Annotated in this window: 41 protein-coding genes and 3 tRNA genes (2 of these 44 running past the window's edge); 30 read left to right on the forward strand and 14 right to left on the reverse strand. The window is 47.0% G+C overall.

The features are described from left to right. The 4 genes from AC6H3C_RS21830 to rimP all read right to left on the reverse strand — a co-directional run. A protein-coding gene (locus AC6H3C_RS21830; RefSeq protein WP_497517667.1) for an HYR-like domain-containing protein crosses the window boundary here: on the reverse strand, positions 1-8,741 show its 5' portion. 5,068 nt of this gene lie to the left of the window's left edge; the window shows 8,741 of its 13,809 coding nt (coding positions 1-8,741); its start codon is at positions 8,739-8,741; its stop codon lies off the left edge, out of view. A 686-nt stretch (positions 8,742-9,427) separates the two neighbouring features. Then, complete coding sequence (gene infB / locus AC6H3C_RS21835; protein ID WP_497517668.1) at positions 9,428-12,421, reverse strand: translation initiation factor IF-2; 2,994 nt, start codon at positions 12,419-12,421, stop codon at positions 9,428-9,430. Between the two features lie 111 nt (positions 12,422-12,532). Further along, a complete protein-coding gene (gene nusA, locus AC6H3C_RS21840) occupies positions 12,533-13,768 on the reverse strand; it encodes a transcription termination factor NusA (RefSeq protein ID WP_497517669.1) in 1,236 nt (411 codons plus the stop codon). Positions 13,769-13,780: 12 nt separating this feature from the next. After that, positions 13,781-14,242, reverse strand: a complete 462-nt coding sequence (rimP, locus tag AC6H3C_RS21845) for a ribosome assembly cofactor RimP (RefSeq protein WP_497517670.1) — start codon at positions 14,240-14,242, stop codon at positions 13,781-13,783. A gap of 519 nt (positions 14,243-14,761) precedes the next feature. Here rimP and AC6H3C_RS21850 point away from each other — a divergent pair. Continuing rightward, entirely contained in the window at positions 14,762-15,913 is a 1,152-nt protein-coding gene (locus AC6H3C_RS21850; RefSeq protein WP_497517671.1) for an acyloxyacyl hydrolase, read from the forward strand. Between the two features lie 91 nt (positions 15,914-16,004). Here the strand turns inward: AC6H3C_RS21850 and gcvH are convergent, their stop codons facing one another. Beyond that, entirely contained in the window at positions 16,005-16,385 is a 381-nt protein-coding gene (gene gcvH, locus AC6H3C_RS21855; protein ID WP_497517672.1) for a glycine cleavage system protein GcvH, read from the reverse strand. A 123-nt stretch (positions 16,386-16,508) separates the two neighbouring features. Here gcvH and tsaE point away from each other — a divergent pair, with 123 nt between their 5' ends. Together tsaE and AC6H3C_RS21865 are read left to right on the forward strand one after the other, a co-directional pair. Next, entirely contained in the window at positions 16,509-16,931 is a 423-nt protein-coding gene (tsaE, locus tag AC6H3C_RS21860; protein ID WP_497517673.1) for a tRNA (adenosine(37)-N6)-threonylcarbamoyltransferase complex ATPase subunit type 1 TsaE, read from the forward strand. A 55-nt stretch (positions 16,932-16,986) separates the two neighbouring features. Then, positions 16,987-18,195 (forward strand): alanine dehydrogenase, encoded by a 1,209-nt coding sequence (locus AC6H3C_RS21865; protein WP_497517674.1) that lies wholly within the window; start codon positions 16,987-16,989, stop codon positions 18,193-18,195. Between the two features lie 262 nt (positions 18,196-18,457). Here AC6H3C_RS21865 and AC6H3C_RS21870 read toward each other — a convergent pair. Next, positions 18,458-18,531, reverse strand: a tRNA-Ala gene (locus AC6H3C_RS21870). A gap of 125 nt (positions 18,532-18,656) precedes the next feature. Here AC6H3C_RS21870 and AC6H3C_RS21875 point away from each other — a divergent pair. From AC6H3C_RS21875 to hflX, 3 genes are all read left to right on the forward strand, one after another. After that, a complete protein-coding gene (locus AC6H3C_RS21875) occupies positions 18,657-19,337 on the forward strand; it encodes an energy transducer TonB (RefSeq protein WP_497517675.1) in 681 nt (226 codons plus the stop codon). Positions 19,338-19,476: 139 nt separating this feature from the next. Then, positions 19,477-20,163, forward strand: coding sequence for an energy transducer TonB (locus AC6H3C_RS21880; RefSeq protein ID WP_497517676.1), 687 nt, complete (start codon positions 19,477-19,479; stop codon positions 20,161-20,163). A 79-nt stretch (positions 20,164-20,242) separates the two neighbouring features. Further along, the gene (gene hflX, locus AC6H3C_RS21885; RefSeq protein ID WP_497517677.1) at positions 20,243-21,457 is read left to right on the forward strand and encodes a GTPase HflX; all 1,215 of its coding nucleotides are present in this window, start codon (positions 20,243-20,245) and stop codon (positions 21,455-21,457) included. Between the two features lie 109 nt (positions 21,458-21,566). Here hflX and AC6H3C_RS21890 read toward each other — a convergent pair whose 3' ends face one another. Next, positions 21,567-22,145, reverse strand: coding sequence for a 30S ribosomal protein S16 (locus AC6H3C_RS21890; RefSeq protein WP_497517678.1), 579 nt, complete (start codon positions 22,143-22,145; stop codon positions 21,567-21,569). Positions 22,146-22,513: 368 nt separating this feature from the next. Here AC6H3C_RS21890 and AC6H3C_RS21895 point away from each other — a divergent pair, with 368 nt between their 5' ends. From AC6H3C_RS21895 to ppk1, 4 genes are all read left to right on the forward strand, one after another. Continuing rightward, positions 22,514-23,224: a hypothetical protein gene (locus tag AC6H3C_RS21895; protein WP_497517679.1), complete on the forward strand. Its 711-nt coding sequence runs from the start codon at positions 22,514-22,516 to the stop codon at positions 23,222-23,224. 125 nt (positions 23,225-23,349) lie between these two features. After that, positions 23,350-24,439 (forward strand): peptide chain release factor 2 gene (prfB, locus tag AC6H3C_RS21900; RefSeq protein ID WP_497517680.1). Its coding sequence is split into 2 segments (ribosomal slippage): positions 23,350-23,403 and positions 23,405-24,439, totalling 1,089 coding nucleotides; the frame shifts between segments, so codons are not numbered across the junction. Next, on the forward strand, positions 24,432-25,040 hold the full coding sequence (locus AC6H3C_RS21905) for a GNAT family N-acetyltransferase (protein ID WP_497517681.1): 609 nt from the start codon (positions 24,432-24,434) through the stop codon (positions 25,038-25,040). The genes prfB and AC6H3C_RS21905 overlap by 8 nt, the downstream gene beginning before the upstream one ends. Before the next feature lie 58 nt (positions 25,041-25,098). After that, complete coding sequence (gene ppk1, locus AC6H3C_RS21910; protein WP_497517682.1) at positions 25,099-27,492, forward strand: polyphosphate kinase 1; 2,394 nt, start codon at positions 25,099-25,101, stop codon at positions 27,490-27,492. Here the strand turns inward: ppk1 and AC6H3C_RS21915 are convergent, their stop codons facing one another. Next, on the reverse strand, positions 27,493-28,281 hold the full coding sequence (locus AC6H3C_RS21915) for a hypothetical protein (protein ID WP_497517683.1): 789 nt from the start codon (positions 28,279-28,281) through the stop codon (positions 27,493-27,495). A 234-nt stretch (positions 28,282-28,515) separates the two neighbouring features. On the opposite strand from AC6H3C_RS21915, the gene AC6H3C_RS21920 reads away from it, so the two are divergent. The 6 genes from AC6H3C_RS21920 (at position 28,516) to upp (ending at position 33,022) form a co-directional block, all read left to right on the forward strand. Continuing rightward, a complete protein-coding gene (locus tag AC6H3C_RS21920; protein ID WP_497517684.1) occupies positions 28,516-29,457 on the forward strand; it encodes a hydrogen peroxide-inducible genes activator in 942 nt (313 codons plus the stop codon). Between the two features lie 177 nt (positions 29,458-29,634). Further along, positions 29,635-29,706, forward strand: a tRNA-Glu gene (locus AC6H3C_RS21925). 32 nt (positions 29,707-29,738) lie between these two features. Then, positions 29,739-29,990: a 30S ribosomal protein S20 gene (gene rpsT / locus AC6H3C_RS21930; RefSeq protein WP_497517685.1), complete on the forward strand. Its 252-nt coding sequence runs from the start codon at positions 29,739-29,741 to the stop codon at positions 29,988-29,990. Positions 29,991-30,100: 110 nt separating this feature from the next. Then, on the forward strand, positions 30,101-30,790 hold the full coding sequence (radC, locus tag AC6H3C_RS21935) for a RadC family protein (protein WP_497517686.1): 690 nt from the start codon (positions 30,101-30,103) through the stop codon (positions 30,788-30,790). An 11-nt stretch (positions 30,791-30,801) separates the two neighbouring features. After that, positions 30,802-32,118 (forward strand): polysaccharide deacetylase family protein, encoded by a 1,317-nt coding sequence (locus AC6H3C_RS21940; protein WP_497517687.1) that lies wholly within the window; start codon positions 30,802-30,804, stop codon positions 32,116-32,118. A 241-nt stretch (positions 32,119-32,359) separates the two neighbouring features. Next, the gene (upp, locus tag AC6H3C_RS21945; RefSeq protein WP_497517688.1) at positions 32,360-33,022 is read left to right on the forward strand and encodes a uracil phosphoribosyltransferase; all 663 of its coding nucleotides are present in this window, start codon (positions 32,360-32,362) and stop codon (positions 33,020-33,022) included. A 91-nt stretch (positions 33,023-33,113) separates the two neighbouring features. Here the strand turns inward: upp and AC6H3C_RS21950 are convergent, their stop codons facing one another. After that, complete coding sequence (locus AC6H3C_RS21950; RefSeq protein WP_497517689.1) at positions 33,114-34,397, reverse strand: MFS transporter; 1,284 nt, start codon at positions 34,395-34,397, stop codon at positions 33,114-33,116. A 187-nt stretch (positions 34,398-34,584) separates the two neighbouring features. On the opposite strand from AC6H3C_RS21950, the gene AC6H3C_RS21955 reads away from it, so the two are divergent. The 3 genes from AC6H3C_RS21955 to AC6H3C_RS21965 are packed head-to-tail and all read left to right on the forward strand — an operon-like array spanning position 34,585 to position 36,611. Then, positions 34,585-35,406, forward strand: a complete 822-nt coding sequence (locus tag AC6H3C_RS21955) for a pseudouridine synthase (RefSeq protein WP_497517690.1) — start codon at positions 34,585-34,587, stop codon at positions 35,404-35,406. A 37-nt stretch (positions 35,407-35,443) separates the two neighbouring features. After that, a complete protein-coding gene (locus tag AC6H3C_RS21960) occupies positions 35,444-35,932 on the forward strand; it encodes an RNA polymerase sigma factor (RefSeq protein WP_497517691.1) in 489 nt (162 codons plus the stop codon). A 1-nt stretch (position 35,933) separates the two neighbouring features. Continuing rightward, the gene (locus tag AC6H3C_RS21965; protein ID WP_497517692.1) at positions 35,934-36,611 is read left to right on the forward strand and encodes a DUF8845 family protein; all 678 of its coding nucleotides are present in this window, start codon (positions 35,934-35,936) and stop codon (positions 36,609-36,611) included. Between the two features lie 19 nt (positions 36,612-36,630). Here the strand turns inward: AC6H3C_RS21965 and AC6H3C_RS21970 are convergent, their stop codons facing one another. Further along, positions 36,631-37,041: an outer membrane beta-barrel protein gene (locus AC6H3C_RS21970; RefSeq protein ID WP_497517693.1), complete on the reverse strand. Its 411-nt coding sequence runs from the start codon at positions 37,039-37,041 to the stop codon at positions 36,631-36,633. A 110-nt stretch (positions 37,042-37,151) separates the two neighbouring features. Here AC6H3C_RS21970 and era point away from each other — a divergent pair, with 110 nt between their 5' ends. Beyond that, on the forward strand, positions 37,152-38,036 hold the full coding sequence (era, locus tag AC6H3C_RS21975; protein ID WP_497517694.1) for a GTPase Era: 885 nt from the start codon (positions 37,152-37,154) through the stop codon (positions 38,034-38,036). 132 nt (positions 38,037-38,168) lie between these two features. Further along, positions 38,169-39,479, forward strand: coding sequence for a ribosome biogenesis GTPase Der (gene der, locus AC6H3C_RS21980; RefSeq protein WP_497517695.1), 1,311 nt, complete (start codon positions 38,169-38,171; stop codon positions 39,477-39,479). Between the two features lie 62 nt (positions 39,480-39,541). Here der and AC6H3C_RS21985 read toward each other — a convergent pair whose 3' ends face one another. Beyond that, positions 39,542-40,837, reverse strand: a complete 1,296-nt coding sequence (locus tag AC6H3C_RS21985) for an aspartyl protease family protein (protein ID WP_497517696.1) — start codon at positions 40,835-40,837, stop codon at positions 39,542-39,544. A 74-nt stretch (positions 40,838-40,911) separates the two neighbouring features. Beyond that, entirely contained in the window at positions 40,912-41,679 is a 768-nt protein-coding gene (locus tag AC6H3C_RS21990) for a TIGR00266 family protein (RefSeq protein WP_497517697.1), read from the reverse strand. Between the two features lie 255 nt (positions 41,680-41,934). Between AC6H3C_RS21990 and AC6H3C_RS21995 the strand changes: the two genes are divergently transcribed. Further along, a complete protein-coding gene (locus AC6H3C_RS21995) occupies positions 41,935-42,717 on the forward strand; it encodes an MBL fold metallo-hydrolase (RefSeq protein ID WP_497517698.1) in 783 nt (260 codons plus the stop codon). Between the two features lie 149 nt (positions 42,718-42,866). Here the strand turns inward: AC6H3C_RS21995 and AC6H3C_RS22000 are convergent. Further along, positions 42,867-42,937: transfer RNA gene (locus tag AC6H3C_RS22000), tRNA-Cys, on the reverse strand. 63 nt (positions 42,938-43,000) lie between these two features. Beyond that, positions 43,001-43,357 (reverse strand): dihydroneopterin aldolase, encoded by a 357-nt coding sequence (folB, locus tag AC6H3C_RS22005; protein ID WP_497517699.1) that lies wholly within the window; start codon positions 43,355-43,357, stop codon positions 43,001-43,003. A 259-nt stretch (positions 43,358-43,616) separates the two neighbouring features. On the opposite strand from folB, the gene AC6H3C_RS22010 reads away from it, so the two are divergent. From AC6H3C_RS22010 to AC6H3C_RS22045, 8 genes are all read left to right on the forward strand, one after another. Beyond that, positions 43,617-45,314: a glutamine--tRNA ligase/YqeY domain fusion protein gene (locus tag AC6H3C_RS22010; protein ID WP_497517700.1), complete on the forward strand. Its 1,698-nt coding sequence runs from the start codon at positions 43,617-43,619 to the stop codon at positions 45,312-45,314. Positions 45,315-45,552: 238 nt separating this feature from the next. Beyond that, positions 45,553-45,948 carry a hypothetical protein gene (locus AC6H3C_RS22015; RefSeq protein ID WP_497517701.1) on the forward strand — a complete coding sequence of 132 codons (396 nt, stop codon included), beginning with the start codon at positions 45,553-45,555 and terminating at the stop codon, positions 45,946-45,948. An 81-nt stretch (positions 45,949-46,029) separates the two neighbouring features. Next, entirely contained in the window at positions 46,030-46,731 is a 702-nt protein-coding gene (locus AC6H3C_RS22020) for a LiaI-LiaF-like domain-containing protein (RefSeq protein ID WP_497517702.1), read from the forward strand. A 6-nt stretch (positions 46,732-46,737) separates the two neighbouring features. Further along, positions 46,738-47,802, forward strand: a complete 1,065-nt coding sequence (locus AC6H3C_RS22025; RefSeq protein ID WP_497517703.1) for a sensor histidine kinase — start codon at positions 46,738-46,740, stop codon at positions 47,800-47,802. Then, a complete protein-coding gene (locus AC6H3C_RS22030) occupies positions 47,786-48,535 on the forward strand; it encodes a LytR/AlgR family response regulator transcription factor (protein ID WP_497517704.1) in 750 nt (249 codons plus the stop codon). Before AC6H3C_RS22025 ends, AC6H3C_RS22030 begins: the two co-directional genes overlap by 17 nt. Before the next feature lie 284 nt (positions 48,536-48,819). Beyond that, on the forward strand, positions 48,820-49,362 hold the full coding sequence (locus tag AC6H3C_RS22035) for a hypothetical protein (RefSeq protein ID WP_497517705.1): 543 nt from the start codon (positions 48,820-48,822) through the stop codon (positions 49,360-49,362). Then, on the forward strand, positions 49,362-51,302 hold the full coding sequence (gene pulA / locus AC6H3C_RS22040; protein ID WP_497517706.1) for a type I pullulanase: 1,941 nt from the start codon (positions 49,362-49,364) through the stop codon (positions 51,300-51,302). Before AC6H3C_RS22035 ends, pulA begins: the two co-directional genes overlap by 1 nt. A 644-nt stretch (positions 51,303-51,946) precedes the next feature. Further along, a protein-coding gene (locus AC6H3C_RS22045; protein WP_497517707.1) for an MBG domain-containing protein crosses the window boundary here: on the forward strand, positions 51,947-57,671 show its 5' portion. The gene runs 2,315 nt beyond the window's last position; only the first 5,725 of its 8,040 coding nucleotides appear in the window; its start codon is at positions 51,947-51,949; its stop codon lies beyond the right edge, outside the window.

The raw sequence follows: 57,671 nt of genomic DNA on the forward strand, positions 1-57,671 counted from the left end.
GTGGCCGTGATGTTGGCAGGGGCTTCGGGTACTTCGCTGCACTCCACCGTGATGTCCGACGGCATGGCTACCGTCCAGACCGGGACCTGGGTATCGCGTACCGTGATGGTTTGCGTATGTACGGTCACATTCCCGCAGTTATCATCCGCTGTCCAGCTGCGGATCAGCGTGTAACTTCCTTCACAGTCGGCATCTTCATTGGTCTTTGTTTCCGAGTAGCTCACCGTCACAGTACCCTCGCAGTTGTCCGTGGCCGTGATGTTGGCAGGGGCTTCGGGTACTTCGCTGCACTCCACCGTGATGTCTGACGGCATGGCTACCGTCCAGACCGGGGCCTGGGTATCGCGTACCGTGATGGTTTGCGTATGTACGGTCACATTCCCGCAGTTATCATCCGCTGTCCAGCTGCGGATCAGCGTGTAACTTCCTTCACAGTCGGCATCTTCATTGGTCTTTGTTTCCGAGTAGCTCACCGTCACAGTACCCTCGCAGTTGTCCGTGGCCGTGATGTTGGCAGGGGCTTCGGGTACCTCGTCACACTCCACCGTGATGTCTGACGGCATGGCTACCGTCCAGACCGGGGCCTGGGTATCGCGTACCGTGATGGTTTGCGTATGTACGGTCACATTCCCGCAGTTATCATCCGCTGTCCAGCTGCGGATCAGCGTGTAACTTCCTTCACAGTCGGCATCTTCATTGGTCTTTGTTTCCGAGTAGCTCACCGTCACAGTACCCTCGCAGTTGTCCGTGGCCGTGATATCGGCAGGGGCTGTCGGTATCTCGTCGCACTCCACCGTGATGTCTGACGGCATGGCTACCGTCCAGACCGGGGCCTGGGTATCGCGTACCGTGATGGTTTGCGTATGTACGGTCACATTGCCACAGTTATCATCCGCTGTCCAGCTGCGGATCAGCGTGTAACTTCCTTCACAGTCGGCGTCCTCGTTGGTCTTTGTTTCCGAGTAACTCACCGTCACAGTACCCTCGCAGTTGTCCGTGGCCGTGATGTTGGCAGGGGCTGTCGGTATCTCGTCGCTGCACTCCACCGTGATGTCTGACGGCATGGCTACCGTCCAGACCGGGGCCTGGGTATCGCGTACCGTGATGGTTTGCGTATGTACGGTCACATTCCCGCAGTTATCATCCGCTGTCCAGCTGCGGATCAGCGTGTAACTTCCTTCACAGTCGGCATCTTCATTGGTCTTTGTTTCCGAGTAGCTCACCGTCACAGTACCCTCGCAGTTGTCCGTGGCCGTGATGTTGGCAGGGGCTTCGGGTACCTCGTCACACTCCACCGTGATGTCTGACGGCATGGCTACCGTCCAGACCGGGGCCTGGGTATCGCGTACCGTGATGGTTTGCGTATGTACGGTCACATTCCCGCAGTTATCATCCGCTGTCCAGCTGCGGATCAGCGTGTAACTTCCTTCACAGTCGGCGTCTTCATTGGTCTTTGTTTCCGAGTAGCTCACCGTCACAGTACCCTCGCAGTTGTCCGTGGCCGTGATGTTGGCAGGGGCTGCCGGTACTTCGCTGCACTCAACCGTGATGTCTGACGGCATGGCTACCGTCCAGACCGGGGCCTGGGTATCGCGTACCGTGATGGTTTGCGTATGTACGGTCACATTCCCGCAGTTATCATCCGCTGTCCAGCTGCGGATCAGCGTGTAACTTCCTTCACAGTCGGCGTCCTCGTTGGTCTTTGTTTCCGAGTAGCTCACCGTCACAGTACCCTCGCAGTTGTCCGTGGCCGTGATGTTGGCAGGGGCTTCGGGTACCTCGTCACACTCCACCGTGATGTCTGACGGCATGGCTACCGTCCAGACCGGGGCCTGGGTATCGCGTACCGTGATGGTTTGCGTATGTACGGTCACATTCCCGCAGTTATCATCCGCTGTCCAGCTGCGGATCAGCGTGTAACTTCCTTCACAGTCGGCGTCTTCATTGGTCTTTGTTTCCGAGTAACTCACCGTCACAGTACCCTCGCAGTTGTCCGTGGCCGTGATGTTGGCAGGGGCTTCGGGTACCTCGTCACACTCCACCGTGATGTCTGACGGCATGGCTACCGTCCAGACCGGGGCCTGGGTATCGCGTACCGTGATGGTTTGCGTATGTACGGTCACATTGCCACAGTTATCATCCGCTGTCCAGCTGCGGATCAGCGTGTAACTTCCTTCACAGTCGGCATCTTCATTGGTCTTTGTTTCCGAGTAACTCACCGTCACAGTACCCTCGCAGTTGTCCGTGGCCGTGATGTTGGCAGGGGCTGCAGGTACTTCGCTGCACTCAACCGTGATGTCTGACGGCATGGCTACCGTCCAGACCGGGGCCTGGGTATCGCGTACCGTGATGGTTTGCGTATGTACGGTCACATTGCCACAGTTATCATCCGCTGTCCAGCTGCGGATCAGCGTGTAACTTCCTTCACAGTCGGCGTCCTCGTTGGTCTTTGTTTCCGAGTAACTCACCGTCACAGTACCCTCGCAGTTGTCCGTGGCCGTGATGTTGGCAGGCGCTTCGGGTACCTCGTCACACTCCACCGTGATGTCTGACGGCATGGCTACCGTCCAGACCGGGGCCTGGGTATCGCGTACCGTGATGGTTTGCGTATGTACGGTCACATTGCCACAGTTATCATCCGCTGTCCAGCTGCGGATCAGCGTGTAACTTCCTTCACAGTCGGCGTCTTCATTGGTCTTTGTTTCCGAGTAGCTCACCGTCACAGTACCCTCGCAGTTGTCCGTGGCCGTGATATTGGCAGGGGCTTCGGGTACCTCGTCACACTCAACCGTGATGTCTGACGGCATGGCTACCGTCCAGACCGGGGCCTGGGTATCGCGTACCGTGATGGTTTGCGTATGTACGGTCACATTGCCACAGTTATCATCCGCTGTCCAGCTGCGGATCAGCGTGTAACTTCCTTCACAGTCGGCGTCTTCATTGGTCTTTGTTTCCGAGTAACTCACCGTCACAGTACCCTCGCAGTTGTCCGTGGCCGTGATGTTGGCAGGGGCTGCCGGTACTTCGCTGCACTCCACCGTGATGTCTGACGGCATGGCTACCGTCCAGACCGGGGCCTGGGTATCGCCACCCGAATAGGTAATAGTTACATCGGCTGCATAGTTATTACAATCATCCGATATCCGGTAGGTGTATGTTACTGACCAGGAACAATTATTTCCCGTTGGGGTTGCTGATTTAACCACATTCACATTTCCACAGTTATCCGTGTAAAGCGAGGCAATTTCTTCTGCAGTCGGCCCCTCCGGAATCGCATTGAAGCAAGTGTTTAAATTATTCTGTCCTGCAGGCCAGGTTCCGGTTAATTGAGGAGCCTGTGTATCATGTACGGTAATCGTTTGCACATGGGTAATGCTGTTGCCGTAATCATCCGTAGCCGTCCAGGTCCGCGTCAGGATATAGGTATCCGGACACGGTCCGTCCGTTCTCTTTTCATCATAACTGACATCAACCTGGATATCACAATTATCCGTGGCCGAGATATCAGCCGGAAGAAGGGGTATGTCGTCGCATTCAACATCCTCGTCTGACGGCATACTTTGCGCCCAAACCGGATCTTCATTATCGACAACGGTTACTGTTTGCTCACAATGATTTTCATTTCCGGAAGCATCTGTCACCGTCCAGACGATCGTAGTTGTACCTACCGGATAAATTCCGCTTGCATCAGCAGTTCCGGTATAACTGTTTATAATTGTATACCCTTCATTACACGGATCGTAAACCTCCGGGGCAGGAATGGAAATATACACTTCACAGACGCCGGAAGCGGCATCAACCGGTCCGATATCATCAGGACATCCGTTGGTAAATTCCGGCTTAACCAAATCTTTGATCCATACCGTAAACGAGCAGGATGTTGAGACTCCGGATGAATTGGTTACCGTGTAGATCACCGTTGTCACACCCACCGGGAAAGTCATTCCACTTACAGAACCGTTGCCGGAAGCCGTGCTGCCATCGGGGTAGGTCATCTCGTAGGTAAGGACCGGGGTTGAGCAATTATCGGTGTAAACCGGATCATCAATATAAACACTTTCCAGTTCACAATTATCGGTGGTTGTGGTTTGTTCCACATCTTCCGGGCAGAACGTAATGACCGGAGCTTCATTATCAATCACCTCCACCAGCTGTTCACAGGTGGTGATATTACCCGAAGCGTCGGTGATCGTCCAAATGACAGTTGTTTTACCCACCGGATAAGATCCGCTTGCATCGGCGGTTCCGGTATGACTGTTCGTCACGGTATAACCCTCGTCGCAGGGATCGGTTACCTGAGGCGCCGGCATATTCACAAAAACATCGCAGTCCCCGGCAGGAACAACAACACCTAAAATATCGTCCGGACAGCCGTTGGTCAGTTCAGGAGGAAGCAGGTCTTTCACCCAAACATTGAAACTACAGCTTGTTGAATTATTGGACGCATCCGTTACCGTATAGGTAACAGTTGTTACTCCTACATTAAAGGTAAATCCGCTTACTGAACCGGCGCCGCTGCCAGTCGTTGCTCCTGACATGGTATAAGTCAGGGTTGGGTTGGGGCAGTTATCGGAATAAACCGGATCGGGCATTTCAAAATTAACCAGGAAACAGTCTCCCGGCTCTGCTGTATCTTCCTGATCAGAAGGACAGGTCAGCTCCGGAGCCTGAACATCGTTAACCGTAATCGTTTGGGTACAGGTGGTTGAATTACCGGACGAGTCGGTGACTGTCCAGATAATCACGGTTACTCCAACCGGATAATCACCGCTGGCATCATTCACAGATATACCGTAGGGAGAATCGTGCGTGATGGTGATCTCCTGTCCGCAGGGATCGTACGCATCAGGTTGTGGTACAAGTATATACTGCTCACACTGGTCAGGAGCAGCATTGGCCGTTATATCGCCCGGGCAGTTTTCGATGACCGGATTCGTTTGATCTTCGACAGTTACGGTAAACGAGCAGCTTGCCCTGTTCCCTGCCTGATCAGCAACGGTATAAGTAACCACCGTGGTTCCTACATTAAATACCTGACCGTTGACATCATTGATCCCGGTACGGGGACTGATTCCCGTGGTGGCGCCGGTCATCATCCAGATTTGTAAAACAATCCCGCAATTATCGTCAGCTATTGGCGGTTCAATGGAGGTAACCGGCACATCACAATCGCCCGGCTCGGCCGTAGCCGTAACATTCGGCGGACAAACAATGGTCGGCGGTTGATTATTGTCATAAATATTGACATTCTGAAGACAGGTCGCCTTGTTACCGCAGGCATCAGAAGCAGTCCAGATAACCACCGTTTGCCCCACGGGGAATTGCGCCGGCGCATTATTGGTCCAGGTTACCGAAGAACAGAGGTCGACTGCACTTGGAGTTCCTAACACCACATTGGTCGCATAACATTCGGCATCGTCCGGTTCGCCAATTACCGGTGGAGGACAACTGGCAATAATCGGCGGTTGGGTGTCTGTCACCCTGAATGTCGCCACGGTTTGACTGGTATTCTCACAATCATCCGTTACAAAGAAGGTAACGGTAATCCGGTTATCACAAGGATTGCCGCTCCAGTTCAGGGGATCATAGTTATTCGTCCAGATCAACGACCGGTCACAGTCATCGGAAGCCGTTGCCCCTCCCCTGGAGGCCAGCCAGTTATTAAAAAATGAATTATCATTCGGATCATTTCCAAAACATTCAGCTTCATCGTCTTGCGCCTGACGTAAAATAGTGGGGGCCTGCGTATCAATCACATGAATATAGGCAACAACGCTTCCTTCATTACCACATTTATCAGTAGCCAGAAATGTTACCGGCAAACTGGTACCGCAAGCCATGTTGATACCGGAATAATCCCAATACACCGGAATGGAGCTGCCATCGTCGTCCAGAGCATAGGCGCTTTTCAGCCAGTCATTAATTTCCTGAAAGGCCGTCGAACCATTACATTCAACAGTCAGGTCGCCGTCGGGCGGGCCAAATACCGAGGCAGGAGTGGTGTCGTAAATCACGTCGAAGTTGAACACCTTCGATCCGCAGGGAACTCCTTCATCCAGGTCGGTCACCCGGATGGAATATTGTCCTTCGCCGGGCGGAGTATAACTGTTAGACCCGGTATATACCGGAGTGCCGGTTGCATCATATCCATTGAACCATTCGAACTGATACACCGCGTCAATCGGGCTGATCTGGGCAACCAACGGCGGAATATCATCTTCGCACACAATCGTGGGATCGTTATCCCAGGCCAATTCGATCAAGGGCCTTACATTAACGGTTATCGTATCGCAGTCCATCCCCAGGTCGTTACAGGAGTTGGTTCCGATATACCCGCAAACTTCATATTTAATAACAGGCGGAGAATTCACATCGGCGTAAAAGAACGGATTGGGATCCGTCAGGCTGGAGAGGTAATGGTTATACTGGCCGGGTGTACCGGGCCAAACACTATTCCACATCGCCCGGTCCTGAATTCCTTCGGTAAAAAGCTGTTGCGAACATTCCATGCGTGTGGTTATACCCTCAGCGGCGACAACGCCCGGAACCGACCTGAACGTATAATCTTCGGGGTTAGCTCCCGGCTTACAAAAGGTAAACAGGTGAAATTGTCCGGTTGGCAAACAAACAATACCATTAATAATTTTTACATCACGGCAATCAACATCCCACTCGTGAGGTTGAGGAGTTGCCCCGTTGATAGATATCTCTATACCAATAGCATCTTTATGCAGGATAATATTGAAGGCAATACAGCGGTCATTAAATTTTGCATCGCAACAGGTACCATTCCTGACGGTTGAAGGCACAGTGAATTCCGCGTAAGGGTCATTCGACATGTCTACAAAAAAGAAATTTACCCCGTCCAGACAGGGTGAACAACCACACTCGTCGGCAATATAGATTTCCTGCGCAACCTCCGTGTCATTTCCGCAGCCATCGGTCACCCGGTAATACCGGGTCAACCGGTTCGGACAATAGCCGGGTTTTTCCTCTAGCCCATGTGCTATTTCGTCAAACACGATAAAACGAACCGAGCCGCAATTATCTGAAACGATATTTCCATCCGCGATAAATGCTGCCAGGTTTGGATAAGCAGGCGGAATATCGCCGGGACATTGCACGTAAAGATCCTGCATAAAAACTTCAGGCTTTTGGGTATCTCTGGCCAGGATCGTTTGGACCGCCGTCACACGGTTACCGCTGCAATCGGTCGCAGTCCAGTTTCGTAAGATCGTTGAGTTCTGCGGACATGAGCCAGCAGTGACATCATCCGTATAGGTAACCACCACAGTCCCGCCGCAATTATCGGTGGCTGTAGCCTGACCGGTAAAGGCCGGATCGGTATTATCGCGGCAATCCACCACTCTGGTTGGCGGAATGCTCAGGATCGGCTTTGTCTGGTCGATTACAGTAATGGTCTGGTCTTGTGAAGAGCTAAGATTCGTTTCGTCGGTAACGGTCCATGTACGGACGAAACTGTAGGTTCCCGGACAGGCCCCCTGAACCGGTTCGCTGTCCTCGTACTCAACCGTTATTCCCGAAGGATCGGAACAGTTGTCGAAAACATTATAGGGGAAACCGGTAACAGCCGGACCCGTGTTTGCCGTGCAATCGGCCCTCAACGAAACAGTTGCCGGGGCCGGAACCGTGAAAGTGGGCGGCAGATCGTCTCCTCCCATCGAGATGGTAACCGGGGCTGTCGGCTCTGAATAACAAGCTTTTCCGCTAGCGGTTGTCGAAACCGTGATTCGCCGGAATTGGGTATTCTCGAAAACAACCGGCGGAACCAGATCGGGAGTTGATCCTTGGTAAACCTGGGTCCAGTTTTCGCCATCGGTCGATTTTTCCCAAATGTATGAAACCGTGGCTGAGCCCGTTCCGGCAGTCACCGATGTGATCGTAGCCGGAGTTTCACCCGCGCAAATGGCCTGGTCGCCCGTAATGGCTCCCGGGGTAGGCATGGCCAGAACATTAACAAAAACATATATCTGATCGCCATTACATCCGTTAACCGTTGGCGTGACCACGTAAACAACAGTACCGGAAGAAGCTGTGTAATTGGTAAAATTTTGCACAATGGTCGATCCGCTCCCAGTGTCGCCGCTTTTTACCTCGGTGACTCTGGTTGCCGAAAGGACCGACCAGTTAAAGGTGGTCCCCGGGACAGTTCCTGTCAGAACAATTGTAGCAGTTTCGCCTGAACAAATCGACTGAGAGCTGGGAGTGCCGGTAGCTGTTGGCTTCGGTTTCACAAAAATACTTACGTCAATGGGGGTTCCGTAGATCCCATTGTATTCAGGGGTGATGGTGTAAACGACTTCCCCGGCAATGATTCCTGTTGCGTTCAGGATTTGCAGAATGGAGTTCCCCGTTCCGGCAGAAGCCCCGGAAACCCCGTACTGGACAACTGTCCACGCAAAGTTGGTCCCGGGAATTGAACCGGAAAGAGTTATACTGGTTGCCGTGCCGGAACAAATAATATCTGAAGCCACGGTAGCTGTTACCGTAGGCACCGATTCGCCGGCGCCGGTCATCCGGGCATCGGGAAAGGTCAGGCTAATATCCGGATCATCAGCAAAAAAACTGGTTGCTTCCTGATACCATAACGGCTCTGTGAAATGAGCGACCTGATCGGCCGGGCGATCCATCGGTTCGGAAGCAGCAAACGCGCTTACCTGATTTAATATTAAACATGCCCCAATGATAGTTTTAAAAAAACTCCATCTATTTCTTGTCATACGTAGAAAATTAGCCTTGCACTTCTGTAAAAAACATGTCATTACCCCTGATTGACTCAGGACCTGACCGTTGCAATACCATCTACATGCTGATTTGATACAAGTTCTTGAAAAAAAACAACCCGACAGTTATCACGTTCAAAAAGTTATCGACAATGAACTATTGATAAGTTTTGTGTGTATTAATTCATAAGAAGTATAAGTACCACCATATCAACACATTAATGATTTATCAGTCATAAGTAAATAAAAAACAATCAGTATTAACGACGATGCCATGATCGTTAAAACCGATGAACTTTAGCTTTAAGCGAATAAAGCCATTAAACTAATTACTCTCGTAACGGATTGTTTTTCTGACGCATAGGTTCATAATTATTGTTACTAAAAAATCTTTTTCATGAACCGCATTCATCAACCAACCAGGCAAGTTTTTCCACAATCAGGATGATTATGTTGTGCCAGCTTATTACTGTCCTCGTGTATTAATCGCTAAAATACACATTTGGTAACCCAATAAACGAATTATTTCATAAAATATTTTTCAACGCCTGCTAAAATTATGTTTTAACCGACTAATTTCACGAATGGCAACCTATTCGGGCGAAAATCTGAAATAATCTATCAGGTATCATAAAAAAATCCGGCTTGCGGGCCGGATTTCTCTTGTAAGTTATTTTAAGGTTTTATAATGTTTTGGCAACTTCAATTTCGTGGAAAGCTTCGATCATATCGCCTACTTTAATATCATTGTACCCATCGATATTCAGCCCGCATTCGTAGCCTTTCACCACTTCTTTCACATCTTCTTTAAAGCGTTTAAGCGATCCGAGTACGCCGGTGTAAATGACAATGCCATCGCGAATAATCCGTATTTTATGTGAACGGACAATTTTCCCGTCGCGGACAAGACAACCGGCCACCGTACCTACTTTGGTAATTTTAAAGGCTTCGAGAACCTCGGCTGTTCCGGTAATTTCTTCTTTGATTTCCGGTGAAAGCATGCCTTCCATCGCCGACCTGATTTCGTTAATCGCATCGTAAATAATGGAGTAGAGACGAATATCCACCTCCTCTTTCTCGGCCAGCCTGCGCGCCTGGAGTGACGGTCGAACCTGGAACCCGATAACAATCGCATCGGAAGCTGTTGCCAGCATAATGTCCGATTCGGAAATCGCGCCAACCGCTTTATGGATCACATTGACCTGGATCTCTTCGGTAGAGAGTTTTATCAACGAGTCGGAAAGGGCTTCGATCGAACCGTCCACGTCGCCTTTCACAATCAGGTTCAGCTCCTGGAAGTTACCAATGGCAATACGACGGCCAATTTCATCGAGGGTGATGTGTTTCTGGGTACGAAGTCCCTGCTCGCGCGAAAGTTGTTCGCGTTTATTGGCAATCTGCCGGGCTTCGCGTTCATTTTCAAGCACATTAAACTTATCGCCGGCTTGCGGCGCCCCGTCCAGTCCAAGAATGATCACTGGTTCTGAAGGTCCTGCCTCCTGTATCCGCTGGTTACGTTCGTTGAACATCGCTTTCACGTGCCCGTAATACTGACCGGCTAACAAAATATCGCCTTGTTTTAAGGTTCCGTTTTGCACCAGTACCGTAGCCACATAACCCCGCCCGCGATCGAGCGACGATTCGACAATAGTACCGTGGGCCCGTTTATCCTTGTTGGCTTTCAGTTCAAGCATTTCGGCTTCAAGCAGGACTTTCTCCAATAATTCGGCCACGTTGGTCCCGTTTTTCGCCGAGATATCCTGACTTTGGTATTTGCCGCCCCATTCTTCCACCAGGAAGTTCATGTTGGCCAGGCCTTCTTTAATCTTCTCCGGGTTTGCCCCTGGTTTATCAATTTTATTGATGGCAAAAACAATCGGAACACCGGCAGCCTGAGCATGATTAATCGCTTCAACGGTTTGAGGCATGATGTTATCGTCGGCCGCTACAATAATAATAGCAATGTCGGTAACCTGGGCTCCCCTTGCACGCATGGCAGTAAATGCCTCGTGCCCCGGGGTATCCAAAAAGGTAATGTGACGACCGTCTTCCAGGGTGACATGGTAAGCGCCAATATGCTGGGTAATGCCCCCCGCCTCGCCGGCAATCACGTTTGCACTGCGCACGTAGTCAAGGAATGAGGTTTTACCGTGGTCGACATGCCCCATTACGGTAACGATCGGCGCTCTTGGATGAACTTCATTCGGCAAATCGTCGTGCTCTTCAATGGCTTCCAGAATTTGTGCACTTACAAATTCAACTTTATAGCCAAATTCATCAGCAACAACCGACATGGTTTCGGCATCCAGGCGCTGGTTAATCGACACAAACAAGCCTAAGCTCATACACGATGAGATGACCTGGTTTACACCCACGTCCATCATAGTGGCCAGCTCGGCAACCGATACGAATTCGGTTACTTTCAGAATATTTTTTTCCGCGGTTTGTTTTTCATGCTCAGCAGCAGCGCGTTCGCTGGCAGCATGCCGTTTGTCGCGGCGGTATTTCGATCCTTTCGATTTTCCTTTTGTTGAGGTCAGACGGGCCAGCGTATCTTTAATTTGTTTTTGTACATCCTCTTCGCTGACTTCCTTTTTAATCACCCGCTTTTTGGCTTTACCCGACACCGGACCTTGCTTTTGTTGTGCCGGAGCTCCACCTTGTGGTTTATTGGCCACATTAATCCGTTGCTCGTTTCCATCTTTATGGATACGGCGGCGTTTTTTCTTCTGAGCCGCATCATCGCGCAATATAACAATGGTCTTTTTCTCGGGCAAATCAATTTTCCCAACAACAGTTGGACCTGATAGTCTGGGCATCTTTTCTTTGCTTTCTTTGCTTTCCTGATCTGCCGGAGCGGGCGCCTGCTGGCTTTGGAAAGACTGCCTTTTCTGCTTATCGCGTTCCCTGCGCTCATCTTCACGTTGCTTTTTGGTCTTTTTTGCCGGGCGTGTTTTCTGGTTCAGGGTTGACAAGTCGATTCGTCCCACCACCTTAACCTCTTCCACTTTGGGGATGTTGGTTGGCATTTGTTCCGGTTCGGCCGGTCTCGTTTCTTCCTTTTTCACCATCTCCACCGGTTCTTCGGCCTTAGGTGCTTCTTCAACCGGCTTGGCTTCGGGTTTGGGTTCGGGTTTGGGTTCAACTGTTTTTTTGATTACCTGTATTTTTTCTTTTTTCACTTCTTCCGGTTCGGGAGCAGGCGTCTCCTTCTTTTTATTCAGTTGATCCAGGTCGATTTTACCTAATACTTTGGGCTGCTCAATCTGTTGGGCATAATGTTTCGCGGGCTGATCAGGCGGGCTTTGGGGTTTTGGCTGTTTAACCGGCGAAATATCACTTTTTGAACTGCTGTGATCCGTAATCCGGATCTCATCCGCTGAATCGTCGTCTTCATCGTCAAATGATTCAGCATCTTCATGCAGGTCATCCAGTGTAATGGTTTCTTTTTTGGTACGCTGGCTTTTCAGGTTAATCTTTTCTGATTCTTTTTTCAGGCTGATATCACTTTTATACTCCTTTTCGAGCAAGTGATAGGCATCCTCTGAGATTTTTGAATTAGGATTTGAATCAACATCGAATCCTTTTTTATGCAAAAATTCTACGATTGTTGTAATCCCAACGTTAAATTCTCTTGCTACCTTACTAAGTCGCGTATTTTTGTTGCCAATTGTCATATACCCAATCTGTTTTTGTAATCTTCTTTTTTGCTTTATTGAGAAAATTATGCAAGTTTACTCAATATTATTTAAAACCTGACCTGTGATCGGTTATTTTTAAATGAACACTTATTCAAACTCAGACCGCAAAATCCGCAATAACTCGTCGATTGTTTCTTCTTCGAGGTCGGTTCGTTTAATTAAATCATTCCGGCTTAAGCTCAACACGTTTTTCGCTGTATCGCAACCAATTGATTTCAGCTCATCCAGAATCCATCCTTCAATTTCGTCAGCAAATTCGTCCAGGTTAACATCTTCGTCATCAGCCACCATTTCACGGTACACATCGATTTCGTAACCGGTTAGCTGGCTGGCCAGGCGAATATTCAAACCTCCTTTTCCAATAGCGAGAGAGACCTCGTCGGGTTTCAGGTAAACATCGGCCCGTTTGGTATCTTCATGAATTTTAATCGACGTGATTTTTGCCGGATTGAGGGCACGTTGAATGAACAACTGCAAATTGGTTGAATAGTTGATCACATCGATGTTCTCGTTGCGCAACTCCCGCACAATTCCGTGAATACGCGATCCCTTCATGCCCACGCAGGCGCCTACCGGATCAATGCGTTCATCATACGACTCAACAGCCACCTTCGCACGTTCACCCGGAACGCGTACAATTTTTTTGATGGTGATCAGCCCGTCAAAAATTTCAGGTACTTCCAGCTCAAACAAACGTTCCAGAAATACCGATGAGGTCCGCGACAAGATGATCAGCGGGTTATTGTTCCGTAATTCTACTTTATAAACAACCGCGCGCAAGGTATCGCCCTTTCTAAAGTAATCTGAAGGAATTTGTTCCTGCTTCGGCAAAATTAACTCATTCCCTTCGTCATCCAGGATGAGGATTTCCTTTTTCCAAACCTGGTACACCTCGCCGGTGACGATATCGCCGATTTTGTTTTTATACTTATTATAAATATGGTCCTTTTCGAGTTCGAGGATTCGGCTGGCCAGATTCTGACGCAGGTTAAGGATGGCTCTCCTTCCAAATTCGTGTAATTTGACTTCATCGGTCACCTCTTCGCCTACCTCATAATCGGCGTCAATTTTTTTGGCCGCAGACAGGGTAATTTCCAGGTTTGGATCGCTTATCGCATCGTCTTCAACAACGGTCCGGTTACGCCAAATCTCAAAGTCGCCTTTGTCGATATTGATAATGATGTCAAAGTTTTCATCTGTTCCGAATGTCTTTTGCAAAACGTTTCTAAAAACGTCTTCCAGCACACTCATCATCGTGACCCGATCAATATTTTTCAGGTCTTTAAATTCGGAAAAGGTATCGATAAGATTAATATTATCCATCTTGCCCGGTTTTTAGAATTTTATAATGTTTTTAACTGTTTTTACTTCATCAAACGAAAAATGATGCAACTGAGTGACGAATTCTTTGGCTTTGCTTCCCTCTACCTTCTGCTTCGTTGTTGTTTCCAGTTCAAAGCCGGCTTCATCCACCTGCTTTAACAGGCCTGCCAGTTTTTGTCCGGTTGGAAGCACCACCTCAACTTCGTGCCCGATATTTTTCACGAACTGACGGTGTACCTTAAATGCCTGACCAAGCCCTGCAGAAGACACCTGTAGTTCAAAGTCTTCAACTTCGCGATCGAGGTTTCCTTCAATTTGTCTGCTGACCTGAACGCAGTGGTCAATGGTAATCCCTTTTTCACTGTCGAGCAGTACCGTGATTTGGTTTGCCGGACTAACCTCTACGTCAACGATAAATTGATCTTCCGTCAGCTTTTCTTCTATCCATTGAATAATTTTATTCCGGTCGATCATAGAACATGCTTAATAAAATAGGGGACTTCAGGTCCCCTATCTCGGTTTGTGTTTAATTGTCAGCGCAAAAGTACAAAAATCTATTGAAATCGCAAAACAATCAAAATTGTTCTTCATCCCACGAATCATGCGATGCTTTAGACGTCGGTTATGGATTATAAAATCACTGCGTACGACAGCGCCAGGTGAAACTGCGACTGAATATTGAAGTTGCAACTGCTTTCTGCTCCTGGCTCCATGTTCCCCGCCATTGCGATCAGTGTTCGGTAATCATTAATGCGAGGGGGCAGCCCGTTCTCTGCATTAAAAAAACGCCCGGGAAAAACGGCATCTGTATTTGCTCTTTTGTCTCGCGACTCACCACTCCCCCTCTTATCCCCTCTCCATCATCGTCCGAAGAATCACACTGATTAATGTTAAGAATTTTTCAAACTGCATGGTTTCGGGAAAAGTTGCATGAACTTTGTTATTATATTGCTCTTTGAATATAATCAATCGGCTTGACTTCTTTTGGATTTTATGCAGGTGAATAAAATTGTCAGGATATTTTTCATTGCTTTAGTTGCGGGATTAGCCGGAAAGAAACTGGAGGCAAAAGATACAAATCCTTATCGCCAATTCCGCTTTATTGAGATAAAAGGACACTCAGGGAGTCATTATTACTCCGGCGAATCGCTAAACGGTGCACTTGAAAACGGTTATCGCGCTGTTGAGGTCAGGTATGGCTGGCAGAGTAATAATCCGGATAGCTGGCAAAGTATGTATCGCTACCCGGCATATGGTGTTGGCTGGTACAGCGGGTTTATCGGCAATCCGGATGTTTTGGGCATGCCCGGCGCCCTGTACGGGTTTATTTCATTCCCCCTTTTCCAGTTTCGGCGTCACGAAATTGGACTGGAACCTGCCTTTGGGATTAGTTATGACCTGAACCCGTATGACGAAGAAAACAATTCGGACAACGACGCCATCGGTTCCCGTTTTAACGTGTATTTTAACCTGAACCTTGGAGGGCGCTATCGTATTAACCGCGAGATTGACCTGCTGTATGGACTGGATATTACTCATTTCAGCAACGGGAGAACATTTTTGCCAAATTCGGGACTGAATATGTTTGGCCCGAACCTGGGGATCCGGTATAACTTCAATGCCCGCCAGAATAAAATCGACAATTCGCCTAATCCAACCAGGATACTGGAAGTAAGACCGGTGCTCGACATCCACCGGAAAGCCATGCCTGTGGGCGAATACAGTTTACTGTTTTATCTGGCAACCGGGCTTGTTCAGGATCGTGAACACAAAGGATCGAATAAGCAATACAGCACCTTTAGTTCGGTTCTGGAATGCCAGTATAAAATCACCGAAAAGAGCGCCGTATCCATGGGTTTCGACGCGTTTTACGATAATAGTCTCAGAATGTCCTTTCCTGACCGTACGTTCGATTTTTACGGAGCTCATCTGGGATACAATTTTATGTTTTGGAGAATGGCTATCAGGATGCAGGGAGGTACTTATTTGCATCAAAAAGCCCGGAATTTCAAAGGAAGTTATTTTCTGCGTCCGGCCCTGAAGCTTGATATAAGCCAGGTTGTTTATTTTCAATTGGGCTTAAAAACCCAAAATGGGTTCATCGCCGATTGGGTGGAATACGGCGTGGGATTCAGGTTGTTTTAATGGCCGTCAACTCATAAAAAATCCCCGAAGGTGGTTTCCTTCAGGGATTCATGTATTGTTGCCGCCTGTGCGGTTCAATTAAGATCAAAAATTAGGCCTCGAGCATGGCTTTATAAGCCGCAGCATCCATCAGCCCGTTCAATTGAGCGGGATCTTCCAGTTTTATTTTAATCATCCACCCTTCACCATAGGCATCTTTGTTGATCAACTCGGGTTGATCTTCCAGTGCGGTGTTAAATTCAATCAGTTCGCCGCCAACAGGCATAAACAGGTCAGAAACGGTCTTCACCGCTTCAACGGTTCCAAATGTTTCTCCCATCGCCAGGGTTTCACCTACGGTTTCAATTTCAACAAAAACAATATCACCCAGTTCGCCCTGAGCGAAATCGGTAATGCCCACCACGGCAACATCACCTTCAACACGGATCCATTCGTGTTCTTTTGTGTACTTTAAGTTTTCAGGCAGATTCATAATTGCAAGTTTCTATGTATTTTCATCAAAAGTAATACATTTTTCCAAAACATAAATTAACAATCAGCCTGCGAAAGTTTTTTAACAGAAGTTTCTTAATTTGCAAGCCAAATCAGATGCAGCATGTTTTCAGTTCAGATAAATTCTATTGACGAATTAGCGCCGGCAGCCAAGCAGTTTTTGGAATGCTTCGGGGAAGACCGGATTTTTGCTTTCTATGGTAAAATGGGTGCGGGAAAAACCACTTTTATCAAAGCCCTTTGCCGGGCAATGGGCTCAGTGGATAATATTACCAGTCCCACCTTTGCCCTGGTCAACGAATACGATACAGCCGGATCAGACAAAGTCTTTCATTTTGACTTCTATCGGATCAAGGATATTGACGAGGCCCTTGATATCGGCTTCGACGATTATATCTACAGCGGGAACTACTGTTTTATGGAATGGCCCGAAAAGGTTGGGGCCTTGCTGCCCGACCGCCTGATCGAAGTCCGCATCGAAGAAGTATCTCCAACGATAAGGCAGATTAAAGCGATTCGTTTATAAGGCATTTTGAATATTTACCCGGAAAACGTAACTTCAACGTTCAATTCTTCCTCCAATGACAGAAAAAGAGCATGTCCCGGAACTGGCCACCTTGTTTGTACCCAAGGAAGAGATGCTGGAAATCCGCCGTAAAGGAAAAAAAATTACGATCGGAATTCCGTCCGACTTTTCAAAGGTGGAGTACCGCATCCCCCTGACTCCCGAAGCCGTTGAATTACTTGTTTCGTATGGGCACGAAATTTACATGGAGACCAATGCGGGCAAAGCAGCAAGTTACACCAACGAGCAATACATCGAAGCCGGCGCTGTGGTGCTTGAAAAAAAAGAAGAAATATTTCAGTGCGATGTGATCCTGCGGGTATCGCCTTTCGATCAGGACGAAGTCAATCTGCTTCGCGGAAACCAAACCTTGATTTCCAATATGCAGTTAAACACGCATTGTGCCGAGTCCATCCGGAACATGATGCGAAAAAAGCTTACCTCGATCGCTTACGAATACATGGAGAATGAGAACAACTGTCTTCCGGTTGTCCGCTTGATGAGCCAGATTTCGGGCGTCACAGCCATCACGGTGGCCAGCGAGTACCTGAGCAATTCGCGTAACGGCAAAGGAGTACTGCTGGGTGGGGTTACCGGAATTTCGCCTACCGAGCTGGTGATCCTGGGCGCGACCCCCGCCGCCGAATTTGCCGCCCGGGCAGCGCTTGGCTTAGGTGCGACCGTAAAGGTTTTTGATGAAAATATTTTTCAACTTCGAAAGCTGGAAGAGAAACTGGGACAGCGCATTTTTACATCTGTTTTGTACCCGAATGTGTTAAAGAAAGCCCTGAAATCGGCCGATGTGGTGCTTGGAGCAATGTCGACCAATATCAGCCCGAAGTTTCGGGTTCCGGAGGAAATGGTACAGCGGATGAAAAAAGGTTCGGTCATTGTCGACCTGAATGTCAGCCAGGGAGGTTGTTTTGAAACCAGCACCTGCACCGACCTGAATAACCCGGCCTACGAAAAACACGGTGTCGTCCATTATTGCGTTCCCAATATTTCGTCGCTGGTGGCCCGAACCGCATCCATCGCACTTAGCAACGTGCTGGCCCCCGTGATTATTTCCATCGGCGAAATGGGTGGAATCCAGAATTACATCAAAGACAACAAAGGCTTCCGCAAAGGAATTTATATCTACAACGGCATCCTCACCAACTACGACCTGGGAGAAAAGCTGAACATCCCGTCAAAAGATATTGACCTCTTGCTCGCAGTTTTTTGAGAGTCGCAGCAGAAAGAAAATCTTAAGCGGTAAGACAGAAGACAAGACCCGGAAACCGAAACCGAGGTGTTCAGTTGCCCCGGATCATGAAACCCAGACTCCCGGAGTTACTTAATTCTTTATGGATCAATTCATTTTTTTGAAAAAAGAATTCCGAAAAGGGTTCCATAATTATAGTGATCCAGGTTTGGAATCCCAATTAAAAAATATCCAAACAAAAAAAGAGTCACAGTTTTTTATTCTGTAACTCTTTCATTTTCAGTGGAGAATATCGGAATCGAACCGATGACCTTTTGACTGCCAGTCAAACGCTCTAGCCAACTGAGCTAATCCCCCGATTTTTTTTTGCACGGCAAATATAATAATATTTTTAAAACTGCATCGTAAAAAATAACTTTTGGTTTGATTTTTGTTTTTTCCCGGCAGAAGCCATCAAATTAACATTCCTAAATTTAATTGCCATGAAAACGAAAAAATCTAAACATGCAGATTTGGAAACTAAACGTCCGGTGTTTTTTTCTATTGGGTTAGTTTTGTCGCTCGCCGCAGTTCTACTGGCTTTTAGCTGGAAAACAACCGTAAAATCACCTGTAGATCTTGGTCCCCATCGTTGGGAAGCTCCTGATGAACTGTTTATTCCGCCAACCTCCGATGTACGGGAAATTCCTAAACCTCCGATGATTACGGTAGACGAATTTATCCTGGTGGAAAACACCGATGAAATTGATGAGTTGAACGCTGATCTGTTCAATTCTGATATCTCAGCCGGTGAGGCCATCCAGGTACAAAGCTATGTGGAAACACGCAAATCTGAACCGGAAGAGAAAGTTATCTTTGATCTGGTGGATCAGATGCCCGAATTTCCGGGAGGAGAACGAGCGCTGCTCAGTTTTATCCGAAATTCGGTCAGGTACCCGGTTATTGCACAGGAAAACGGGGTTTTTGGGACCGTATTTGTTCGTTTTGTCGTCAATGCCGATGGAAGCATCAGCGATGCGGAAGTTACCCGTAAGATTGACGATTCTCTCGAACGTGAAGCGCTCCGTGTGATAAACAGTATGCCCAGATGGAAACCCGGTATGCAAAACGGGAGCGCCGTAAAAGTCCGGTTTCATGTGCCGATCCGGTTTGTGCTTCAATAATAAAATGAAGGGAAAAAGAAGAAAACTTAAATCGAATAAATTAAAAGAGGAACTCTTGGATTTGTAGATAATTTTTTATCTTTAACCCCTCAAAGTAAAAAATGTTTCTGTAACAAGAATAAACTTCTAAAACTGAATTATGGAATTGAAGAAATCACCTAAGGCTGATCTGGAGAGCAAAAGAAATATTTTTGTTCAGGTTGGGTTAGTGATCTCTCTGGGCCTTACGTTACTTGCATTTGAATGGACTTCCAAAGTTGACCAAGCTGCTTCGTTGGGGTCTGTGGCACAGCAAGAGGTTGAAGATGAGATTATCCCTATTACCCGCCAGGAAGAGGTAAAACCACCGCCACCACCACCACCACCAAAAGTAGTTGAGGTATTGACGATTGTGGATGATGATACCGAACTCGAAGACGAATTGCAAATTGACGATTCAGAAGCAAATAAAGAAACGTTTGTTGATGTTGCCCCTGTTATTCAACGCGAAGCAGAGGAAGCTGAAGAAAGCGAAGTTTTCTTTATTGTTGAAGATATGCCGGAGTTCCCGGGTGGTGAGCTTGCCTTGCGTAAGTTTATTGCCAATGCCATTAAATATCCGGTCATTGCACAGGAGAATGGTATTCAGGGAAGAGTGTATGTAAACTTTGTGGTTGATAAGGACGGAAGCGTAACCAATGCCCGTATTGCCCGTGGAGTTGATGCTTCGTTGGATAAAGAAGCGCTTCGCGTGGTCAACAGCCTTCCAAAATGGAAGCCAGGAATGCAACGGGGTAAAGCCGTAAAAGTATCTTATACGGTGCCTATCAGCTTTGTATTACAATAAGTAAGATTTAAATACGAAAATCCTGGTTTCGATCTTTTTTCGGAACCAGGATTTTTTATGGTACAAACCAGCAATTTGAATGATAGATACTTCACAAAAACAAGAAACTACCGTTTTGGTTGGCTTGATCAACCAGGACCAGGATGAGAAACAGGCCAAAGAATATTTGGACGAGCTGGAATTTCTGGCCGATACTGCCGGAGCTGTTGTCAAAAAACAGTTTTTTCAGCGATTGGACATGCCCAATGCGGTAACCTTTGTGGGGTCCGGAAAACTGGAGGAAATTCAAAACTACATCAAGATAAACGAAATTGACTCGGTAATCTTTGATGATGAATTAAGTCCGACACAGTTGCGTAATATTGAGCGGACATTGGAGTGTAAGGTGCTCGACCGGACGAACCTGATTCTGGATATTTTTGCTAAACGCGCGCAAACAGCTCACGCAAAAACTCAGGTAGAACTGGCCCAATACCAGTACTTGCTGCCACGTCTTACCCGGATGTGGACTCACCTGGAGCGGCAAAGGGGAGGTATCGGGATGCGCGGACCGGGAGAAACCCAGATCGAAACCGACCGCCGGATTATCCTGGATAAGATTGCCCGCCTGAAAGAACAACTCGTGAAAATTGATAAACAAAAGACAACACAGCGGAAGAACCGTGGAAAACTGGTCCGGGTGGCCTTAGTTGGTTATACCAACGTCGGCAAATCGACTATCATGAATGTGCTGGCAAAATCGGATGTGTTTGCAGAGAATAAACTGTTTGCCACGCTTGATACCACCGTCCGCAAAGTCGTTATTGGAAATTTGCCCTTTTTATTGTCCGATACCGTTGGGTTTATCCGTAAACTGCCTCACGGACTGGTCGAGTCATTCAAGTCGACACTGGATGAAGTGCGTGAAGCCGATGTGTTGGTGCACATCGTGGATATCTCTCATCCCGGATTCGAAGACCAGATTGATACCGTAAACAGTACCTTGACCGAAATTGAAGCCGGAGATAAACCGACCATGTACGTATTCAATAAAATTGACGCTTTTGAGTATGTAAAAAAGGAAGAAGGAGATTTAAGCCCGAAAACCAAAGAAAACTATTCCCTCGATGAGTGGAAAAACAGTTGGATGGGTAAAAAAAATACGCCTTCTTTATTTATTTCGGCCCTCGAAAAGCGGAATGTAGATGAATTTAAGAAAGCCTTGTATGAAGAGGTAAAGAAAATCCATGTTACCCGCTTCCCCTATAATGATTTTCTGTACGATCCGGAATGGATTGTTACTCCTGAAGAATAAGGATGTTATTAGGTGATAAAAAAAAATAGCGGCCGAAATTTCGGCCGCTATTTTTTTATGATCGTATCTGTATTAAGTGCAAAATCTTAAAAACAGCGCCGACCTAAGCTTATTCCGCTTTTTCTTCTTCAGGAGCATCAGCTTCAGGAGCTTCTTCAACCACTGGAACGTCTGCAACTTCTTCTTCTGTTTGCTCAGCTACAACAGGAGCGCTGGCTTCGGCAGCCAATTCAGCTTCTTTTTTGGCAACAGCTGCTGCTCTTGCTTCGTTGACTTTAGCTTCAGCTTCCAGACGAGCTTTCTTCGATGTTTCAGCATCCTTGGATAAACGATCCTTTTTAGCCTGGATTTGTGAATCTTTTTCAGCAATCCATGCTTTGAAACGAGTCTCGGCTTCTTCTTCAGAGAAGGCGCCTTTGGCGACACCGCCCAACAGGTGTTTCATGTACAGTACTCCTTTGTAAGACAGAATAGCTCTTACCGTGTCAGTGGGTTGGGCACCTTTGTTCAGCCAGTTTAAAGCTTTATCAAAATCAAGATCGATCGTAGCAGGATTTGTATTTGGATTATAAGATCCAATCCTTTCAATGAAACGACCATCCCGTGGTGCCCTGCCATCAGCTACCACAATGTGGTAGTAAGCGTAACGTTTGCGACCATGTCGCTGCAATCTGATTTTTGCTGGCATTGAAATAAAATTTAATTGATAAACAATTTTTAATTGTGGCGCAAAGATAATCTTTTATTTTAGAACAGAAACGGCTCTGCCTGCTTTTAATAAATACAGGTGAGGATTTTACCCTTTTTTATTGTCCCGAAAGCCCCGGTTAAAGCAAACTTCCGGTTGTGCATGTCCGCATGAAATTACCAATAAAATAAGTTTCGTCCGGCAGTCATTTAAAATAAAACCTTAGAACCTTACGTTTATTAACCTGAAACTTGTTTGTTTCTGCAGAGGTGTACTTTTTTATTAAAAATGCGCTCTCCTCCGCAACCATTTTGTGCTCTTATCATCTACAATAAAAAAGGTTTTTGAGTAATTGTAATTAAAAAACTATGAAAAGAATTATTTCAAGTATTTTGTTAGTGTCTTTATTTGCCCTGATCGTGGGATGTGACAATGAAGATGTAATCCCTGTCGTTAAAGGCGATGCATTTATTATTGCGAAAGTTGACGGGCAAGATACGGTTTTCGGATTAGCGCTGCATGCCATGGGAAATGTCGCTCTTTCGGGTGTTACAGCTGTTGATGACGACGGCAATACATTCCAGATGAAATCGTATGGCGGTTATTTGTACGAATTTTATTTTGATTCTGAAGATGACGAATATTCCACCGAACTGCCTGTTGTCGGACGTTACGAGTTTACAGCGGTAACAGCAAAAGGAGAAACCCGCGTTGTTCAGGATGAATTAACCAATGATGTCATCTACCCTGCCGACCTGACGACCTGTGAATTTGATGTAGCCAATTCACAAATTTCGCTGCGATGGGAGAAAATGGATGATGCCGACTATATTGTTCTTATTCTGAAGGACGAAGCCGGAGAGACTGTTTTCATCAGCGCCGCCCTTGTCGGAAGTAGTGTTGGCTATAATATCAAAACCACCACGGCCACCTGGGCAAACGGACGTACGCCTCAGGACGGCGCCACCTATACGGCAGAGGTTCATGCGTTTATGTACGAAAGCAACGGCGAGGCCATGAATGTTCAGGCCAAATCGATTGCCGCAGGGACGGTCGTTTGGGGATCAGGAAGTAATTAATCCGAAATATTGATACAAAAAGCGGATAAGCTCTCCACTTATCCGCTTTTTTGTTTAGGATTGGGTTGGTCCGGTTGAATTATCTCACTTGTTTTTCTACTTTTGCCAAACAAAAAATAAATACCATGATTCAGAAAGAGCAGCTAAAAGAGCTTGCGGAGCGCCGGGATGCGCTGAGGAGGCATCTTTGACTACGATGGAAAACTAATTCAGTTAAAAGAAGAAGAATTAAAAGCACAGGATCCTGACTTCTGGAACAATTCCAAAGCCGCCGAAGAACAAATGAAGGTAATCCGCTCGGTCAAAGTTTGGGTCGACGGGTTCGGGAAAGTCAATCAGGCGATGGACGACCTGCAGGTGTTGTACGATTTTTATGAGGCAGACGAAGCAGACGAGGAAGATGTAACCGGGCAATACAACGAAACCCTTTCACTGATTGAGCAGCTGGAAGCAAAAAATATGCTTCGGAAAGAAGAAGATAAGCTGGGGGCCGTTTTGCGGATCAACGCCGGCGCCGGAGGCACCGAAAGTAACGACTGGGCCGATATGCTGATGCGGATGTACCTACGTTGGGGTGAAAAGGAAGGCTACAAGGTAAAAGTATCGGAGTTTAATGCCGGCGACGAGGTGGGCGTAAAAAACTGCACCATCGAGTTTGAAGGCGATTACGCTTACGGTTACCTGAAAAGTGAAAACGGAGTGCACCGGCTGGTGCGTTTATCTCCCTTCAATGCCCAGAACAAACGGATGACCTCGTTTACTTCTGTTTTTGTGGCTCCGCTTGTCGACGATACGATTGAGATTGAAATTAACCCGGCCGATATTAGCTGGGATACCTTCCGGTCGGGAGGCGCCGGAGGACAAAATGTGAACAAGGTAGAAACCGGCGTTCGGCTGCGGCATGCCCCAACCGGAATTATTATTGAGAATACCGAAAGCCGTTCACAGCTCGGAAACAAAGAAAATGCCTTGCGGTTGCTGAAATCTCAGTTGTATGAACTGGAGTTGCGTAAACGCCGTGAGGCCGTGATGCAGGTCGAATCCCAGAAAAAGAAAATCGAATGGGGTTCACAGATTCGTTCGTATGTGCTTCAGCCGTACAAGTTGGTAAAAGATGTACGTACGGCATACGAAACCGGCAATGTTCAGGCTGTTCTTGACGGCGAAATCGATGGTTTTATCAAAGCTTATCTGATGCAGTTTGGCGATGAATGACGACGCTTTTATTCGGTTAGCAAGCCCGGACGACGCGGTGGAAATCCTGGACATTTACCGCCCTTTCATCGAAGAAACCGCTGTTACCTTCGAAGAAGAAGTTCCTTCGCCCGAAGAGTTTGAAGAACGGATTAAGCGCATAAGGGCAGATGCTCCCTACCTGGTGTGCCAAGTTAACGGGCGGATCGTGGGCTATGCCTATGCCGCTCCTTACCGTACCCGGGCTTCGTACCGCTGGAATCGCGAAGTTTCGGTATACATTCATCCGGAGTATCACCGGCGGAATATTGCCCGAGCCTTATATTCGGCACTTTTCGAAATACTGAAAATGCAACATATAACCAATCTACTGGCAGTGATTACCATGCCCAACGAGGCCAGCGTTAAGCTGCACGAAAGTTTTGGTTTCAGGCATTGCGGGCTTTTCAACCGGGTAGGTTACAAATTACACCAATGGCATCAGGTGGGCTGGTGGGAACTGTCGTTTTTGGAAGATGAGCAGCAGGTTCCTGAAATGCCTCTACTTTTCTCATCTTTTGAAAAATTATACCCGGTAAACACGATCCTCGAAAAAGCATCGGCAATCATAAAGATTTCCTGATTTTTTCTTGACCTTTTCGGAAATTCCTGCTTACTTACACGGTTTAAGTAACTTTCAGATGAAACGGATTGGTTCGTACATAAACAGGGAAATCAGTTGGTTGTCGTTCAATGCACGCGTGTTGCAGGAAGCAGAAGATCCCAATGTGCCTTTATTCGAACGCCTGCGGTTTCTCGGAATTTTCTCCAACAACCTGGATGAATTTTTTCGGGTCCGGGTGGCTTCCGTCCGGAGAATGGTTGATTTTGGCGACGACGGCTCCCTCTTAGGGAACTACACGCCTGAAGACCTTCATGAGGAAATCCAGGAAATCGTGTTTCAACACCAGCAGAAATCGCAGGAGATCTACCGGAAAATCATGGAAGAAATGGCGGCCGAGAATATCCTGATGATCGACGAATCGAAACTTAGCCGCGAACAGGGAATTTTTGTGAAACGATATTTTCACGAACGTGTGTTACCCAACCTGGTGCCAATCATGCTGAGCAAAAAGAATAAATTCCCCTACCTGCGCGACCGCTCTGTTTATTTGGCGATAAAATTATCGCAACAAAAAAAAGCAAAAAAGTATTCATATGCCTTAATCCGGATCCCGAGCCTGACGGTCTCGCGCTTCCTGGTTTTGCCCGAGAATAAAGGAAAGCAGTATGTGATCATGCTGGACGATATTATTCGCTATTGTATGCCCGATATCTTTCCGCTGTTTAACTACGATAAATTTGAAGCACACACCATAAAAATTACCCGGGATGCCGAATTAGACCTGGACGATGACATCTCCAAAAGTTTTATCGAGAAGATGGAGCTTAGCCTGAAACAACGCAAGATGGGAACACCGGTCCGCCTGCTGTACGACCGGGATATTCCGGCCGACCTGCTTTCGTTTATCGTTAAAAAGATGAAACTTGATCCGGAAAATACAGTTCCCGGCGGGAGATATCACAATCATAAAGATTTTATGAGCTTCCCCGAAATCGGAAAGCCCCATCATTATTATAAACGGCTGACGCCCATCCGGCATCGGGATTTGCACCCGCACGAAAGTATTCTGAAAAAGCTGCGGCAAAAAGATATTATGCTGCATTACCCGTACCAGAGCTTTATTCATTTCATTGATCTGCTGCGCGAAGCGGCAATCGATCCGAAGGTGACCGAAATCGGCATTACCATTTACCGGGTGGCCGATAATTCGCGGGTGGTGAATGCCTTGCTGAATGCCATACGAAACGGGAAAAAGGTCACGGTGGTTATCGAACTGCTGGCTCGTTTCGACGAAGAAGCCAATATTTACTGGTCGAATAAACTGCAGGAAGAAGGGGCGCATGTCATCAACGGCGTGCCGGGACTCAAGGTCCATTCGAAAATTGCCTGGATCAGGCGCATGGAAAAGAACGAGTTTCGTAACTACGCGTACATTGGAACCGGGAATTTTCACGAAGCAACCGCGCGGGTATACAGCGACGACGGCTTGCTCACGGCCGATGCCGGCATTGCCGATGAAGTGGCCCGGTTGTTCAGTTTCTTCAAACAAACCTACCGTAACTATCAGTATAGCCACCTAATCGTCAGCCCGTTTCGGATGCGCGATTTCTTTTCGGGCATGATCGACAATGAAATTCAACTGGCACGGGAGGGAAAAAGAGCTTACATGATTCTGAAAATGAATAGCTTGATTGATCCGGCCATGATGGACAAGTTGTACGAAGCAGCCCGTGCCGGGGTCAAAATACGGCTGATCGTCCGCGGTATTTTTGGTATGCTCACCGAAATGGAAGGCGTACGCGAAAACATCGAAGCCATTAGTATTGTTGATAAATACCTGGAACATTCGCGCGTATTCTTATTTGGAAACGGAGGAGACGAAAAGATTTTCATCTCGTCGGCCGATTGGATGCCCCGCAACCTGAACGGAAGAATTGAGGTAGCATGCCCCATTTATAGTGAAGAAATTAAGGAAGAACTGAGGGAGATGCTGAAAATCCAGCTTCGCGATAATTCCAAATCACGGATTCTGGAAAATACCCTGTCAAATACCTATAGCCGGGCACATGCAGAGGGCCGGTTCCGGTCGCAGGAAGATTATTATCAGTATATTAAAGAAAAACATCAGCTTATTATGACGATCTACCATAACCCGCGTTGCGCAAAAAGCCGCGCGGGCTTGCAATACCTCGAAGAAAACGGGTACAAAACCAAAGTCATCAATTACATGAAGGATGGTATCACCGAAGAAGAGGTCCGGACAATCATCGAGCTGACCGGCCTTTCAGCCTTTGATCTGGTTCGTACTCAGGATGAACTGTACAAGGAGTATAAAAATAAAAACCTGGATAATGACCAATGGGTGAACTTGATCGCCCGGAACCCGCGTTTGCTGCAACGACCGATTGTGATCAACGGGAAGAAGGCGGTTCTGGCCCAGCCTCCTGAATATATTGAACGGATTTTGTGATCAGCCAATCCTCAATTGCAGCGATTTTATTTGATTTTCGAGCTTTGTTTTACGCTTGAGTGCCCTGGAAAGATTAAGCGCGTCAATTATCGCTTGTTTGTCGTAGGTTTCAAGAATGATATAATAGTGCCGTTTCCCTAAAAACACCGCTTTCAGATTGCGGTCAGCGTGTTCGGCAATGAACTCAATAAGGCCGTTATCCTTGCCATCCGTATACGAAACCTTTTCCCATTTGGTATTCATGAAGTCGCTTTGGTGGTTCAGGGCATGTCCGGTTTCAATTGTTTCGGTTTTCGCCTGAAGGTCGCCGTCGTACACCCTGATGCCGGTATGATTCAGCCACTCGTCGCCGTAATAATTACTCGAGATATACAGCTCTCCCCTTTCGTCGAGGTAGATCTGAATAAAGGATTTATTCCACCTGCGCTGAAACTCCTGCCGCTTGTGAATGTATTGGGTGTAACGGTCGAATTCGGTTTTTTCTTTCACAAAATTCTTTTCCAGACCGGCAATCGTTTGGTTCAGCGTATCCAGTTCGTCCTGCACGCGGAAAAGCATTTCACCGTAAATCTGTTTTTTTAGCTGATCGGCTGCAAGCGCTTCCTGTATGTCCCCTTTGTAAAGCATCCGGATCGAGTCGGCTTGTAGCAGCGCCTGGCTGGTATCTCCCTGTTGGCAGAGCGATTGGGCAAGTTGAAGTTTTTCTGCTGCCTGCTTTTTTTCTGAACTTCCGCAGGAGACGAACAGGATGGTAATTAAAAAGGCTAAAATAACAGGACAAATTTTCATGGCTACATACTTTAAAATTATTTCATTCGTATTCTTAAACGCCAAAGAAAAATAAATATTTATCAGGATGGAAACAAATTCAGTTGTTTTTTTCATACCGGGGAATACCCATGAATGTGTCGCATGCTTTTGCGGTAAGATTGTTTGAATGGCAGAGGCAGCAATTATTTCCGGGGGAAATAGGCTGATAAATATAGATTTTTTCTATTTTTATCAGGATTAAATAGAAAAACCATGATTACGCTAACTCAACTGGAATATATTGTTGCCGTAGATACCTTTCGTCATTTTGGCCGGGCGGCCGAACATTGTTTCATTACCCAGCCAACACTCAGTATGCAAATCAAAAAGTTGGAAGAAGACCTGGAAGTAGTCATTTTCGACCGGAGTAAACAACCCTTAATTCCCACGGATGTCGGGAAACGGATCATTGAACAGTCTCGAATTATTTTGCGGGAGACCGAAAAGGTCAACCACATCGTGAAGGATCATAAAAACCTGATATCCGGCGAGTTGAAGATCGGGATTATCCCCACCCTGGCACCCTACCTGTTGCCCTTGTTTATTGGAAATTACAAGCGGAAATATCCCAATATTCTGATTAAAGTAGAAGAGCTGACAACCGAAAATATCATCGATCATTTAAACCGCGATTTGCTTGACGTGGGTATCTTGGTTACTCCTTTAAAGGAAGATCGCATCAACGAAAAACCAATTTTTTACGAGGAAATGATGCTGTATGTGCATAACAACCACCCGTTGCATGATAAGCCGGAAGTGAAAGTGAAGGATATTGCTGTACCCGAAATCTGGTTGCTAAGCGACGGGCATTGCTTCCGTCATCAGGTCATCAACCTGTGTTCCTATAAAGGTTCATCCAACGAGTTATTGCCCTTCCATTTTGAAGCCGGCTCGCTCGAAACCCTAATGAACATCATCGATAAGGAAGGTGGCATTACGCTGATTCCTGAATTGGCCGCATTCGAAATGTCTACCGAACGCTCCAGACATGTGCGGGCATTTGACGACATGACTCCCCTGAGAGAAGTCAGCCTGGTTTATTCGCGGCACTTCGCCAAGAATAAATTAATCGAATTGCTTTGGAAAGAGATCGTTAGCGCCATGCCCCAAAACCTGTTAAACAAAGAGCGGGGGACAATTGTCGAATGGAAGTAAAATTTTCGATATATTTTTTTTGCGAATTAGAAAATCTTCTATTTCTTTGCATCGCTGAAATCGAAAATGGTTTTTCTAAACGAAGAAAAACAGATTTCAGAAAAAAGTTCTGAAAATGTTTGGAGGCTACAAAAAATGATTTATTTTTGCAGTCCCAAATTCAGGGAACCAAATGATGGCCCGTTCGTCTAGCGGTTAGGACGCCAGGTTTTCATCCTGGTAGCAGGGGTTCGATTCCCCTACGGGCTACTTTTAAAAACTTTATCTGAGGAAATTATAAAATGGCAAATCATCAATCTTCGAAAAAGAGAATCAGACAAGACGAGACTAAAAAAGTCGAAAATAAATACTATGCCAAAACAATGCGTAACGCGTTGAAAAAATTACGGGCCGCTACCGACAAAGAAGCTGCTGTTGCTGAATTGCCAAAAGTAACGTCGATGATTGACCGGTTGGCGAAGAAAAATGTCATTCACAAGAACAAAGCGGCTAATTTGAAAGCCAGTCTGACCTTGCACGTGAACAAACTGTAGGAAATTTTCACAAAATATTTGAAAAGCCTCTTCTGCCGAAGGGGCTTTTTTGTTTTCATATACGTTGGTAAATAGATTTTTCATAACTTAGTTTGCACCATACGAAGCTGATGTATAAGAAACTAAGTATAAAAGAATGGGCAGTTGAAGATCGTCCGCGCGAAAAGCTGTTGCTGAAAGGGAACCGTTCGCTTTCGGATGCCGAGTTGCTGGCCATCCTGATTGGTTCGGGTACGGCAAAAGAATCGGCGGTTGAATTATCCCGCCGCATCCTGGCCTCGGTCGATAACGACCTGAATGAACTTGGGAAAAAACAGGTGAACGACCTGATGAAGTTTCACGGGATTGGCGAGGCCAGGGCTGTAAACATTATCTCGGCTCTCGAACTCGGCCGGCGCCGTAAAGAACAATCGCCGGCTGAGCGAACCGTCATCCTGAACAGCGCCGGATCGGCTGTCTATTTCAGGCCCTTGCTCGAGGATTTGCAGCACGAAGAATTCTGGGTGCTTTTACTCAACCGATCCAATACGGTGATTGATAAGTTTATGGTCAGCCAGGGTGGCTTGTCCGGAACAGTGATCGACGTACGGATCATTTTAAAAACTGCGATTGAGAAGCTGGCCAGTTCGATGATCTTATGCCACAATCACCCGTCGGGAAACATCAAACCCAGCGAAGCTGACAAAACAATCACCCAAAAAATTAAGGAGGCAGCTACCTTGATGGAAATTTCCGTACTCGATCATGTAATCATCGGGCACGACCGGTATTTTAGTTTCTCCGACGAAGGACTTCTGTAAATGAAGAAACCATGATAACCGTTTTTACCAACGAAATAACAAGCCGCCTGCGGTATATCTTCGAACTTTATTTTGAAGAACTTTTGCAGGTAGCGTTAAGTTTAACTACCAGCCGCGAAGCTTTTGAGCAGGCAAGTGGAGTCCGCTTAAACTATTCGGACCAGGATTTTCAGTCCGGTCAGTTCGACTTGAGGCCGCATAAACTCTTGTTCCAAAAAGGACTGGCGTACCAAAACCTGTCGGTGGTGAGTTGTGGCGAGAATTGGTGTTTCTTTCCTGCTTCCTCCGATTCTTTTCTTCCGTTCGATCCCTTTGCTGCCGGTTTCTTTTTGGTCAGCCGCTACGAAGAATACCTGGAACGGCAGTTTGGCAAACACCGGAAATACCCTCCACGTCACAGTATCCTTTACCGGAACCAGCTGCTGCAAAAACCGGTGGTAAACCAGTGGGCGCAGATGATTGCCCGGAAAATCAGGGAAAGGGTTCCTGAATTTCCGGCCCGGCCTCCTGTTTTCGATTTTTTAACCACCATTGATGTTGACCATGCCTGGGCATTTAAAAACAACAGTTGGAGACAACATGCCGGGTCGGCACTGAAGACTTTGCTTTCGGGAAATTACAGCAGGATCAGGGAACGTTTACGTGTTTTGAGCGGAAAAGAGAGAGATCCGTTCGATACCTACGATTATATTCGGCAGGTCTATGCCGGACGGGATGAGTACCTGCATTTCTTCTTTTTGTTGGGCCGGCCGGGCAAATACGACCGGAATGTGTCACCCGAGAATGAAAATCTTCGTCAACTGGTGCACGACTTATCTAAAACGTACAAACTGGGTATTCACCCCTCATACCGATCGAACCGAAAGAAAAAGGAGTTGCTGCGCGAGATAGAAACATTGGAAGACATGACCGGAAAGCCGGTGGTCGCAAGCCGCCAGCATTTTCTGAAACTTGAACTGCCTACCACCTATCGTCGCCTGATCAAAGCCGGGATTCAGGCTGACTATACCATGGGCTATCCCGATTGCCTGGGTTTCAGGGCCGGAATTGCCAGTCCGTTTTATTTTTTTGATTTGAAACAGGAGGCTGTAACATCGCTGCGAATTGTGCCATTCCAGGTGATGGATGTAAGCCTGAATGATTACCTGAAGCTGACTCCGGACCAGGCTGGTCCGGAGATAGCGAAAATAATGCTGGAAATCAAAAAAAACGGAGGTACCTTCATCAGCTTGTGGCACAACGAGAGCCTGAGTGATCGGGGAATATGGAAAGGCTGGAGGATGGTTTTTGAACAGATGACAGCGCTGGGCATGAAACTAAAAGAATGAGCCGTTGCAGGAAACGACCGTAACATTCAACTACGGGGAAAGCCGACAAAATTATTTTTAACGGATATAAATTGCATGGGCGCGGATACTTGTTTTTTTGTTGATATCTAATTGTTTAAGCGGCGTGGCTGATGTTCAGACTTCCTAAAGCGGGCAAAATCAGGTTTGTACCGTTCATTTTATCGTTGGATGAGGTCTTCGGAACGGGATTTTTTGATTATTTTCGGCAAAATTTTTTGTCATGTTAGTTCATAACCTAAGCGAGTCCAATTCTATTTTCAATCAATACCTTGCAGAGATCAGGGATGAGCACGTCCAGAAAGATCCGCTTCGTTTTCGCAGGAATTTACAGCGTTTGGGCGAAGTTTTCGCTTACGAGATCAGTAAAACGATGGAGTTTAAAGTCTCCGATGTAAAAACCCCCTTGGGAATTGCCAAAGTGCCTGTTTTGATGCGTCAACCGGTTTTAGCCACAATTCTGCGGGCCGGATTGCCGGTACAGCAAGGCTTACTGAATATTTTCGATAAAGCAGAAAATGCCTTTATTTCGGCCTACCGGAAATACGATGACGAAGGCGAATTTCACATTGAATTTGAATACCTCGCTTCTCCCGATTTAAATGATAAGGTTTTAATTATCAGCGATCCGATGCTGGCTTCGGGCGCTTCGATGGAAATCGGATACAAGGCGATGTTACAAAAAGGCGAGCCTTGCCATGTTCATCTGGTTGCAGTGATTGCCAGCCGGAAAGGCGTGGAGTATGTACAGAAAAACATCGACGGAAGGAATGTCACCCTGTGGGTAGGCGCCATTGACGAAGAAATGACCGTGAACTCATACATTGTTCCCGGTTTGGGCGATGCCGGCGATCTGGCCTTCGGTCCTAAAATCGACTCGCATTAAAACAAACTTCATAAACAGAAAAACCGGGAAATCCCAGGTTTTCTTTTGACACAAGCTTCGCTCGAAGGTCTTGTTGATCGTATTTTATGGCTTACTCCGTTCTTTCCTGGAATTCGCCCAGGTTTTTGGTGAAAAGATAGATGGCCAGAATACCCGCCAGCATATGTACGGCTAAGGTGTACATGATGTATTCCGGATGCCCCGACGATTCAAAAATACCCATCAGCCAGGTATAAATTCCGCTCAACGTTGCCCCAATGAAGGTAGCCAGGAAGTTTGTTCCCATGTACAGCCCGGCCTTTTCTTTCGGTGCAATCCACATGATATATTCCTGGATCCTCGGCGACGAAATCATTTCGCCAATGGCAAACAAGAAAACGCCCAAAAAGACCAGGCTGTTGGCCGATGTTGCCGAAAAACCGAGCAACGCGAAACCAATTGCTAAAACCAACAGGCCAAACATGAACGTGGGGATAGCGGCTCTTTTTTCAAAAATCCGGGAAATCAGCAGTTGAAAGACAATAATGATATAACCGGTATGCGAAATGGCCTCGGCATTTATTTTCCAGACACCGCCTTCGTTGTTTGAAATAAAGCGGGCTATACCGCCGCCGAAGACCGACTTCACCGACTCGAAAAGCGATGCCGTATTGAGATAATCGTTTATATAAACAGCCAGAACATTGAAGAAGGCCCAAAACGGCAACCAGAAAAAGACTCCGAGCAGGGCCAAAAAACTCAGGAATTTAACATCAGAAAGCGCTTCCTTCATGTCCCTGAACTTTTGTTTCAGCGTGACGCCTTCCAACTCGCGTGGAGGTTCCTTGTAAAAGAAAAGCGTGATCAGGAACATCAGCCCGATAGTGACCGCCGCCGTATAAAAAACGTAATCCCACGACCAGCCCCGTAATTTTCCCATGATGATGGGCCCAAAGGATGCTCCGATATTTACCATCTGGTAAAAAATACCGAAGCCCAGTGTTTTGTTGGTTGAATCGGTGGTTGCCCGGACGGTTGACGAAATCAATGGTTTGAAAATTCCCGCGGCAAATCCGATCGAGAGCATGGTCAGCGCAATCCCGTTAAACGATTTGGTCAGGATTAATAACAAAATGGAAGGCAGGTAGGCCAGGTACGAAATAATCAGCATCTTTTTAAACCCGTACTTGTCGGCAAAGGTGCCCGAAAAAAGAGGAATTAAGTACGACAAGGCAAGAAAAATACTTTGAATGATTCCCAGGTCTCCTTTCGAAAAACCCAGCTGCCCCATGTAAATTCCAAAACTCATGTAAATGCCGTAGTAGGCAAATCGTTCAAACACTTCAATGCTGTTGGCCACCCAAAAAACAGGTGGAAATTTCGTTCGTTTACTCATGACAGAAAAATACGGTTTATTCTTTAAGTCCGAATGTACACAATAATTCTGTAAGTCGGTGGCCTTCCGTACATGCGGAAATCAAATTCAGCCTAACCGATTGAATAAATCCTTTCGCCAGGTATTCGCATACCGCTTCTTTTAATTCAGGGATTTTTACGACCTTTGCAGCGATTGTAATCGTATTATGAAGAAAAAAATAAATCCTCCCTTCGACCGGAAGTTTCAGCGAAAGCCGGATCAACGTGAAAAACAGGCTCAGCCGGAGAAACGGAAAATTGCCGTAGTAAAAAAAGGTGACGACCAGATTCGTTTAAACCGGTATATTGCCAATGCCGGCATCTGTTCGCGCCGCGAGGCTGATAAACTGATTGCCGACGGCGAAATTACGGTAAACGGCGAGGTGGTGACCGAACTGGGAGCAAAAGTCAGCAAACGAGATGACGTGCAGTACAAAGGCAAATCGCTGGATATCGAGAAGAAAGTTTACCTGTTGCTGAATAAACCCCGGGGCTACGTAACGACCCTCGATGATCCGCATGCCGAACACACGGTGATGGAACTCATTGAAAATGCCTGTGAAGAACGGATTTACCCGGTGGGCCGCCTGGATAAGGAAACTTCGGGTGTGCTGTTGTTTACCAACGACGGTGAGCTGGCTAAAAAACTGACTCATCCCAGCTTCGAGAAAAAGAAAATTTATCATGTTTTTCTCACCAAAGAATTTAGCGAAGAACACCTTGAACAGGTAAAAAAGGGGATCGAACTGGAAGATGGTTTTATTGCCGCCGACTCCATCAGTTATACCGATCCCGATGACAAATGCCAGGTTGGCATCGAAATTCATTCGGGACGTAACCGGATTGTCCGCCGCATTTTCGATCACCTGGGTTATAAGGTGGCCCGGCTCGACCGGGTTTTTTTTGCCGGGTTGACCAAAAAAAACCTGCCCCGTGGACGCTGGCGTTTCCTTTCACCACGCGAAATCGGTTTTCTAAAAATGAATTGATGTAATGAATCTGCTTTTGCGAGACGAATAAACCGGTTTGGAAAAGGAGTTTGTAAAAATAATAACCGAAAATCAGGGAATCATCCATAAGGTGTGTTCCGTGTATTGTGATTCGGAAGAAGATCGCCGCGATCTTTTTCAGGAAATTGTTACCCAGTTGTGGAAGTCATTTCCGTCGTTTCGGTACGAATCGAAATTTACTACCTGGATGTACCGCGTGGCCTTGAATACGGCCATTACAAGCTTCAAAAAAAATAAACGGCAGCCCGACAAACATGGGGTGGAAATGGAGTCGGTGCAGATTGCAAGCGAGGAGTACGATCCGGAAGTGGAAGAGCAAATGCGCTTGTTGAACCAGGCCATATCGCAGCTTAGCGGAATCGAAAAATCAATTGTCCTTCTTTTTCTTGAAAACAAGAAATACGAAGAAATTGCTGAAATTACCGGGATTACCCAGAATTATGTGCGCGTAAAGATGAACCGGATTAAGCACAAACTGAAGAAATTCATGAATAGGGAAGTGTAAAATGGAACTGAAAGATTTACAATCGGCCTGGAGCAAATATTCATCCACTGAAGCGTCAAAGCATCAGTTGAATGAAGCTGATTTGCGCGACATGCTGAAAAAAAGAACCAAAGGCCTCATCGAAAGCATTGACCGGAACATCCGTACCGGTTTTATTTTCCTGTTTTTACTGACACTGTTTTTTGTTTTTGATGATTTTGTTCTGACACCCTACTATTCAGGCGGCGCAATTGTCCCTTCATGGATCATCCTGATTGACGGACTAAGCACGGTACTGATTATTGCCACCTTCATTTTTTTTAGTTTAAAGTATCGGAAGGTCAAACAAAATTATTCCCAAACCGACGATTTGAAAAAGGTCGTCAAATCCATTATCCGTATTCTGGCCACCTACCGCAGATTGTTTTATATCGCGCTGACTGTTTTGTTATTTGTACTGGCGGTGGCCTTTGTTACCGGTATGTTTACCGGGGTCGAAAAAGCCGCTTTCCGCCAGGGTATCAGTGTTGACGAACTGGACCGGGGGCAAGTAGCTGCCAGTCTGATCCAAGGCCTTTTCATTCTTGTTGTTTTCATCAGCTTGCTGTTCCTGCTTTTTCGCTGGGGTTTTCGTAAACTTTACGGAAACTATATTGCCAAACTGCAGGCGACCCTCGAAGAGTTGGAAGAGGTTGAATAGCGCCCGGTCCCCGGTCTTGCTAAAAACGATAGCCTAACGAGATCGCCAGGCTCCGGTTCCAAAGATCTTCATCCGGTTCTTCGCTGATATTCTTCAGTCCGTACCGGTAATTCAGGCTGACAACAACCCGCTTGTTGATCTCATAGGCCGCAAATGCCGCAACACTTATGTCGAAGCGCTTCAATAAGGAGCCTGGAGAATCGTCTTCATAAATGATGTGGCCGCTCCCGTCCTTTATAACAAAGGTATCTTCCGAAAAGATTTTTATTTCTCCGCTGACCTTTTCTGTTCCAACTGTTCCGGTTATTTTATCTTTACCGCCAATCCCGTAACTGAACATGGGGCCGGCCCCGATGGTAAACCGGTCTGAGCCCACCGACGGGAACCCTGCTTTCAAATAAAGCGGCAAATCAAGATACAGGGGAGTCATGTTTATTGAAAGAATACGTTCTTTTTAATTGAGAATTAACGGATTAGTTTCAAAGATCAAAGGTTATTTATATCTTTGCGCAACTTTTTAAAAAACAGTTTAAACGAAAAATGGCGCATAAATCAGGCTTTGTCAATATCATCGGGAACCCCAACGTGGGAAAATCAACCATCATGAATGCCTTGGTGGGCGAACGTTTGTCAATCATTACCAAAAAGATGCAGACAACCCGCCACCGGATTAAGGGAATCGTGAGCGGAGATGATTTTCAGATTGTTTATTCCGATACACCGGGGATTCTGAAACCCAATTACAAACTTCAGGAATCGATGATGAAGTTTGTGGATACGGCCCTGATTGATGCCGATGTGATTTTGTATGTAACCGATGTGGTGGAAAAGCCGGATAAAAACAGTGATTACCTCGAAAAGATCCGCCGCTCAAACGCTCCGGTGATCGTCCTGATCAACAAGATCGACCTGTCGAATCAGGGACAGGTGATGGAGCTGCACGACTTCTGGCGGAATTTGCTGCCGGCGGCCGACCTGTTTCTTATTTCGGCCACCGAAAAATTTAACATAGCCCCCATTTTCGACCGGATTCTGGAGCTGTTGCCCGAAGCGCCCCCTTACTTTGATAAAGATGAACTGACCGACCGGAACGAGCGTTTTTTCGTGACAGAGATCATTCGGGAAAAAATCCTGTTGCACTACCAAAAAGAAGTGCCTTACTCGGTTGAAGTGGAAGTGGAAGAATTTAAAGAAGGGGAGAAATTGCTGAACCTGCGATGTGTCATCCACGTGGCCCGAGATAGCCAGAAAGGCATCATCATCGGTCATCAGGGAAAATCCTTAAAACGGGTAGCTACGGAAGCCCGGCTGGACCTGGAAGAATTCTTTCAGAAGAAAATATTTATGGAGCTTTACGTGAAAGTGAGCAAAGACTGGCGCGACAAAGACCGTATGTTGGGGAACTTTGGGTACGATTATCAGTAAAGAGTAGCGAGTAGTGAGTAGCGAGTAAAGAGCTAAGGATAGCGGGTTGCAACCGGCAGCCCGGAACCAACCCGTCAGTTGGCGGGATGGAATTTAGAATTTGATAGTTGGAATTTGGAATTATAGGAAGAAATGAGCAATATCGTTGCAATTGTAGGAAGGCCGAATGTCGGTAAATCAACCTTGTTTAACCGGCTGGTAGAAAGCAGGAAGGCCATTGTAAATGAAACAGCAGGCGTTACGCGCGACCGGAATTACGGGAAATCGTTGTGGAACGGAGTCGATTTTTCGGTGATCGATACCGGGGGATATGTGATTAACTCGGATGATGTGTTTGAAGAAGAAATCCGCAAACAAGTTCACATCGCGATTGAAGAAGCAGATGTGATTTTATTTGCAGTCGATGTGGAAGGCGGCATAACCGACCTCGATCTGGCTATTGCAGGGATCCTGCGCCGGGTAAGCAAACCGGTTTTCCTGGCAGTCAATAAAGTGGATAACAACCAGCGGATCCTGGATGCACAGGAATTTTACGGTCTGGGTTTGGGTGATAACCTTTTCTGTATTTCGGCCATGAATGGCAGTGGTACCGGCGATTTGCTGGATGCCGTGGTAGCCAGCTTCCCCCATAAGGAAAAGGTCGAAGAAGAAGAAGGGATCCCTCACTTTGCGGTAGTTGGCCGTCCGAATGTGGGTAAATCTTCATTCATCAATGCCTTGATTGGAGTTGACCGCAACATTGTAACCGATATCGCCGGTACAACCCGCGACGCCATCAATACCCGTTACAACAAGTATGGGCACGACTTTTATCTGGTCGATACCGCCGGTTTGCGCAAAAAAGCGAAGGTGAAGGAAGACGTGGAGTTTTACTCGGTGTTGCGTTCGGTCAGGACCATCGAAGATGCCGACGTCTGTCTGTTGATGATTGACGCCACCCGTGGCGTGGAGTCTCAGGATGTGAGCATTTTCAACCTGATTCTTCGGAATAAAAAAGGCGTGGTGATCCTGGTCAATAAATGGGACTTGCTGGAAAAAGACAACCATTCGACCAATAAGTTTACCGAAATGATCCACGAACGGATTGCCCCTTTTGTTGATGTACCCATTATCTTCATGTCGGCGCTCACCAAGCAGCGCATTTTCAAAGCGCTCGAAACCGCGGTGGAAGTGTACCAAAACCGGCAGAAAAAGGTGAAAACATCGGAGTTGAACGATATCTTACTGGAGGCCATTGAGAAATATCCGCCGCCTGCCATAAAAGGCAAGTATGTTAAAATTAAGTATGTCACCCAGTTGCCCAGTCCGACACCGTCGTTTGCGCTGTTTGCCAACTTACCGCAATACGTGAAGGAACCGTACCGGCGCTATATCGAAAATCAGATCCGGGAGCATTTTAATTTTTCGGGTGTCCCGATCCAGGTTTTTTTCCGGAAGAAATAGAAGACATCCGAATCGGTTCATTTGGAATGATCTACCAGTATTTTGAACAGGAATAGGATTGTTTATTCCGGTTCAAAAAGAATGGAAGAATACGTAAAACTGATGATCATTTGCCCGAATTGCCGGATAAAGTCCTGTCCGAGGTTCCCGTGAAAGCGGATAGGCGTTTCGCTCAGGTCTGTCATATGGAGTTGCAGGCTGTCTAAGGTCGCGCTTTGTTGGGCAACCCTCAGTTCTATTTCGGGGATGAGGTAACCGTCAAACACTTTCATCCCTCCGGCGCTTCCCGAGGTAAATTGTTTTCGGGGAAAGGTTGTTTCAATTTCCTGCCGGTATTTCTCGTAGAAGGGCTTGAAAAGACTGGTTGAAGTGGCTCCTGTGTCAAAATGAAAGCGCAGGACATCATCGCCGTGATTAACCGAAATGACGGGCATCAAACCGTTCAGCGCGAAGTTTTGAAGCTGGTAATCCACCGCTTTCTCCGGAATGATTAACAGATCTTTTTGGTCGATCCTGATCTCTTCCATCGCCTCAATTACCGGGAACCCGATGATTCCATTGATGTAGTAATCAGCCTGCGGAAACGACAAATCGGCATCGTCGAATACCAGGAAAACCACATGTTTGCAAACAAGGTCCCCCAGGTACAGTTCATCAGCTACCGCCAGGTCGCTTCGCACCCGGTTGCCGGTTGCACTGGTGACATAAAAGTCAATATCCCGCACGGTCAGGTTCATCTGGTCGGCTGCCGAACGGGTAATGACCGAAAAATTGGCTCCCGTGTCAAAGATAAAATCATTCTTTTTGCCCAATGAAGTGACTTCAATATTTAAAAGTCCGGCTTTGTCCCGGCGAAGTTGAATACGACTGTCGCAGGATTTTTCGACCCTCTGCTTCGGAACATCACTCAAGGCGTCCCAAATCAGCAATTCATTCTGCAGGTTTTCCAATTCGCCGGTATCCAGCCATTCGGCATACTCTTTCAGCATAAGCCGGCTACAGGCTGCAGCATCGGCATATTCATACAGGTTGATATGGTTCATCAGCCTCAATCCGTAGACCTCACAAATAACCGAATCGGGTAGGCTGTTTTTATAACCGTCGAGCAATTGCAGGATAACCTGGTTGGCTTCTTCCTGCCTGTTGAACACAGTTTGGATACGTGCCTGATACAGGAGCTTGTATTCCGGGGTGAGTTCATTGCTGCGTTCGTGAAAACAGGTATTCAACCGAAAGAAATCTTCCTCTTCATAAAGGGAATCGAGCACAGCGCCGGCAACAGGAAATTGCTGTGATTTAGCGGTGAACGAACCAAAAATAAGCAGAAACGTCAAAAACAAAAGAGAACATTTAGTCATGGCATTTTTTTAAATGGATGTGAAAAATTCCCGTCGATAGCGATGAAATATCAACGGGTGAGTTGTGTCAGCCGTTAATCCTGCAAGAACTGGTTCAGCAAACCACCCGATTCTTTCCGTTGGTTTCCGCCCCGGGGCGAAAGTTCGCGGATCAGTTTCCGGATGGGCATCGATTGCAGCCACACTTTCCCGGTTCCGCGCAGGGTGGCCAGAAAAATACCTTCGCCGCCAAACATCATCGAACGCAAGCCGCCCGACTGTTCAATATTAAAATCGATCCCCGGCTCGTAGGCTACAATACAGCCGGTATCTACCCGCAGCACCTCGTTGTTCAGGTGTCGTTCAATAACGGTTCCTCCCGCGTGTATAAACGCTTTTCCGTCGCCCTGAAGTTGTTGCATGATAAACCCTTCTCCGCCCAAAAATCCGGCGCCCAACCGCCTGTTGAACGTAATGGAGATTTTTGTGCCAAGGGCTGCACATAAAAAAGCATCCTTTTGGACGATGATCCGTCCGCCCATTTTGGCTAAATCCAGCGGGATAATGGTTCCCGGGTAAGGCGCCGCGAAGGCAACATGTTTTTTGCCCCATCCCTGGTTGGCAAAGTGGGTGAGAAACAGCGATTCTCCCGTAATCAGGCGCGATCCGGCTGATAAAAGTTTATCGAAAAATCCGGCGCGGGGGTTGGAGCCGTCGCCCAGCTTCGCCTCAAAGCTAATTCCGTCTTCCATGTACAGCATGGCGCCTGCCTCGGCAATAACGGTTTCGCCCGGGTCCAGCTCAACTTCAACCAGTTGAACATCGTGCCCGATAATCTTGTAGTCAATTTCGTGTGATTGCATGTTTATTGGAATTTAAATTTTTTATCTGCCACGAATTTACAAAACCAATCGGTTCCGGCCTCTTGTTTTCGATAAACATAGGATATCGGTAGGTAAATGGCCCGATTAACACCGGATGGTTCATTCGCTTTTTGAATATTTAAACAGGTTGGCGGTACCAGATCCGATCGGTTGAGTAATTTAGCGAAGCAAACGGAGGTTTGGTTTGTGTGAAATAATAAAATGTGTGTTATCCATCTTTTAAAAAGCAGAAAAATGAAACTAACGGTGTTGACCGATAATACCGCCGGAGGCCGATTTCTGGCCGAACACGGGCTTTCGTACCTGGTTGAACTGGATGACCGAACCATCTTGTTTGATACCGGGCACAGCGATGTATTTTTGCAAAATGCGGTCAAACTGAATATCGACATAAAAAAAACAGTCGATCTCATTGTTCTGAGCCACGGGCACTGGGATCACGGCGACGGTTTGCGTTTTCTGGAGGATAAACCCTTACTGACACATCACGCTGCCTTCATGAGAAGGTCTCGTAAATCCGACAGAACATCGGTTGGTTTGTCTCTGACCAAAGAAACAATCAGCCAAAAATTTGATCTGATCACGACATCTGGGCCTTTCCGTATTTCGGAACATATTTTCTTTCTGGGTGAAGTTGCCCGTAAAAATGACTTTGAGGCTCAGTCAACAAGCTTTTGTGATGAAAACGGGAACGACGATTTTGTCCCGGATGATTCGGCTTTGGTCCTGGTTGAAAACGGGCAGCTGGTTGTTATTTCAGGATGTGCTCATTCAGGCATTTGCAATCTGTGTGAGCAGGCCAAAAAAGTGACAGGTATCGGCACAATCAGTTCAGTACTGGGAGGCTTCCACCTGAAACAAAACAACGAACAAACCCGGCAGACCATCCGGTATTTCCGGCACGAAAAAGTCCGGAACCTGATGCCTTCACACTGTACCGGGCTTCCGGCCTTATCGGCCTTTCACGACGCATTTCATATCCGGTTGCTAAAAACCGGGCAACAAATAACCCTGTAGGGATTGAGAAATCAGATCAGTTATTGATTTTGTTCAACAGTTAGATTTATGACCTTCGCTACCCTCGAAGATCAATTTAACGGGATTTTCTTTTTTGCGTGGCCATAAAAAAAGCTTCCTGTCTTTGGAGGAAGCTTTTCATCGGGTTGAGGTCGGTGGCGGATTCGAACCGCCGTACACGGTTTTGCAGACCGTTGCCTAGCCACTCGGCCAACCGACCTTGTTTTTCGGGATTGCAAATTTATATAAATTTTCCAGCTTTGCAACAGCTGTATGCACGATTTTATGGCCTGCTTAAACTGACACTTACTTTCTTAACCTGTCCACCCAGGGGTGCGTTCATCTTCGAAAGTTTGACCGTGGCGTGCTCAATGTGGGGAAAAGCCTCATACAGAGCATCCAGGATCCGGCTGCAAACGTGTTCCAGCAGGTCTGATGTAACAGCCATTTCGCGTTTTACCAAATCGTAAACTTCCTGGTAATTCAGCGCATCTTCCAACTTGTCCGACTTGCCGGCTTTCTCACAATCCACCCCGATCTGCACCGACACCAGAAACCGTGTGCCAATTTGCTTCTCAACCGGAAAATGACCGTGGCGGGCATAAAACTCCATTCCTGTAATTTCGATTAAACCAGACATGCTCTAAAATTTTGAAAGTTACCTATTAGCAAACCGGCAGTAAAATTAATTTTTCTTTTTCAGATGTTCATTTTACAGGTCGTTAAAAGCTTTTGTGCAGAATCATTTTTACTTTTGCAAACAATCCAACAACCTTCTTTAAAATAGATCGAAGAAGGGATTCCGGGAAATCATGAGCAACATCTGGTCAACTGAAATTGAATCCATTGCAGTTTATCAGATATGTTTATTTTTACAGCGAAAATTAACAAGTGGTTATATGAGTGAGAATAGTCCTGAAAAAGAAGTTGTGGTAAAGAAAAACTTTATCAACCAAATTATTGAAGAGGAATTAAAAACCGGGAAAAATACGGGTCGGGTGCATACCCGTTTCCCGCCCGAACCCAACGGGTATTTACATATCGGGCATGCCAAGTCGATTTGTCTGAATTTTGGGACTGCTCAGCAATACAACGGCATAACCAATTTGCGTTTTGATGATACCAATCCTACGAAAGAAGAAACGGAATATGTTGATTCGATCAAAGAAGATGTACGTTGGCTGGGTTTCGACTGGGACGACCGGGAGTACTACGCCTCTGATTATTTCGACCGGCTGTTTGAATTTGCGCTAAAGCTGATCCGTGACGGGAAGGCTTATGTAGATGACCAAAACGCTGAGACAATCAGCAGCCAAAAGGGAACGCCAACCCGCCCCGGCATCGAAAGCCCTTTTCGTAACCGTCCGGTAGCTGAAAATCTCGACTTGTTTATGCGCATGAAAGCCGGCGAATTTGATGAAGGCGACCGGGTGCTTCGCGCTAAAATTGACATGTCGTCGCCCAATATGCACATGCGCGACCCCATCATCTACCGGATCATGAAAACTCCGCATCACCGAACCGGCGACAAATGGTGCATTTACCCGATGTACGATTTTGCCCACGGGCAGTGCGATTATTGGGAAGGCATTACGCACTCCATCTGTACGTTGGAATTTGAAGTACACCGGCCGCTTTACGACTGGTTTATCGATCAGCTGATGGACAGCGATTACCGCCCGCGCCAGATTGAGTTTGCCCGTCTGAACCTGAGCTACACGGTGATGAGTAAACGAAAATTGCTGGAACTGGTAAAAAATAACCATGTGAACGGCTGGGACGACCCGCGCATGCCCACCATCTCCGGCTTACGGCGCCGTGGTTACACGCCTGCTTCCATCCGCAATTTTTCCGATCGCATTGGGGTGACCAAGGTGGACGGGATGATCGATGTAGCGCTGCTTGAACACAGCGTCCGCGAAGATCTTAACAAAACGGCCCAGCGGGTAATGGGCGTGCTCGACCCGCTGAAAGTGGTGATCACCAATTATCCGGAAGGCAAGGTGGAAGAGATTGATGCCATTAATAATCCGGAAAACCCGGATGCCGGAACCCGTAAAGTACCCTTCACCCGCGAACTTTATATCGAACGGGATGATTTTATGGAAGACCCGCCAAAGAAATTTTTCCGGCTCTCACCGGGAACCGAAGTCCGCCTGCGTTATGCCTATTTCATAACATGTACGGATGTCGTTAAAGATGAAAACGGGCAGATTACCGAATTGCATTGTACTTACGACCCGGCATCGCGGGGCGGCAACTCGCCCGACGGACGCAAAGTAAAAGCGACCTTGCATTGGGTTTCGGCCAGCAAAAGCTTAAAGGCCGAAGTCAGGCTTTACGACCGTTTGTTTACCGACGAAGAACCCGACGGGCATAAAGACATTGATTTTAAAGAATTCATGAATCCGGAATCACTGAAAATTTTACCGGATTGTTATATTGAGCCTTTTGTAAAGGATGCCAAACCATTGGATTCGTTCCAGTTTGAGCGCCTGGGCTATTTTAATCTCGATCCCGACAGCCAGGCCGGGAAACCGGTGTTCAACCGGACGGCCCCGCTTCGCGATACCTGGTCGAAGGTTAAAGATAAATAAATACAGGCGGATGCATGAATCATCCGGTGATGTGTCAGAAACTGAAAGCCGGGCATTCCGGCTTTTGTGTCAATATCACATCGTTTTCGGCACAAATATACCCGGAGCAGGTTAAAGTTTCTGACAACTTTTTTATTTATTGGTCTGCTTACCGATTATTCACTCCCTTTAGCCGATCAGTTTTCTTTGCAGCCGGTTTTCTGTATTAGTTTTACCGGTGAAATTAATGTGTAAAAACATGGAAGATTGGCATAGAAGCGAACGACGGTATGGTCACCCGGATCATGGGAAAAGACAAAAAGGTTCATTTCTGGGAGTTGTACTCATTCTAATCGGCTTATTTTTGATTATCAGAGAACTTGGCTGGCAGTTTGGCTTTCCGGTTTGGCAATCAATCCGGGATTTTGTATTTGTCGGTTTTCATCCGCACCTGCACCCCATTGGTACGGTAGTGATTCTTTTGCTTGTGGGATTGTTGCTGTTGTCCTGGCGGCGGGTGATTGGCGCGATTGTGATCGGGCTGGCATTTTTATTCTTTTTGCCTCATCTGTTCATTTCGGGGCTGCTGGTTCTTTTATTTTTTCCGGTATTACTGATTATTCTTGGGATCATTATTTTAAGCCGGCTTTTATGACCAATTTGAAGATTGTTATCCGAAATAGTTTAATTTCGGGAATGAAACCAAAAATTGTAGATGCTTTTAAACTGATAAGTTATGGAACAGAAAGGAAATAAACGGTTTTACCTGGGAGTTGTCCTGATCGTGGTGGGGGTAATACTGATTTTACAGCGCTTGGATTTGATCCCCTGGGACCTGGCCGATCTGCTGATTTCGTGGCAGATGTTATTAATTGCCATCGGGTTGTTTTTAATTATTGGCGGTAATCGTGTTGGCGGCTTGATATTGGTTGCCATTGGAGGCTTCTTTATTTTGCCCGAGTTTGTTCATGTTCCCCATGAACTGAGGCGAATCTACTGGCCGCTTGTTTTGGTGATGATCGGCGCCGCCCTCTTATTCCGGCATAAAGGCTGTAACCGGCAAATCAAGGAAGGACCTGCTGACAGATCGTTTGACCAGTTTGATGACTTCGTCATCTTTGGAGGGCGCGAAATTTTTATCAATACACAGGAACTGAAAGGAGGGCGTTCAACCTCTATTTTTGGCGGAATCGAGTATGATTTCCGAAAAGCGCAGCTATCCCCGCAGGGAGCTGTTATCGACTGCCTGTGCGTTTTTGGGGGAACAGGTTTGAAAGTACCGCTCGACTGGAATGTTCGGAACGAAGTGACGGCCATCTTTGGCGGAGTGACCGATAAACGCGGCGACACTTACCGGGAGGGCAATCTCGACCCGTCGAAAACGATTGTTATAAAAGGGGTAATTGTTTTTGGAGGCGTGGAAATCAAGCATGTGTAAAATGCAATGAAACACCCATTTCTCAATAACCGGATTTTACTGCTCTACTATGGCCTTTTTTGGCTGTTGACAGGTTTGGGTAACTTTTTGCTCCAGGTTCTTTGGTATAATATGAGTTTCAACACGTCGGCGCTGGAGTCGGTGTCGGTTTTTGTGTTGTACCCGGTACTGGGTGCAAGTATCTGGTACCTGGTTCGTTATAACGGCATAAAAGAAAACGACTGGTTGTGGAATATTCTGTTTCACCTCATGGGGGCATCCATCATGAATGCCATTTGGTTGTACCTGAGCTTCATCCTGGTGAAGATGGTCAACGAAACCCACCTCGAGTTTTTGATGGAAGCGCTTCCTTCCCGGATCTTAACCGGTTATTTGTTATATGCCGGTTATGTTGTGTTTTTCTATGCCATTAATTATTACAACTCGTTAAAAGAAAAAGTCAAAAAAGAAGTCGAACTGAAATCCCTGATCCGCGATGCCGAGCTGCATGCTTTAAAGTCGCAGATCAACCCGCACTTCATTTTTAACAGCTTGAATTCGATTTCCTCACTCACCATCAGCAATCCGGAGAAAGCGCAGGAAATGGTCATCAACCTGTCGGCGTTCATGCGGTATTCCTTGTTGCACGGCCGTGAAGAAACGGTTTCGTTGAAAGAAGAACTTGAAAACATCAAATTATATCTGAGTATCGAGAAGATACGTTTCGGGATAAAATTAAACCCGGTTTTTGATATCGACGAGGGATGTATGCAGGCCAAAATTCCCAACATGATCCTTCAGCCGCTCCTCGAAAATGCCATAAAATACGGTGTTTATGAAGCAACCAACCCAGTGAGTATCCGGATAACCTGCCGGTCGGAGGATGGTTATTTTCAGATTGTCATTGAAAATGATTACGAGCCCGACTCGGTGAAAAACAAAGGCGAGGGAATTGGTTTACGGAATATCCGGCAACGGTTGGAACTGATCTACGGTAATCCGAATCTGCTTCGGCTGACCGATAATAAAACAAGTTTTAAAGTTGAGTTAATGCTGCCTCAAAATGGAAAAAGTCATGCGCGAAAAAATTAATACCCTGATTGTTGAAGACGAAGAACTGGCCAGGGACCTGCTGAAATCGTATTTAAAAGATCACCCGGACATTAACCTGATCGGGGAATGTGAAAATGGCTTCGAGGGTATCCAAAAAATAAACGAGCTGAAACCCGACCTGGTGTTTCTGGATATTCAGATGCCGAAAATCACCGGCTTCGAGATGCTTCAGTTGCTCGATCATAAACCCGAAATTATTTTTACAACGGCTTACGACCAGTATGCTATAAAAGCTTTTGAATACAACGTGGCGGATTATTTGTTGAAACCCTTTTCAAAAGACCGGCTGCTGGCTGCCATCGACCGGGTGACGGAGCGGATCGGCAACCAGGAAAAAAACACCGAAAAGCTGGAGAAGCTGAGCGAGTTTACAACCGGCGAGTACCTGGATCGCGTCGTGGTGAAAGACCGAAGCAAAATTACGATTATCCTGACCGAGCAGATTCGCTACATCGAATCGCTGGACGATTACGTGATGATTTATGCCAATAACGGCCGCCACATGAAACAAAAAACCATGCGGTATTTCGAGCAAAACCTCAATCCCCGCGATTTTGTCCGTATTCATCGTTCGTATATCATCAATGTGAGCCAGATCGCCGAAATCCAGCAATATGAAAAAGAGTCATACCTGGTCATCCTGAAAGATCGAACCAAACTAAAGGTCAGCAAGTCGGGGTATAAAAACCTGAAGGACAGCCTGAGTTTCTAAAGTACCAAAGTGCCTAAGTACCAAAGTACCTGAGCAAAACGGCGACTGGGAACACTGTGACTATCTCCGGTTTCGCTACTTGCGGCTCTGTTAACGCCGAGTATCGCTGAGACTGAACACTGAGACTTTCTCCCGTCTTGCAGCTTGCGGCTTGGAACTAAAAAGCACAGAGTAACACTGCGACCGTCTTTTGTCTTACTACTTTTTACTCGCCACTCATAACTCATTTCTTCCCGCACTCGTGAGCCACAATTTTCTTACTTTTAGGGTTTAAATGTATTGACATGCGAAGAACCTGTTTGTTGATTTTTCTACTGATCCCTTTAGTGGTTTTCTCACAGGATGAAGTGGGGCCGGATGGCTATCTCCTGCTTTGGTTTTTGTTGATTCTGGCAACCGTGCCCTTAAGCTGGTTTTTTGCCCGATGGATAACAAACCGGTGGAAAGGGAAACCAAAGGGTTTTGGCTTTTCGTTTGGCCGGTTAAGCGTCGATTTGAAAAAAGACCGGAAATACCGCCCCAATACCCTGACGCTTGTTGTCAGAAACAACCGGTCGCGCGATGTCGACATTGACGCGCCGGTGCTGTTATTTCGTAAATTATGGTCTATCCGAAAATTCAAACTCAAGGGAATAAACCGTTACCAGATTTATCCGCTTTACCTCGAAGCCGGGAAGTCTCATGAACTTCGGATCAGCTTGGCTGTTTTTCATGAACACGACCGGGGGCTCCGGAAATATTACTGGGCAAAAATTCTTCTGCAGGATACCAGGGGCAGAAAATATGCTTCGAAATACGTCACCCTCCGGAAAAGCTTATTTTCGTAATGCGCGACTGGACATTTAATCATATCGATTTTTCGACTTACCCCTATTATGATGGCGACGACTTGGGGGTTTACCTGATGGAACACGGGGCTAAAATAAAAATTTGGGCGCCGACCGCCCTCGAAATTGAATTTCTGGTGTACCGACAGAGCCACGGGGGAAGTCCGGTCCGTAAAGAGCAGTTAATTCCCGGAGAAAACGGATGCTGGACGATTGAATTGACGGGCAAATTGTCGGGCCTGTATTATACCTTTCGCGTCAACGACGGGGAATGGCTGAACGAAACACCGGGCATTGATGCCCGCGCGGTAGGAGCCAATGGCAAGCGCGGCCTTTTTTTCAGACCCGACGAAACCAATCCCGCAGGTTGGGAAAACGATCGGCCCGTTTCGTTGGAGAACCCGGTGGATGCCATTCTTTATGAGCTCCATGTGCGCGACTTTTCCATTGCCCCCAACTCGGGTATGAAGCAAAAGGGTAAATTTCAGGCTTTTACCGAAAAGGGAACAAAAAGCCCTGATGCGTTGAGTACCGGCGCCGATCATTTGAGGGAGCTGGGGATAACCCATGTGCACCTGTTGCCGGTAGCCGATTTCTTCTCGGTTGATGAACTTCATCCGGATGAAAAATACAATTGGGGCTACGATCCGCTCAATTACAATGTGCCCGAGGGAAGTTATGCCCTTAACCCCGATGATGTGTCGCGCATTACCGGCTTCAAGCAGCTGGTGATGGCCCTGCACGAATCGGGAATCGGCGTGGTGATGGATGTGGTGTATAACCACACTGGCTATACCCGGCGTTCGTGGTTTAATCAGACCGTCCCCGGTTATTACTACCGTCAGAACCCGAACGGCACCTTTTCAAATGCCAGCGGCTGTGGCAACGAAATTGCTACGGAACGGGCCATGGTTCGTAAGTTTATCATCGACTCCATTTGTTATTGGGCAGAAGAATATCATATCGACGGTTTTCGCTTCGACCTGATGGGAGTGATCGATACGGAGACCATGAATGCAGTTCGCTTGGCCCTCGACGCCTTGCGCCCCGGTATTCTTCTGTATGGCGAGGGCTGGACGGCCGACGCCAGCCCAATGCACGAACAGTACCGCGCGGTGAAAGCCAACGTGGCCTCGCTCAACCGGATTGCCTGTTTTAATGATGATTTTCGGGACGCCCTGAAAGGAAATAATTTTGACGGGAAACAAAGAGGTTTTGTGAGCGGAAGGACCCTGAACGAAGAAGCGGTCAAGTTTGGCGTAACGGCAGCCTGTTTTCATCCCCAAATTGTTTACAGTTACGTGGAAAGCTCGTCGTATGCCTGGGCCGATCAACCCGGGCAGTGTGTGAACTACGTATCGTGCCACGACAATTATACCCTGTTCGATAAGTTGATGATAAGCCGTCCGGATGCAGACCCCGAATTAATTATTCGGATGCAAAAGCTGGCCGGCGCCCTGGTGCTGACCTCCCAGGGAATTCCTTTTTTGCATGCCGGTGTTGAATTTTGCCGGACAAAATCGGGCAACCACAATTCGTATAAATCACCCGACCGGGTCAACCAACTGGATTGGTCACGAAAAAAGGAGTTTCAGGATGTTTTCTCGTATTATCAGCAACTGATCGAACTTCGCAAACGTGTGCCCGCTTTTCGGCTGCGATCCGCTTCGGCGATTCGGCGGCATTTGAAATTTTCGTTTGCCTATCAGCCAGGAGTGGTTTCTTATCTTATCGAAGATTGCCCGGGTGAAACAAGCTGGAAAACCATCCAGTTGGTATTTAATGCCTCAGAAAAGGCGATTTCCGTCGAACTGCCCCGCTTTGGCAAGTGGACGGTTATTGCCGACGAGACCGGGGCCAGGCTGGAAGGTATCCGGGAGATGGAGACAGATCAGGCGGTGGTTTCCCCGGTTTCGATGATGATTCTGGTGGCTGATTAAAAAAAGCGCCAAAGTTCCTGAGGAACAAAGTACCTGAGCAAAACTGCAAACCGTCTTTTGTCTTACTACTTACTACTTATTACTTACTACTCGCTACTTGCAGCTCACTCCTCACCATCCTTTTTCCCGCCTGAAATGCTTATAGAACATTCGTGCATTTAGTCGGATATCTTATTCAATAAATATTTTTTTGGTCATTTTTTTCGGCAAAAGTTGTAATCGGCGGTTTGCCAGACCAATTTTATTTAAAATTTAACGAAAAAAACCAAACAAAAAGCTAAAAGGGTATTTACTCGTATTGTATAAATTCCGTAACTTGCTTCAAAATTATTTTTACGGATAAATATCTTTTAAAAGATAGAGGCTGTTGATAGAGCGATTTCTAATTTTTCTTTAGAGTGAAAGACGATAAACAAATGACTAAAAAAAAGTAATATGCTAATACCTTTACCTATTCGAGTATAAATTATCAATTGTCATACAGCCCATTACGATTAAATCCTGAAGTAATGGCTGCAAAATATCCCTTTTCATTTAAGGAAATTGCTTTTATCCGGCATCAAAAGGCATTTTGAACATAGTCTTGACAAAACATATCCGGGGGCGATGGTGTGTTTAAGAGGTTCAGGACTTAGCTCTTAAGTATGACTAGAATTTGGACGAGATTTTTTGAGCTTGTTATTGGGGCATGCTTGTTAATTAACCCTGTAAGTAATTCTGCTGCTTACAACCAAACTTATGCGAAAGCATACAATACCCTTGCATCAAAGGGTACTGTACTGTCTCCTGCAAGGTTCGTATATTCCTTTCCCGAAGAAAATCAGACAACAGATAAGCCGGTCATTTTTAATGCCATACCTGGCATTTTGGCTCAGGAAACAGATGATCTGACAGCCTTGCGCTCAAATAAGTCGCATCCATCTGTTTTTGACCCGGCACATGCCTGGTCAAAGCCCGGATCTGCTCCGTTGGTGGTTGCGCCGCCGCCCGTTGCTTTAGGTGGAAACTGGAATGAAACAACGAGTTGGGACGGAGGAACTGTTCCTACATTAGCGGACGATGTAATCATCCCCAACGGGGTAACGGTGACCATTAACGGTGATGCTGTTTGCCAAAACCTCACCATCGAAGCCGGAGGAACGTTGGTTTTTAGCACGGCCAACACCCTCACTATTAGCGGCAGCCTTTTAAATTCCGGCACCTTAACGGCTATCGCCGGTTCAAACATCATTTTATCCGGCAACTGGACCAATTTCGGGACCTTCACCCCTAACAGCGGAGCGGTTACCTTTAACCAGGCCGGATCAACGATCTCGGGGGCGACAACTTTCGGAAACCTTGTTATTGATGCCGGCACTAACGTTAGTTCAGTTGTGACGGTGTCTTCCGGGATCACAATTGCCAACCTGACTTTAACTAACGGGTTGCTTTCCTTTACCGATGGAACCAGTACAATTACCACCCTCACCAACCCGATCCCTGAAACAGCGGGAATAGAAGTTAACGGGGCGAACGCTACCTTAAGTACGGGTAACTTCACCATCAATAATAAGGGCTTAATCCGGATTGTAAATGGCACTGCCAACTTTGGCACAATATCGGGCAACAGTGTTGACACCAACGTCAATGGTGCTTTTGTTGTTGAAGGTGGCACAGTAAACATTGCCGGACGGCTGCATAACTCGGCGGGTAGTCCAAACCTTTTCCCCGGTACGACTTTCAAGTCCGGAATCACGGTTAGTGGCGGAACCGTTAATCTGGCGACTGTTGGGAATGGCTCGTCCAGTGAAGGAAGCCTCGATATAACGGCCACCGGCTACTTTAATTTCAGCGATGGCCTCATTCAAATCCTGAATCCGAGCATAGCATCCAATGCCATTGACCTGTACATCGATAAAGAATATGGCAACGGGAATAAAATCATTACCGGGGGGACCTTCCAATTTGGGTCGGGCGCGAGCGCCGGTGCAGAATTCGTGATCAACACGAAGATCCCCCTATACAATTTAACTACATACGATTCTTCTATTTCCCTTGCGTTCACCAGTGATATCAGTACTGAAAATACGATTCGAATACCGGCAACCTACGATGGCACTTATACCTTTCGATTCAAAGGTGGAAGCGAAAACTTCCTGCCCGTTACCATAAATCTGAGCGGGACCAGCTATAATACAAATGCATACATTGAAGTGTCGATGTACGGGAGCAAACACCCGCAAAATGCCAATACCACCAACTTCCTAAATCGCCACTGGCTGGTAAAATCAAGCGGCATAACCGGTATCAATTACGATGTTTCAGCAACTGTTCTAACTACTGATTTTGTTGGGACCCCAAGTGAAGTAACCGTCGGAACCTATACAAGCGGCACGCTCTGGTCGAAAGCGACAACCGCAAGCCTAAGTACAACCAACCTGACCATCGCCGGGCTGAGTTCAGATACAGAAATTTCCGGTATTTCAGACATTCCTTTAACGGTTTCCATTACGAACGGCGAAACAGCCTCTGTCTGTGAAGGAGCTTCGGTAACGCTAATTACAACCGTCACCGGAGACTCTCCAATTACGTATTCCTGGACTCCAACCGAAGGGTTGGATGACCCGGCTATAGCTAACCCAACCGCCAGTCCAACCACAACTACTGCATATACCGTAACGGTTACCGATGGAAATGGATTTACAGCCAGCGATGCCATTACTATTACTGTAAATGGCTTGCCCTCTGCTCCAACCAATACCACTACTCCCATTACCTACGATGGAAACCCACACACGGCAACAGTCGCTGTCGGAGTGGATGAAGTCGATATTTGGTACACCGATGCTGCCGGAAGTACAACGACCTCAGCCCCTTCAGGAACCAATGCAGGTACTTACACGGCTTTTGCTGCCGCCCGAAATAGCTTAACCGGCTGTGAAAGTGCGACAAGGACCGAGGTGACCTTGACGATTCTTAAAGCTGAACTGACCGTCACAGCCGACAACAAAACCAAAACTTACGACGGGTTGGCATTTACAGACTTCACGGTAACGTACTCCGGTTTTGTTAACAGTGAAAGCCCTAGCGTACTAAGCGGAACACTTGCCTTTTCAACCAACCCGGCAGGGCCTGCTGTGGATGCAGGAACCTATGTCATCACCCCATCCGGCTTGACTTCAGACAACTATGACATTACCTTTAACACCGGGCAACTGGTTATCGGGAAAGCCGATCCCGTTATTAACGTTAGTCCTTACAATGTGACTTACAACGGGCTGGCTCACACTTCTGCGTTTACAGCCGTTGGCGTTGAGTCAACACCGCTTGACCTTTCTGCCTTGATGAATGTCAGCGCGACAACCCATACCAACGTGGGAGCTTACCCGACAGATGCATGGAGTTTTGCCGGAAACGACAACTACAACTCCGCCAACGGAACAGTCAGCAATACAATCAGCCGGGTTGGCCTGACCATTACCGCCGACAATCAATCGAAAATATATGACGGAGCTGTTTTTAGCCCGTTTACGGTTACTTATTCCGGTTTTGTTAACGGTGAAAACGAAACTCTTCTGGCAGGAACATTGACTTTTAGCGGAACAGCGACAACTGCCATTAATGTTGGAACCGGATATGTCATCACCCCATCCGGCCTGACTTCAGACAACTATGATATCACCTATACCGATGGTGCGCTGACCATTACCCCCAAACCCCTCACCCCCTCCATCACCGCCAACAACAAATGTTACGATGGCACGACAGATGCTACATTAAGCAATTATTCTGTCGCAGGAATCATAGATGACGATGATGTAGCACTTGTTATTGGTACTGTAAGCTTTAATTCAGCATCAGTCGGGCTAAGAACTGTGACTGCAAATGTCAGTCTTTCGGGTAACGATGCCGGGAATTATACGTTGTCAGCAAGTACTCCAACAACTGTAGCAGAGATATACAATTTGCCCATTATCAACTTAGGAAGCGTTCAGGCTATTTGTGCAGGGACGACCAGCTTTAACCTACCCTATACGGGTACAACCTACTCACCGACAACTTACAGCATAACGACGGGGAGTCCGGCTATGCCCGATTTTACACCGGTAGATAATGCCTTACCTGTTTCATCGCCGATCACGGTTGCGATTCCAGAAAGTGTAGCGGCCGGTACCTATCAGTTTAACATTATTGTAACCAACGGGAATGGTTGTACATCAACCAATAAGACTTTTAATCTTACCATAAACGCGCTTCCTGCTATTTTTGACCTGACCCATTCAGGCAATGGCAGCTACTGTGCAGGCGGTTCGGGTGTGGTAATTGGCCTGAGTGGTAGCCAGTCCGGGATTACCTACACCCTGCGTCGGGACGGGACGGGAGTTGCTACCCTAAACGGTCTAATCTCAGGTGATGCAATCAACTTTGCTGCTCAAACGGTTGAAGGAAGCTACACCATCACAGCACGAAACAACACAACAACCTGCGAATCTGCCATGAATGGCAGTATTGAGGTTTCCATTAATCCGCTTCCTGCAATTTACAATGTAACCGGAGGCGGAGGTTATTGCAGCGGAGGCACAGGTGTAACGATCGGGCTCGATGGAAGCGATATAGGAGTTGAGTATCAACTGATCTGGGGCGGGTCGATAAATATAGGTGCCCCGGTAAACGGCACCGGGTCTGCCATTAGTTTCGGAAACCAAACGACTGCCGGCACATACACGGTCAGGGCGACCAATACCACTACCGGATGTACTCAATTAATGAACGGTAACCAAATGGTAACGTTTTACCTACTGCCGACAGCTTATTCTGTTACCGGAGGCGGCAATTATTGTGCAGGTGGCCCCGGAGTAGCCATTGGGTTAAATAGTAGCCAAGGTGGCATTACCTATACCCTGTTGAGAGATGGCATTTCAACCGAAATTATCCAATCCGGCACCGGTACATCGATTAGTTTTGGCAACCAAACAGCAGTGGGAACCTATACCGTGATTGCCAGAAACAATTCCACTTCTTGTGAAAATACCATGACAGGCAACGCCACAGTTATTGTAAATCCGTTACCCCTGATCTTCAACGTTACCGGAGGAGGAAGCTATTGCTCAAATAGTGGCGGCGTAACGGTTGGACTGGATGGTAGCCAAACAGATGTTAGCTACATCTTGTACCGTAATGGCATTACTACAGGTACTCTCCGGGTAGGAAACGGAGGAACGATCAGTTTTGGAAACCAAACAATTGCCGGAAACTATACCGTAATTGCCACCAATGGTACCACTGGCTGTACAAACCCGATGGCTGGCAGTGTTACAGTTACCGTCAACCCCTTACCAACCCTCTACAACGTTACCGGCGGAGGCAGCTATTGCGCCGGAGGTGAGGGGGTCGAAGTTGGTCTATCGGGCAGCGAAACCGGTATTTCCTATCAATTATTGCTTGGCGGGAGCGCCGTGGGTTCGCCGGTAGCAGGTACAGGCAGTGCCATCAGCTTTGGAGCTCAAACCGCTACCGGAACCTATACCGTGAGGGCTACCAACACCAGTACCGGATGTACCCGGATCATGAGCGGGTCTCAACAGGTTATAGTCCGGGACCGTCCAACTTCCATTATTACCGTGAACGGAGCGACAAACGCCAATGCAACTATTTGTGCCGGAGGTGTGGCCGAACTTTGGATTTCATTTGCCCCAACAGGTAGCGGTCCTTATGTTTATTCGTTAAATGGAGCTGCGCCGGTTACGAATACCGGGAACCCGGAAAAGATAATAGTTCCGCCGACCTCAACAACCACCTATCAAATTACTTACTTAAGAAACTCCTATCCATGTGAGGCCCAGCCCGGCGATATGGCAGGTACGGTAACCGTAACGGTCAACCAATTGCCAACCTTAACATCGTTATTGACCGGAACAACATGCAGTGGAAGTAATTTCAGTTACACCCCTGCATTCTCCATTTCCGGTACCACCTATTCGTGGAGCCGGGTCGCCGTGCAGGGCATTAGCAACGGCGCCAGAACCGTAAACAACAGCACCCCCATTAGTGAAACCTTGAACAATACCACCGGGGCGCCGATTGATGTGACCTATGTGTTTACCATGACCCAACCAAACACCGGATGCGTCAATACGCAAAACCTGGTGGTAACCGTCAACCCGACTCCCGCCATTACCGTAACGGCCACCCCATCGATTATTTGCGAACTGGAAACCATTGAAATCACGACTGCGGTAACCTTGGGGTCAGCCAGCGACTATACCCTGAGCTATGTTTCGGGAACCTATACCGAAATACCGGCTGATGTTCACAGCGTCGACGGCAGTTTTTCGATTTCACCGATCCCCGGCATACACATTTACCGGGTAACGGCCACCAACGAACAAG

This window comes from Gaoshiqia sp. US2 (assembly GCF_059705485.1).

Excerpts from the sequence above, each read along its gene's own strand:
- AC6H3C_RS21955 (WP_497517690.1), top strand. The coding sequence starts at position 34,585 with ATGAAGAAAAAAATAAATCCTCCCTTCGACCGGAAGTTTCAGCGAAAG.
- AC6H3C_RS21875 (WP_497517675.1), top strand. The coding sequence starts at position 18,657 with ATGAAAACGAAAAAATCTAAACATGCAGATTTGGAAACTAAACGTCCG.
- AC6H3C_RS21985 (WP_497517696.1), bottom strand. The coding sequence starts at position 40,837 with ATGACTAAATGTTCTCTTTTGTTTTTGACGTTTCTGCTTATTTTTGGT.
- AC6H3C_RS21995 (WP_497517698.1), top strand. The coding sequence starts at position 41,935 with ATGAAACTAACGGTGTTGACCGATAATACCGCCGGAGGCCGATTTCTG.
- pulA (WP_497517706.1), top strand. The coding sequence starts at position 49,362 with ATGCGCGACTGGACATTTAATCATATCGATTTTTCGACTTACCCCTAT.
- upp (WP_497517688.1), top strand. The coding sequence starts at position 32,360 with ATGTTAGTTCATAACCTAAGCGAGTCCAATTCTATTTTCAATCAATAC.
- tsaE (WP_497517673.1), top strand. The coding sequence starts at position 16,509 with ATGTTTTCAGTTCAGATAAATTCTATTGACGAATTAGCGCCGGCAGCC.
- AC6H3C_RS21905 (WP_497517681.1), top strand. The coding sequence starts at position 24,432 with ATGAATGACGACGCTTTTATTCGGTTAGCAAGCCCGGACGACGCGGTG.
- AC6H3C_RS21950 (WP_497517689.1), bottom strand. The coding sequence starts at position 34,397 with ATGAGTAAACGAACGAAATTTCCACCTGTTTTTTGGGTGGCCAACAGC.
- AC6H3C_RS22030 (WP_497517704.1), top strand. The coding sequence starts at position 47,786 with ATGCGCGAAAAAATTAATACCCTGATTGTTGAAGACGAAGAACTGGCC.
- gcvH (WP_497517672.1), bottom strand. The coding sequence starts at position 16,385 with ATGAATCTGCCTGAAAACTTAAAGTACACAAAAGAACACGAATGGATC.
- AC6H3C_RS21940 (WP_497517687.1), top strand. The coding sequence starts at position 30,802 with ATGATAACCGTTTTTACCAACGAAATAACAAGCCGCCTGCGGTATATC.
- AC6H3C_RS21850 (WP_497517671.1), top strand. The coding sequence starts at position 14,762 with ATGCAGGTGAATAAAATTGTCAGGATATTTTTCATTGCTTTAGTTGCG.
- AC6H3C_RS21965 (WP_497517692.1), top strand. The coding sequence starts at position 35,934 with ATGGAACTGAAAGATTTACAATCGGCCTGGAGCAAATATTCATCCACT.
- AC6H3C_RS21895 (WP_497517679.1), top strand. The coding sequence starts at position 22,514 with ATGAAAAGAATTATTTCAAGTATTTTGTTAGTGTCTTTATTTGCCCTG.
- hflX (WP_497517677.1), top strand. The coding sequence starts at position 20,243 with ATGATAGATACTTCACAAAAACAAGAAACTACCGTTTTGGTTGGCTTG.
- ppk1 (WP_497517682.1), top strand. The coding sequence starts at position 25,099 with ATGAAACGGATTGGTTCGTACATAAACAGGGAAATCAGTTGGTTGTCG.
- nusA (WP_497517669.1), bottom strand. The coding sequence starts at position 13,768 with ATGGATAATATTAATCTTATCGATACCTTTTCCGAATTTAAAGACCTG.
- AC6H3C_RS21880 (WP_497517676.1), top strand. The coding sequence starts at position 19,477 with ATGGAATTGAAGAAATCACCTAAGGCTGATCTGGAGAGCAAAAGAAAT.
- AC6H3C_RS22015 (WP_497517701.1), top strand. The coding sequence starts at position 45,553 with ATGGAAGATTGGCATAGAAGCGAACGACGGTATGGTCACCCGGATCAT.
- der (WP_497517695.1), top strand. The coding sequence starts at position 38,169 with ATGAGCAATATCGTTGCAATTGTAGGAAGGCCGAATGTCGGTAAATCA.
- folB (WP_497517699.1), bottom strand. The coding sequence starts at position 43,357 with ATGTCTGGTTTAATCGAAATTACAGGAATGGAGTTTTATGCCCGCCAC.
- era (WP_497517694.1), top strand. The coding sequence starts at position 37,152 with ATGGCGCATAAATCAGGCTTTGTCAATATCATCGGGAACCCCAACGTG.
- AC6H3C_RS21915 (WP_497517683.1), bottom strand. The coding sequence starts at position 28,281 with ATGAAAATTTGTCCTGTTATTTTAGCCTTTTTAATTACCATCCTGTTC.
- AC6H3C_RS21865 (WP_497517674.1), top strand. The coding sequence starts at position 16,987 with ATGACAGAAAAAGAGCATGTCCCGGAACTGGCCACCTTGTTTGTACCC.
- AC6H3C_RS21990 (WP_497517697.1), bottom strand. The coding sequence starts at position 41,679 with ATGCAATCACACGAAATTGACTACAAGATTATCGGGCACGATGTTCAA.
- AC6H3C_RS22025 (WP_497517703.1), top strand. The coding sequence starts at position 46,738 with ATGAAACACCCATTTCTCAATAACCGGATTTTACTGCTCTACTATGGC.
- rimP (WP_497517670.1), bottom strand. The coding sequence starts at position 14,242 with ATGATCGACCGGAATAAAATTATTCAATGGATAGAAGAAAAGCTGACG.
- radC (WP_497517686.1), top strand. The coding sequence starts at position 30,101 with ATGTATAAGAAACTAAGTATAAAAGAATGGGCAGTTGAAGATCGTCCG.
- AC6H3C_RS22035 (WP_497517705.1), top strand. The coding sequence starts at position 48,820 with ATGCGAAGAACCTGTTTGTTGATTTTTCTACTGATCCCTTTAGTGGTT.
- AC6H3C_RS22010 (WP_497517700.1), top strand. The coding sequence starts at position 43,617 with ATGAGTGAGAATAGTCCTGAAAAAGAAGTTGTGGTAAAGAAAAACTTT.
- AC6H3C_RS21970 (WP_497517693.1), bottom strand. The coding sequence starts at position 37,041 with ATGACTCCCCTGTATCTTGATTTGCCGCTTTATTTGAAAGCAGGGTTC.
- AC6H3C_RS22020 (WP_497517702.1), top strand. The coding sequence starts at position 46,030 with ATGGAACAGAAAGGAAATAAACGGTTTTACCTGGGAGTTGTCCTGATC.
- infB (WP_497517668.1), bottom strand. The coding sequence starts at position 12,421 with ATGACAATTGGCAACAAAAATACGCGACTTAGTAAGGTAGCAAGAGAA.
- AC6H3C_RS21920 (WP_497517684.1), top strand. The coding sequence starts at position 28,516 with ATGATTACGCTAACTCAACTGGAATATATTGTTGCCGTAGATACCTTT.
- rpsT (WP_497517685.1), top strand. The coding sequence starts at position 29,739 with ATGGCAAATCATCAATCTTCGAAAAAGAGAATCAGACAAGACGAGACT.
- AC6H3C_RS21890 (WP_497517678.1), bottom strand. The coding sequence starts at position 22,145 with ATGCCAGCAAAAATCAGATTGCAGCGACATGGTCGCAAACGTTACGCT.